The 56826-nt window shown below is 70.4% G+C and carries 51 protein-coding genes (1 of these 51 only partly in view); 29 read left to right on the top strand and 22 right to left on the bottom strand.

Annotated features, from left to right (window positions below; genetic code table 11):
- The 4 genes from KIP79_RS36535 to KIP79_RS36520 form a co-directional block, all read left to right on the top strand.
- Positions 1–686, top strand: the 3' portion of a protein-coding gene (locus tag KIP79_RS36535) for an AAA family ATPase (RefSeq protein ID WP_214109561.1). Its footprint begins 193 nt before the window's first position; 686 of the gene's 879 nt are visible here — the last part of the coding sequence; its start codon lies off the left edge, out of view; its stop codon occupies positions 684–686.
- On the top strand, positions 662–2287 hold the full coding sequence (locus tag KIP79_RS36530; protein WP_214109560.1) for a carbamoyltransferase family protein: 1626 nt from the start codon (positions 662–664) through the stop codon (positions 2285–2287). Before KIP79_RS36535 ends, KIP79_RS36530 begins: the two co-directional genes overlap by 25 nt.
- 24 nt (positions 2288–2311) lie before the next feature.
- Entirely contained in the window at positions 2312–2779 is a 468-nt protein-coding gene (locus KIP79_RS36525) for an NUDIX hydrolase (RefSeq protein ID WP_214109559.1), read from the top strand.
- A 286-nt stretch (positions 2780–3065) separates the two neighbouring features.
- A complete protein-coding gene (locus tag KIP79_RS36520; protein WP_214109558.1) occupies positions 3066–3386 on the top strand; it encodes a hypothetical protein in 321 nt (106 codons plus the stop codon).
- Positions 3387–3782: 396 nt separating this feature from the next.
- Here KIP79_RS36520 and KIP79_RS36515 read toward each other — a convergent pair whose 3' ends face one another.
- Positions 3783–3965, bottom strand: a complete 183-nt coding sequence (locus KIP79_RS36515; RefSeq protein ID WP_214109557.1) for a hypothetical protein — start codon at positions 3963–3965, stop codon at positions 3783–3785.
- Here KIP79_RS36515 and KIP79_RS50400 point away from each other — a divergent pair.
- Positions 3915–4166, top strand: coding sequence for a hypothetical protein (locus KIP79_RS50400; protein WP_443611870.1), 252 nt, complete (start codon positions 3915–3917; stop codon positions 4164–4166). The two genes, KIP79_RS36515 and KIP79_RS50400, sit on opposite strands and share 51 nt — an antisense overlap.
- Before the next feature lie 30 nt (positions 4167–4196).
- On the top strand, positions 4197–4535 hold the full coding sequence (locus tag KIP79_RS36510; protein ID WP_250214421.1) for a PadR family transcriptional regulator: 339 nt from the start codon (positions 4197–4199) through the stop codon (positions 4533–4535).
- A 49-nt stretch (positions 4536–4584) separates the two neighbouring features.
- On the opposite strand, the gene KIP79_RS36505 is transcribed toward KIP79_RS36510, so the two are convergent.
- Positions 4585–4830: a hypothetical protein gene (locus KIP79_RS36505; RefSeq protein WP_214109556.1), complete on the bottom strand. Its 246-nt coding sequence runs from the start codon at positions 4828–4830 to the stop codon at positions 4585–4587.
- 263 nt (positions 4831–5093) lie between these two features.
- Here KIP79_RS36505 and KIP79_RS36500 point away from each other — a divergent pair, with 263 nt between their 5' ends.
- The 9 genes from KIP79_RS36500 to yjfF all read left to right on the top strand — a co-directional run bounded on the left by KIP79_RS36500 (position 5094) and on the right by yjfF (position 15690).
- Positions 5094–5588 (top strand): hypothetical protein, encoded by a 495-nt coding sequence (locus tag KIP79_RS36500; protein ID WP_214109555.1) that lies wholly within the window; start codon positions 5094–5096, stop codon positions 5586–5588.
- A 213-nt stretch (positions 5589–5801) separates the two neighbouring features.
- On the top strand, positions 5802–6803 hold the full coding sequence (locus KIP79_RS36495; protein ID WP_214109568.1) for a LacI family DNA-binding transcriptional regulator: 1002 nt from the start codon (positions 5802–5804) through the stop codon (positions 6801–6803).
- A gap of 108 nt (positions 6804–6911) precedes the next feature.
- A complete protein-coding gene (araB, locus tag KIP79_RS36490; protein WP_214109567.1) occupies positions 6912–8534 on the top strand; it encodes a ribulokinase in 1623 nt (540 codons plus the stop codon).
- Entirely contained in the window at positions 8531–9199 is a 669-nt protein-coding gene (locus KIP79_RS36485) for an L-ribulose-5-phosphate 4-epimerase (RefSeq protein WP_214109554.1), read from the top strand. The genes araB and KIP79_RS36485 overlap by 4 nt, the downstream gene beginning before the upstream one ends.
- 3 nt (positions 9200–9202) lie before the next feature.
- Positions 9203–10684, top strand: a complete 1482-nt coding sequence (gene araA, locus KIP79_RS36480) for an L-arabinose isomerase (RefSeq protein WP_214109553.1) — start codon at positions 9203–9205, stop codon at positions 10682–10684.
- A gap of 315 nt (positions 10685–10999) precedes the next feature.
- Entirely contained in the window at positions 11000–11986 is a 987-nt protein-coding gene (locus KIP79_RS36475) for an ABC transporter substrate-binding protein (RefSeq protein ID WP_214109552.1), read from the top strand.
- A 112-nt stretch (positions 11987–12098) separates the two neighbouring features.
- Positions 12099–13610 (top strand): sugar ABC transporter ATP-binding protein, encoded by a 1512-nt coding sequence (locus KIP79_RS36470; RefSeq protein ID WP_214109551.1) that lies wholly within the window; start codon positions 12099–12101, stop codon positions 13608–13610.
- Positions 13607–14653 carry an ABC transporter permease gene (locus KIP79_RS36465; protein ID WP_214109550.1) on the top strand — a complete coding sequence of 349 codons (1047 nt, stop codon included), beginning with the start codon at positions 13607–13609 and terminating at the stop codon, positions 14651–14653. Before KIP79_RS36470 ends, KIP79_RS36465 begins: the two co-directional genes overlap by 4 nt.
- The gene (yjfF, locus tag KIP79_RS36460; protein ID WP_308170070.1) at positions 14650–15690 is read left to right on the top strand and encodes a galactofuranose ABC transporter, permease protein YjfF; all 1041 of its coding nucleotides are present in this window, start codon (positions 14650–14652) and stop codon (positions 15688–15690) included. Before KIP79_RS36465 ends, yjfF begins: the two co-directional genes overlap by 4 nt.
- A 67-nt stretch (positions 15691–15757) precedes the next feature.
- On the opposite strand, the gene KIP79_RS36455 is transcribed toward yjfF, so the two are convergent.
- From KIP79_RS36455 to KIP79_RS48770, 4 genes are all read right to left on the bottom strand, one after another.
- Positions 15758–17263, bottom strand: a complete 1506-nt coding sequence (locus KIP79_RS36455) for a non-reducing end alpha-L-arabinofuranosidase family hydrolase (protein WP_250214419.1) — start codon at positions 17261–17263, stop codon at positions 15758–15760.
- 73 nt (positions 17264–17336) lie between these two features.
- Positions 17337–20078, bottom strand: coding sequence for a beta-L-arabinofuranosidase domain-containing protein (locus KIP79_RS36450; protein ID WP_214109549.1), 2742 nt, complete (start codon positions 20076–20078; stop codon positions 17337–17339).
- Positions 20079–20424: 346 nt separating this feature from the next.
- Positions 20425–21798, bottom strand: coding sequence for a DJ-1/PfpI family protein (locus KIP79_RS36445; protein WP_214109548.1), 1374 nt, complete (start codon positions 21796–21798; stop codon positions 20425–20427).
- Positions 21780–21908: a hypothetical protein gene (locus KIP79_RS48770; protein WP_256447614.1), complete on the bottom strand. Its 129-nt coding sequence runs from the start codon at positions 21906–21908 to the stop codon at positions 21780–21782. Before KIP79_RS48770 ends, KIP79_RS36445 begins: the two co-directional genes overlap by 19 nt.
- Before the next feature lie 304 nt (positions 21909–22212).
- Here KIP79_RS48770 and KIP79_RS36440 point away from each other — a divergent pair, with 304 nt between their 5' ends.
- Positions 22213–22797, top strand: coding sequence for a dihydrofolate reductase family protein (locus KIP79_RS36440; protein WP_214109547.1), 585 nt, complete (start codon positions 22213–22215; stop codon positions 22795–22797).
- A gap of 106 nt (positions 22798–22903) precedes the next feature.
- On the opposite strand, the gene KIP79_RS36435 is transcribed toward KIP79_RS36440, so the two are convergent.
- The 8 genes from KIP79_RS36435 to KIP79_RS36400 form a co-directional block, all read right to left on the bottom strand.
- On the bottom strand, positions 22904–24187 hold the full coding sequence (locus KIP79_RS36435; protein ID WP_214109546.1) for a pectate lyase family protein: 1284 nt from the start codon (positions 24185–24187) through the stop codon (positions 22904–22906).
- Between the two features lie 93 nt (positions 24188–24280).
- Complete coding sequence (locus KIP79_RS36430) at positions 24281–25588, bottom strand: ABC transporter substrate-binding protein (RefSeq protein WP_214109545.1); 1308 nt, start codon at positions 25586–25588, stop codon at positions 24281–24283.
- Positions 25581–27617 carry a DUF6807 family protein gene (locus KIP79_RS49820; protein WP_214109544.1) on the bottom strand — a complete coding sequence of 679 codons (2037 nt, stop codon included), beginning with the start codon at positions 27615–27617 and terminating at the stop codon, positions 25581–25583. Before KIP79_RS49820 ends, KIP79_RS36430 begins: the two co-directional genes overlap by 8 nt.
- Positions 27614–28678: a mandelate racemase/muconate lactonizing enzyme family protein gene (locus KIP79_RS36420; protein ID WP_214109543.1), complete on the bottom strand. Its 1065-nt coding sequence runs from the start codon at positions 28676–28678 to the stop codon at positions 27614–27616. The genes KIP79_RS49820 and KIP79_RS36420 overlap by 4 nt, the downstream gene beginning before the upstream one ends.
- The gene (locus KIP79_RS36415; protein WP_214109542.1) at positions 28675–29532 is read right to left on the bottom strand and encodes a 5-dehydro-4-deoxyglucarate dehydratase; all 858 of its coding nucleotides are present in this window, start codon (positions 29530–29532) and stop codon (positions 28675–28677) included. Before KIP79_RS36415 ends, KIP79_RS36420 begins: the two co-directional genes overlap by 4 nt.
- On the bottom strand, positions 29529–30422 hold the full coding sequence (locus KIP79_RS36410) for an NAD-dependent epimerase/dehydratase family protein (protein ID WP_214109541.1): 894 nt from the start codon (positions 30420–30422) through the stop codon (positions 29529–29531). Before KIP79_RS36410 ends, KIP79_RS36415 begins: the two co-directional genes overlap by 4 nt.
- The gene (locus KIP79_RS36405; protein ID WP_214109540.1) at positions 30419–31273 is read right to left on the bottom strand and encodes a carbohydrate ABC transporter permease; all 855 of its coding nucleotides are present in this window, start codon (positions 31271–31273) and stop codon (positions 30419–30421) included. Before KIP79_RS36405 ends, KIP79_RS36410 begins: the two co-directional genes overlap by 4 nt.
- Entirely contained in the window at positions 31270–32178 is a 909-nt protein-coding gene (locus tag KIP79_RS36400) for a carbohydrate ABC transporter permease (protein ID WP_214109539.1), read from the bottom strand. The genes KIP79_RS36405 and KIP79_RS36400 overlap by 4 nt, the downstream gene beginning before the upstream one ends.
- 236 nt (positions 32179–32414) lie before the next feature.
- Here KIP79_RS36400 and KIP79_RS36395 point away from each other — a divergent pair, with 236 nt between their 5' ends.
- The 3 genes from KIP79_RS36395 to KIP79_RS49815 are packed head-to-tail and all read left to right on the top strand — an operon-like array spanning position 32415 to position 35182.
- Positions 32415–33392: a LacI family DNA-binding transcriptional regulator gene (locus KIP79_RS36395; RefSeq protein ID WP_214109538.1), complete on the top strand. Its 978-nt coding sequence runs from the start codon at positions 32415–32417 to the stop codon at positions 33390–33392.
- Positions 33389–34375 carry an aldose epimerase family protein gene (locus KIP79_RS36390; protein ID WP_214109537.1) on the top strand — a complete coding sequence of 329 codons (987 nt, stop codon included), beginning with the start codon at positions 33389–33391 and terminating at the stop codon, positions 34373–34375. The genes KIP79_RS36395 and KIP79_RS36390 overlap by 4 nt, the downstream gene beginning before the upstream one ends.
- A gap of 42 nt (positions 34376–34417) precedes the next feature.
- The gene (locus KIP79_RS49815) at positions 34418–35182 is read left to right on the top strand and encodes an IclR family transcriptional regulator (protein WP_214109536.1); all 765 of its coding nucleotides are present in this window, start codon (positions 34418–34420) and stop codon (positions 35180–35182) included.
- Here KIP79_RS49815 and KIP79_RS36380 read toward each other — a convergent pair.
- Complete coding sequence (locus tag KIP79_RS36380; RefSeq protein ID WP_214109535.1) at positions 35169–36098, bottom strand: PfkB family carbohydrate kinase; 930 nt, start codon at positions 36096–36098, stop codon at positions 35169–35171. The genes KIP79_RS49815 and KIP79_RS36380 overlap by 14 nt on opposite strands.
- Before the next feature lie 335 nt (positions 36099–36433).
- Here KIP79_RS36380 and KIP79_RS36375 point away from each other — a divergent pair, with 335 nt between their 5' ends.
- From KIP79_RS36375 to KIP79_RS36345, 7 genes are all read left to right on the top strand, one after another.
- On the top strand, positions 36434–37858 hold the full coding sequence (locus KIP79_RS36375; protein ID WP_308170069.1) for a pectate lyase family protein: 1425 nt from the start codon (positions 36434–36436) through the stop codon (positions 37856–37858).
- 115 nt (positions 37859–37973) lie between these two features.
- A complete protein-coding gene (locus KIP79_RS36370) occupies positions 37974–40505 on the top strand; it encodes a DNA translocase FtsK (RefSeq protein ID WP_214109533.1) in 2532 nt (843 codons plus the stop codon).
- A 134-nt stretch (positions 40506–40639) separates the two neighbouring features.
- The gene (locus KIP79_RS36365; RefSeq protein WP_214109532.1) at positions 40640–41395 is read left to right on the top strand and encodes a helix-turn-helix domain-containing protein; all 756 of its coding nucleotides are present in this window, start codon (positions 40640–40642) and stop codon (positions 41393–41395) included.
- Between the two features lie 28 nt (positions 41396–41423).
- Positions 41424–42830: a 30S ribosomal protein S12 methylthiotransferase RimO gene (rimO, locus tag KIP79_RS36360; protein WP_214109531.1), complete on the top strand. Its 1407-nt coding sequence runs from the start codon at positions 41424–41426 to the stop codon at positions 42828–42830.
- An 86-nt stretch (positions 42831–42916) separates the two neighbouring features.
- The gene (gene pgsA / locus KIP79_RS36355; protein ID WP_214109564.1) at positions 42917–43513 is read left to right on the top strand and encodes a CDP-diacylglycerol--glycerol-3-phosphate 3-phosphatidyltransferase; all 597 of its coding nucleotides are present in this window, start codon (positions 42917–42919) and stop codon (positions 43511–43513) included.
- Positions 43513–44001 (top strand): CinA family protein, encoded by a 489-nt coding sequence (locus tag KIP79_RS36350; protein WP_214109530.1) that lies wholly within the window; start codon positions 43513–43515, stop codon positions 43999–44001. The genes pgsA and KIP79_RS36350 overlap by 1 nt, the downstream gene beginning before the upstream one ends.
- Positions 44002–44251: 250 nt before the next feature.
- Complete coding sequence (locus KIP79_RS36345; protein WP_214109529.1) at positions 44252–44608, top strand: helix-turn-helix domain-containing protein; 357 nt, start codon at positions 44252–44254, stop codon at positions 44606–44608.
- On the opposite strand, the gene KIP79_RS36340 is transcribed toward KIP79_RS36345, so the two are convergent.
- The 3 genes from KIP79_RS36340 to KIP79_RS36330 are packed head-to-tail and all read right to left on the bottom strand — an operon-like array spanning position 44605 to position 47757.
- Positions 44605–45384, bottom strand: coding sequence for a DNA-formamidopyrimidine glycosylase family protein (locus KIP79_RS36340; RefSeq protein ID WP_214109528.1), 780 nt, complete (start codon positions 45382–45384; stop codon positions 44605–44607). The genes KIP79_RS36345 and KIP79_RS36340 overlap by 4 nt on opposite strands.
- On the bottom strand, positions 45384–45848 hold the full coding sequence (locus KIP79_RS36335; RefSeq protein ID WP_214109527.1) for an RrF2 family transcriptional regulator: 465 nt from the start codon (positions 45846–45848) through the stop codon (positions 45384–45386). The genes KIP79_RS36340 and KIP79_RS36335 overlap by 1 nt, the downstream gene beginning before the upstream one ends.
- A gap of 49 nt (positions 45849–45897) precedes the next feature.
- A complete protein-coding gene (locus tag KIP79_RS36330) occupies positions 45898–47757 on the bottom strand; it encodes an endonuclease/exonuclease/phosphatase family protein (RefSeq protein WP_214109526.1) in 1860 nt (619 codons plus the stop codon).
- Between the two features lie 159 nt (positions 47758–47916).
- On the opposite strand from KIP79_RS36330, the gene KIP79_RS36325 reads away from it, so the two are divergent.
- Both KIP79_RS36325 and KIP79_RS47755 read left to right on the top strand, forming a co-directional pair.
- Positions 47917–49098: an ROK family transcriptional regulator gene (locus KIP79_RS36325; RefSeq protein ID WP_214109525.1), complete on the top strand. Its 1182-nt coding sequence runs from the start codon at positions 47917–47919 to the stop codon at positions 49096–49098.
- A gap of 180 nt (positions 49099–49278) precedes the next feature.
- Positions 49279–50988 (top strand): PQQ-dependent sugar dehydrogenase, encoded by a 1710-nt coding sequence (locus KIP79_RS47755; protein ID WP_250214418.1) that lies wholly within the window; start codon positions 49279–49281, stop codon positions 50986–50988.
- A 56-nt stretch (positions 50989–51044) separates the two neighbouring features.
- Here KIP79_RS47755 and KIP79_RS36315 read toward each other — a convergent pair whose 3' ends face one another.
- From KIP79_RS36315 to KIP79_RS36300, 4 genes are all read right to left on the bottom strand, one after another.
- A complete protein-coding gene (locus tag KIP79_RS36315; protein WP_214109524.1) occupies positions 51045–52472 on the bottom strand; it encodes a glycoside hydrolase family 3 protein in 1428 nt (475 codons plus the stop codon).
- A 101-nt stretch (positions 52473–52573) separates the two neighbouring features.
- Entirely contained in the window at positions 52574–53425 is an 852-nt protein-coding gene (locus tag KIP79_RS36310) for a carbohydrate ABC transporter permease (protein ID WP_214109523.1), read from the bottom strand.
- Positions 53422–54438, bottom strand: coding sequence for a carbohydrate ABC transporter permease (locus KIP79_RS36305; protein ID WP_214109522.1), 1017 nt, complete (start codon positions 54436–54438; stop codon positions 53422–53424). The genes KIP79_RS36310 and KIP79_RS36305 overlap by 4 nt, the downstream gene beginning before the upstream one ends.
- Before the next feature lie 4 nt (positions 54439–54442).
- The gene (locus KIP79_RS36300; protein ID WP_214109521.1) at positions 54443–55756 is read right to left on the bottom strand and encodes an extracellular solute-binding protein; all 1314 of its coding nucleotides are present in this window, start codon (positions 55754–55756) and stop codon (positions 54443–54445) included.
- A 201-nt stretch (positions 55757–55957) separates the two neighbouring features.
- Between KIP79_RS36300 and KIP79_RS36295 the strand changes: the two genes are divergently transcribed.
- A partial coding sequence (locus KIP79_RS36295; RefSeq protein ID WP_214109520.1) for an ROK family transcriptional regulator occupies positions 55958–56826 on the top strand: 869 nt, incomplete at its 3' end.

Genomic DNA, 56826 nt, shown 5'->3' with positions numbered 1-56826 from the left:
AACAGGCCCGCGCGGCAGCCCTGCGCGCCGTTCCCGCCGACGTGGTGGTGTGTGACCGCAATCACCTGGGCGTGCTGGCCTACACCTTCGCCGCCCGCCGCCAGGCGGCTTTCCCCTACGGCAAAGCCGTGGCCTACTACCGGCGGAATATCGCCCCGCTGTACGACACGCGGCTGCGCACGGTGATCCTGCTGGTGAGCGTGGCGGCCAGCCTCACCCGCCGCGGCGGCAAACCCGCCCATCCACGCTGGCGGCAGTGGTACGACCCGCGGCTGCTTGAGCGGATGCGCCAGTTCTACACCGAGCACGCACCCGATCTCTGCCCCAACCCGCCGCTGATCATCGACACCGACCCGCTCACCCCGGCCGCGGTGCTGTCCGCCGTCGCCGACGAGCTGCGCGCGGCCGGCGCCAGCCTCCCGGCCTCCCTGCCCGCCGCCCCACACGCACCCACCGTGGATGCCCGCTTCGCCGACTTCTACCGGCAGTTCGGCGGGGCGGCCGTACTGGGCGGCACCGTCACCGACGCCTTCCCCCACCGCGGCGGCGGCGTGATGCAGATGTTCCAGCTCGCCAGCCTCATCCACACCCGAGACGGCATCACCCGCCTGTGGAATCCCTTCGACCTGCTGCCCACCCACGACCCCTGCGGAGCCATCCCATGTCCCGTACCGCCCCATGCGTGATCGGCATCAACTTCGGCCACGACGGCGGCGCCGCCCTCGTGACCCCCGACCGGATGATCGCGATCGGCGAGGAACGGCTCAATCGCCGCCGCTACAGCCCCGGCTGGCTCAACGCCCTGCTGTACTGCCTACGCGCCGCCGAGCTGACGCTCGATGACGTCGACCTGGTGGTCGCCAGCTCCTACGGCCGCACCCCTGCCCAACCCGCCGACACCGGCCTGCAGCACCTGGGCCTGGACCCGGCGCGAATCATCATCGCCGACCACCACCTTGCCCACGCCTACACCGCCTACTGCCTGGGCCCGTACGAAGAGGCCACCATCGTGGTCGCCGACGGCGCCGGCAACAACACCGACACCGAGACCTTCTACGCCGCCACCCGTGACGGCATCACCCGCCTGGGCGGCAACGACCCTGCCCGCCCGCGCGCCGGCGGGATCGGCGCCACCTATGAGGCGTTCACCGAATACCTCGGCTGGTCGGCCCAAGAGGCCGGCAAGACCATGGCGCTGGCCTCCTACGGCGACTCGGGCGTGTTCGCCGCCCCGCTGTTCGACCTGTGCGACACCCGCGTGTACGGCCGGCTCACCGCGACCCACGCCGCCGGCGTGGCCGAGCTGGCCGCCCGTACCGGCTGGGACTTCGGGCCGCCCGGCAGCAAAGGCGGCGACCAGCGCGGCATCGACGCGGCCGCCTACCTGCAGACTCAGGTCCAGCAGGTCCTGACCGGGCTCGTCGAGAACGTCATCGCCGAAACCGGTACCCCTCGGCTGTGCCTGGCTGGCGGGGTCGCGCTCAACTGCGTTGCCAACGACGCCCTGCGGCGCCTGCCGTCCGTCGGCGGCCTGTTCGTCCCACCGCCCGCATCCGACCGCGGACAGGCGCTCGGCTGCGCCCTGTACGGCCTGCACCGGCTCACCGGCGAACTACCGCGCCGCCCCCTGGCCGACGACTGTTTCGGCCGCCCCTACACCGACGACGAGATCGAACTTGCCCTGACCCGTGACCCCCGCTCTGGCCTGGTCGAACGCGCGTTCGTTCCGTTCACCTGGAGCTGTGAGTCCGACATCGCCGCCACCGCGGCCCAACTTCTTGCCGACGGCAAACTGATCGGCTGGTTCCAAGGCGGCAGCGAGCTCGGGCCGCGCGCGCTCGGCCACCGCTCCATCCTGGCCGACCCGCGCACGATCGCCAGCCGTGAGGCCCTCAACCATCGCATCAAGCACCGCGAGCCCTTCCGGCCCTTCGCTCCCGCCGTGGCCGCCGCCGACGGCTCGCGCTGGTTCGACCTCGACGCCGATGGATCACCGTTCATGCTGCTGGCGCCAGCCGTACGCCCCGAACGTGTCGCACAGATCCCCGGAGTCGTCCACGTCGACGGAACCGCCCGCGCCCAGACTGTCGATCCGGCCGTCAATCCCCGGTTCGCCGCCCTCATCGGCCACTTCGGGAAGATCACCGGCGTGCCGGTCGTGCTCAACACGAGCTTCAACGATCAAGAACCCATCGTCGAGACCCCTGCCGACGCCCTGGCCACCTTCCAGGCCACCGACCTGGACGCTTTGTGCCTGGGCGACTACCTCGTCCAGAAACAACCCTGACGACGAGACTGCGACAATGGAGGCATGACCGCCGTTCGCCGCCGCCACGCCGCCCGCGTCATCGTCCTGGATCAAGACGACCGCGTCCTGCTCCTTCGCTACGACGAAGGGGCAGGGGTGTTCTGGGCTACCCCGGGCGGCGCCCTGGAGATCGGCGAGACCCACGCCGAGGCCGCACTGCGCGAGCTGCGGGAAGAACTCGGCGTCGACGAGGTCGAACTCGGGCCTTCGCTCGCCTCACGCGCCAAGACCCACATGATCGGCGACGAGCCGGTCGAACAGGTCGAGCAGTATTTCACCGCCCGTGTCCCGGCCAGCCTCGTCGATGTGGCCAAGGCCACCCAGACCGACGACATTCTCGCCTGGCAGTGGTGGGATCTGGCCGACCTCGAAAGCACCCGCCAGACCGTGTATCCCCTAGGCCTGACCGGGGTGATCAAGGGCTATCTGGTCGATGGCGCCCCGGCCGTTCCGGCTGTTCTGGCGGGATAAGACACAGCGTTGGTCAACCGCAATCCAGGCAGCCCCGCAAGAGGGCCGCTGCTGACTCCAACTTGAATCCGGCTTGGAGATGACGGCTTGACTCGCCGCCGGGGCATCATCGGCGAGTGGAACCTCAACGAGTGGAACTGACGCTTGCGCACATGCTCGGGGACGTCGATGTGCGCGCCTTCTACACCCCCGGTGAACCGCACTTCCCGACTGCGGCATCTCAACCCCAATCGGCGACCCGAGGACCGAGGAATTCGTCGACTGGTGCGCGGTCCGTGGCCTGCGCATGACCAGCGCCTACGGCCACGGCGCCGATGTCGGCTATGACGTGTTGTCAGCAGGCCCCCGTTGGCGAGTGCGTGTCTCCCCCGAGCGGCGGGTCGAGGTCTGGGCCCGCGTCGGCGACTTAGTCACCGTGGTCGGGCGCATGAGCGGCACGCCCGACCAGTGGTTCAGCGCGGCGTTAGCGGAGGGGTGCGTGCTGGTGATGGTCGGCGGCCCGATTCCATTCGTCGCCGGCGAGAGCGGGCTCGACGAGATCCTGGGATGGCTGTGCACGCACTACACGGCAAGCGGGGTCGTGCGCGCCGAAGCGGCCGACCGCTGACGGGCCTCGCTGACGGCGCTGTGGCCTCAGGGAGACGGTCAGGCCTGATCCGGATCGCGTGTACGGTCACGCCGGACGCAGGGGTACCGGCCGAGGCGAGCACGTCGATCGTCGTCGGGGCTGTAGGGGCGATCGGCGCGCACCCGAACCCGGCGCCGACCTCGATGGCGAGCGTAATCGCGCGGCTGGAACGGCCTGCTCATCAACGCGCGCGCTTGCGGCTGCGCGCGGGCATGGGCGGCTCGCTAGCAACCTCCGGTTCTTCCCCCTAGGCCTGGCCGGTCTCGTCGGAGCCCGACTCGGGGCTGTCGGCCTCGCCGCCACCGGGTGACGCTGCGGCGGAGATGCGGAACCCGCCAGGCGGGTCCTCGGCGAGCTGTTCGTCAGCCGCATCGGCTACGGCACGAGGTAGCCGTTCGATGTCGATCGCACAACCTCGGCGTGCAGGCCGAGCCGCTCAGCCGCAGCGAACAGCGCTCGGGCGATGTGCGGGCGTTCCCGCGCAGGTACAAGCAGTTCGACGGCAAAGTGACCAGTCACGCGCACGCGCAACGGCGAGCCGCTCAACTGATCCGTCAACAGTGCGATCCGACCTACGAACCCGATCCCCCGTTCGAGGAGGGGAAACGGAGTTGGCGGAACCTATGGCTTAGGTGGGGTAGCAGATCTGGTGCGAGATCGTTGCGCTGGCCTGCGAGCTCTTGGCGCGGACGCAGATGCTCGCCCTGGAGGGGCACGCTCGTCGCCATGAGTTCAAACGGTTGCGTTCATCCGATCTGAATATCATGCCTTCCGATATATCCTGGAGGCATGACGGCACGTGCTATGACGGAACCCGCCTTTCTCGTTCTCACTGCGCTGGTCGATGAGCCGCGCCACGGTTACGGCATCGTGCAGGAGGTCGAACGGCTGTCCGAGGGCCGGGTCCGGCTCAGGATTGGCACCTTGTACGGCGTGCTCGACCGGCTCGCGGCCGATGCGCTGGTGGAGCGCGACCGGGAGGAGGTGTGGCAGGGGCGGCTGCGCCGCTACTACCGGCTCACCGATGAGGGAGCGCGGGCCCTGGAGGAGGAGGCCGTACGGCTGGCCGACAACGCGCGCCGCGCGGTCGAACTGCTCCGGCTCCGGCAGGCGGGAGGTCTGGCGTGAGCGGGCTTGAGGAGCGCTATCGGCGGGTGCTGCGCCTGCTGCCCGCCGCTTACCGAGCCGTGCGCGAGGAGGAGATGGTCTCGGCCTTTCTCGAGGGTGCCCGGCGCGGGAAGGTCGGCCTCGACGACCAGCGACCGCGCTGGATGGAGATCGCCAGCGTGGCGGCGCTCGCGCTGCGGCTGCGGCTCGGCGGCCCGGGCGCGCCGCCGAGGTCGTTCCTGTGGGGAGAGGCGGTCCGCCGCGCCGCCGTGCTCGGCCTGGTCTTCTGGACGATGGCCGGCATCCTGTCCGTCACGGCGGTGCTGATGTACGGCATGCCCGCCGAGTCGCTTCCCGACGGGGTGATCTCGGCACCCGGCGATCCCGGCTCGCCCGAGCGCCTGCGGCACGTGCTGGCGGATCTGGCACCTCTGCTGTGGGCGGTGAGCCTGGGGGCGCTCGTCCTCGGTCACCGCCGGTCGGCGAAGGCGGCGGCTGTCGGCGCCCTGGTCCTGCCGTACGTGCTGGTCCCCCCCCGGGCTGTGGGATGTCTTCGTATGGGCGCGTTGGGCCTGCACCGTGCTCCCGGCCGCGGTGACCGTGCTGGCCCTGCTGATCGGATTCCACCGCGACGCGCCGCCGCCGCGCCTGCGCAGGGGGCGGGCCCTGCGTATGGTCGCGCTTCCGGCCGCCGCGGGTGTCCTGATCTCGCTGGTCGTCGGTGCGCTCGGCTCGCTGGCGAGAGGCGGGGCAGTCCCGGTCGGGTTCCTGGTGCAGGCGTTCACATGGCTCGACACGCTCGGCCTCGCCTGCCTGTCGTTGGCGACCGTGACGGTGTGGTGCGCGGCCCGGCGCCGGGCGTCGGCGCCGGTGGCGCTGGGGGCGGCGATCCTGACCGTGCCCGCCGTGTTCGCCCGCGTGGCCGTGCTGCCGGACGCGGGGACCGACTCCATCACCCGGGCGGCCAACCTCGTCGGTGGTCTGCAACTCGCTGTGCTGGTGGTAAGCGGGATCACTCTCGTCGCCATGAGCGCACGGGCACTGCGGGCGGCGGCTGATGCCCCCGGCGGGTGAACAAAGCGGCCGATTTGCTGTTATCGGTAACACTCGGTGCTTGCGGATGGTGGTTAAGATAAGTCGCGTGCCTGGTTGTTCGGTTCTCTTGGTAACGGGACTGTAATAGAGGTACGGCTTGACGACGACTGTTGTTAACGTTCACAGTTCTGTCGAGTAGGCAGCGAGAGGAGCGCTTGGGTGGGTACCAGGTCTGAGCGGCGGGCACCTGTGATGGCGGATGTGGCCAGAGCGGCGGGTGTGTCCCATCAGACGGTCTCCCGTGTGCTCAACGAGCATCCGAACGTGCGCGAGGAGACGCGCATCCGCGTGCTCGCGGCCATCGACCGGCTGGGCTACCGGCGGAACATGGTGGCGCGCGCCCTGGTCACCCGGCACTCGCGCACGCTGGGCGTGGTCAGCTTCGACACCACGCTGTACGGCCCGGCCAGCACCGTGTACGGCATCGAGCGGGCGGCGCGGGCGGCGGGCTACTTCGTGAGCATCGTGAGCCTGCGCACCATCGACCGGGCCGGTGTCTGCGACGCCGTGGACTACCTGGGCGACCAGGGCGTGGACGGCATCGTGGTGGTGGCGCCGCAGCGGTCCGCCGCCGACGCGCTGGCCGACCTGCCGACGAACATCCCCATCGTGGCCGTGGAGGGGGAGCAGGAGGGCGAGACGCCCGTGATCTGCGTGGACCAGATGGAGGGCGCCCGGCTGGCCACCAGCCACCTGCTGGACCTGGGCCACGAGACGGTCTGGCACATCAGCGGCCCCTCGGACTGGCTGGAGGCGGAGGGCCGCGTCGAAGGCTGGCGCCGTACGCTCACCGCCGCTGGCCGGGAGGTTCCCGAACTGCTCGGCGGTGACTGGAGCCCGCGCTCCGGGCACGCCGCGGGGCGGCGGCTGGCCACCCTCGCCGAGCGGCCCGGCCGGGTGACCGCGGTGTTCGTGGCCAACGACCAGATGGCCCTGGGCGTGCTGCGGGCCTTCGCCGAGGCGGGGGTGCGGGTGCCCGAGCAGGTCAGCATCGTCGGCTTCGACGACATCCCCGAGTCGGAGTACTTCACGCCCCCGCTCACCACGGTCCGGCAGGACTTCGGCGCGGTGGGGCGGCACAGCATCGAGGTGCTGTTGCGACGGATCGAGTCGCCGTCGGCGGCGGGTCCGGAGCGCATGGTGATCCTCCCGACGCTCGTCCTGCGGGCCAGCAGCAGCGCTCCACCTGGGTAAGAAATCCGGCGGGTCGCGCGCCGGCAGAGTTGTGTGCAGAAGTGTTAGCGCTAACAGCAAACCAACCGAAGGGAGGCGGTCGTCGTGCAGGCGGGACTGGACCGCTATGTGGTCGGCGTCGATTTCGGCACGCTCTCCGGCCGGGCCGTCGTGGTACGGGTGGCGGATGGCGCCGAAGTCGGCAGCGCGGTGCATGAGTACGCCCATGGCGTGCTCGAGGAGGCGTTACCCGGTGGCGTACGGCTCGGGCCGGACTGGGCGTTGCAGTCTCCCGAGGACTGGCGGGACGTGTTGCGGGTCGCGGTGCCCAAGGCGCTGGTCGCCGCGGGCGTGCCCGCCTCGTCGGTGATCGGCGTCTCGACCGACTTCACCGCGTGCACCATCCTGCCCACCACGGCCGACGGCGTGCCGCTGTGCGAGGCGTATCCCGACCGGCCGCACGCCTGGCCCAAACTCTGGAAGCACCACGCCGCCCAGCCGCACGCCGACCGCATCAACGCCCTGGCCGCCGAGCGTGGCGAGCCCTGGCTGGCCAGGTACGGCGGCAAGATCTCCTCGGAGTGGGAGTTCGCCAAGGGCCTGCAACTCCTGGAAGAGGATCCGGAGATCTACGGCCTGGCGGACCGGTGGATCGAGGCGGCCGACTGGATCGTCTGGGAACTCACCGGCGTCGAGTCCCGCGGCGTCGGCGTGGCCGGCTACAAGGGGATCTACCAGGACGGCCGGTATCCTTCCGCCGACTACCTGGCGGAGCTGAACCCCGCCTTCGCCGGGTTCGCCGGCAAGCTGGCCAGGGAGACCGCCGAGCTCGGGGCTCTCGCCGGGCGGCTGACCGCCCGCGCCGCCGAGTGGACCCGCCTGCCCGAGGGCATCGCGGTGGCCGTCGGCAACGTGGACGCGCACGTGACCGCCGCCGCGGCCGACGCCGTGCGCCCCGGGCAGCTGGTGGCCATCATGGGCACCTCGACGTGCCATGTCATGGTCTCCGACCAGCTCGCCGAGGTGCCGGGCATGTGCGGCGTGGTCCGCGACGGCATCGTGCCCGGGCTGTGGGGGTACGAGGCGGGGCAGTCCGGGGTGGGGGACATCTTCGGCTGGTTCGTCCGCAACGGCGTGCCCGCCTCCTACACCCAGCAGGCCGCCGACCGGGGCATGGACATCCACGAGTACCTCAGCATGCTGGCCGAGCGGCAGCGGGTCGGCGCGCACGGGCTCGTCGCGCTCGACTGGCACAGCGGGAACCGCTCCGTCCTGGTCGACCACGACCTGTCGGGCCTGATCGTGGGGCAGACGCTCGCCACTCGCCCCGAGGACGTCTATCGCGCGCTGATCGAGGCCACCGCCTTCGGCACCCGGGTGATCGTCGAGACGTTCGAGCAGTCCGGCGTGCCGGTGACGGAGTTCGTCGCGGCGGGCGGGCTGCTGAAGAACCGGTTCCTCATGCAGGTCTACAGCGACGTGCTGAACCGGCCGCTGTCGGTCATCGGCTCCGACCAGGGCCCCGCGCTCGGATCGGCCATCCACGCCGCCGTGGCCGCCGGCGCCTACCCGGACCTCACCGCCGCCGCGGCCGCCATGGGCGGCCGCATGCAGCGCGCCTACGTCCCCGACCCGGAGCGGGCCGCCGCCTACGACCGCCTGTACGCCGAGTACCGGCTGCTGCACGACCACTTCGCGGAGTCCGGCCTGATGCACCGGCTGCGCGCGATCAGAAACGAGGCGAGCGAATGATCGGGGAGAAAACGATCAAGGAGTTACGAGAGGCCGTCTGCGACCTGCACGCCGAGCTGGTGCGCTACGGCCTGGTCGCCTGGACGGCCGGGAACGTCTCCGGCCGGGTTCCTGGCGCGGACCTGTTCGTCATCAAGCCGAGCGGGGTGTCCTACGACCGGTTGACGCCCGAGTCCATGGTGGTCTGCGATCTCGACGGCAAGGTGGTGGAGGGCGACTACTCCCCGTCCAGCGACACCGCGGCGCACGCCTACGTCTACCGCCACATGCCGGAGGTGCACGGGGTCGTGCACACCCACTCGGCGTACGCCTCGGCCTGGGCGGCCAGGGGCGAGTCGATCCCGTGCGTGCTGACCGCGATGGCCGACGAGTTCGGCGGGGAGATCCCGATCGGCCCCTTCGCGCTGATCGGCGGGGACGACATCGGCCGGGGCGTGGTGGACGTGCTGACCGGCCACCGCTCGCCCGCCGTGCTGATGCGCAACCACGGCGTCTTCACCATCGGCGCCACCCCCACCGCCGCGGTGAAGGCCGCGGTGATGTGCGAGGACGTCGCCCGTACCGTGCATCTGGCCCGGCAGCTGGGCGAGCCGCTCCCGATCGAGAGCGATGACATCGATCACCTGTACCACCGCTATCAGAACGTTTACGGGCAGAAGGGCTGAACGGTGAAGATCTGGTTTTTGACCGGAAGTCAGGGCCTGTACGGCGACGAGACCCTGAACCAGGTCGCCGAGCAGTCACAGTCGATCGCGGCGGCGCTGGACCACGCGCTGCCGATCGAGGTGGAGTGGCAGCCGGTGCTCACCGACGCGGCGTCCATCCGCCGGGTCTGCCTGGCGGCCAACGCCGACGACGAGTGCCTCGGCCTGATCGCCTGGATGCACACCTTCTCCCCGGCGAAGATGTGGATCGCCGGCCTGGACGCGCTGCGCAAGCCCTTGCTGCACCTGCACACCCAGGCCAACCAGGCGCTGCCGTGGTCCACCATCGACATGGACTTCATGAACCTCAACCAGGCCGCGCACGGCGACCGGGAGTTCGGTTACGTCCAGTCCCGGCTGGGCGTGCCCCGCAAGACCGTGGCGGGGCACGTCAGCGACCCCTCGGTCGTCGAGCGGGTGGGCGCCTGGGCGCGGGCCGCGGCCGGGCGGGCGGAACTGGCCACGCTGAAGGTGGCCCGGTTCGGCGACAACATGCGCGACGTCGCGGTGACCGAGGGCGACAAGGTCGAGGCCCAGCTGCGCCTGGGCGTCTCGGTGAACACCTACAGCGTCAACGAGCTGGTCGAGGTGATGGGCGAGGTCCCGGACACCAAGATCGCCGAGCTGGTCAAGGAGTACGAGAACGCCTACCGGGTGGCGCCCGAGCTGGTGGCCGGCGGGGAGCGCCGCGAGTCGCTCACCTACGCGGCCCGCATCGAGCTGGGCCTGCGCACCTTCCTGACGGCGGGCGGCTTCCAGGCGTTCACCTCCAACTTCGAGGACCTCGGCGCCCTGCGGCAGCTGCCAGGCCTGGCCGTCCAGCGCCTGATGGGCGACGGGTACGGCTTCGGCGGCGAGGGCGACTGGAAGACCTCGGTGCTGCTGCGCGCGATGAAGGTGATGGGCAGGGGGCGGCCAGGCGGCTCCTCGTTCATGGAGGACTACACCTACGACCTGACCCCGGGCAACGAGGTGATCCTCGGCGCGCACATGCTGGAGGTCTGCCCGTCCATCGCGGCCGGCACCCCGTCCTGCGAGATCCACCCGCTGAGCATCGGCGGCAAGGAGGACCCGGTGCGCCTGGTCTTCGACGCCGCGCCCGGCCCCGCCGTGGTGGTGGGCCTGATGGATCTCGGTGACCGGCTCCGGCTGGTGGCCAACGAGATCGACGTGGTGCCGCCGCCCGAGCCGCTGCCCAACCTGCCCGTGGCCAGGGCCGTCTGGCGGCCCCGCCCCGACCTGCGCACCTCCACGGAGTCCTGGCTGATGGCGGGCGGCTCGCACCACACGGTGCTGACCTCCGCCGTGGGGACCGAGGAGCTCACCGACCTGGCCGAGATGCTCGGCGTGGAGCTCGTGGTCATCGACGCCGCCACCACCTCGCGGCAGTTCGCCAGGGAGCTGCGCTGGAACCAGGCCTACCACCGCCTGGCCGGAGGGCTGTAACCGGGGATCACCCGCCAGCCTGAACCGATCATCGCGGGGCGGCCGCTGCGCGGGCCGCCCCGCCACCTCGCCATCCCGCCGTCCCGCCGCGATGCGGCGCGTTCGCCCAGCATGCGAGCGCGCCGCCGCGGCGTGGCTTCGGCATGCCCATGTGCGCGTTAACAGCAGGTTTCGATGTGATCGGACCGTAACCCCTCGGCGGCTTGACGGTAGGTGGTGTTAACGCTCACAGTCATCCCGAGTCGATAAATGAGGAGACATCGGGGGAGCCCAAGTCGTATCGCGTTAGCGTTAACAATTAGAAGGGAATACCACGTGTTCCGAAGGATCTCGGCCCTGATCGCGATCGGCGCGATCGGGATGGCCATGACTGGATGCGGCAGCGACGGCGACACCGGCGCCTCGTCGGCCCCCGGCGGGGGCGACAAGCTCGTCATGGGCTTCTCCCAGGTGGGGGCGGAGAGCGGCTGGCGCACCGCCAACACCAAGTCGGTCCAGGAGTCGGCGGCGGCGGCCGGCATCGAGCTGAAGTTCTCCGACGCCCAGCAGAAGCAGGAAAACCAGATCAAGGCCATCCGCTCCTACATCCAGCAGAAGGTCGACGTCATCGCGTTCTCGCCGGTCGTGGAGTCCGGCTGGGACCCGGTGCTCAACGAGGCGAAGCGGGCCAACATCCCGGTCATTCTGACCGACCGGGCGGTGGACTCCGCGGACACCAGCCTCTACAAGACCTTCCTCGGCTCGGACTTCGTGGAGGAGGGCCGCAAGGCGGGTCAGTGGCTGGTCGAGCAGTACAAGGACAAGACCGACCCGGTCACCATCGTCGAACTGCAGGGCACCACCGGCTCGGCGCCCGCCAACGACCGCAAGGCCGGCTTCCAGGAGGTCATCGGGTCCGACCCCAAGTTCAAGATCGCCGCCTCGCAGACCGGTGACTTCACCCGGGCCAAGGGCAAGGAGGTCATGGAGGCGTTCCTGAAGTCCACGCCGAACATCGACGTGCTGTTCGCGCACAACGACGACATGGGCCTGGGCGCCATCGAGGCCATCGAGGGCGCGGGCAAGGTGCCGGGCAAGGACATCGTGATCATCACGATCGACGCGGTCAAGGACGGCATGCAGGCGCTGGCCGACGGCAAGATCAACTACATCGTGGAGTGCAGCCCGCTGCTTGGCCCCCAACTCATGGACCTGGCCCAGAAGGTCGTGAAGGGTGAGCAGGTGCCCGCCCGGGTGGTGACCGAGGAGACCACCTTCACCCAGGAGCAGGCCAAGGCGGTCCTCGCCGAGCGCAAGTACTGATCCTGAGCAGCGCAGATGCCGGGCCGCCTGCCCCCCGACCCGAGGCGGCCCGGCAGCCGCGCTCTCCGGGTAGGACGAGCGCGACATACCAGCAGGAGGAGAACGGGCCCGTATGGAAACACCCACGCCGATCCTGCGCATGAGCGGGATCGAGAAGCAGTTTCCCGGCGTCAAAGCGCTGGACGGCGTGGACTTCCGGCTGATGCCGGGCGAGGTGCACGCGCTGATGGGCGAGAACGGCGCCGGGAAGTCCACGCTGATCAAGGTGCTGACCGGGGTCTACGACATCGACGGCGGCACCATCGAACTCGACGGCCGCCGGGTCGACTTCGCCAGCCCCCTGGCCGCCCAGCACGCCGGCATCAGCACCGTCTACCAGGAGGTCAACCTCTGCCCCAACCTCTCGGTGGCGGAGAACATCTTCATCGGCCGGGAGCCGCGCAGGTTCGGCCGGCTCCAGTGGCGCGTGATGCGCGACCGCGCCGTCGAGATGCTGTCGCAACTCGACATCCACATCGACGTGACGGCGCAGCTGGCCACGTACTCGCTGGCCGTCCAGCAGATGGTGGCGATCGCCCGGGCCGTCGACATCGACGCCAAGGTGCTGATCCTGGACGAGCCGACCTCCAGCCTCGACGCCGGCGAGGTCGGGCGGCTGTTCGCCGTGATGCGCCGCCTGAAGGAACAGGGCATCGCCATCCTGTTCGTCTCGCACTTCCTCGACCAGATCTACGAGATCTCCGACCGGGTGACCGTGCTGCGCAACGGCGGGCTGGTGGGGGAGTACCGGACCGCCGAGCTGCCTCAGGTCGAGCTGGTCGGCAAGATGATCGGCCGGGAACTGGCCGACCTGGAGCGCCTGGAGAGCCGTCCCACCGTCCGGCACACCACCCCCCTGATCGAGGCGGAGAATCTGGGCCGCGCCGGGGCGATCGAGCCCTTCCAGCTCACCATCCACCAGGGCGAGGTGGTCGGCCTGGCCGGGTTGCTTGGCTCGGGCCGTACCGAGATCGCCCGGCTGCTGTTCGGCGCCGACCACGCGAGCACCGGTTCACTGAAGGTGGACGGGGCCCAGGCCTCCCTCCGCACCCCCCGGGCCGCGATACGGCAGAAGCTGGCCTTCTGCTCGGAGAACCGGCGCGCCGAGGGCCTCATCCCCGACCTCACCGTCCGGGACAACATCATCCTGGCGTTGCAGGCCGCCCGCGGCTGGACCAGGCCGATCCCCCGGCGCCGCCAGGACGAGCTGGTCCAGCGGTACGTGGCCGCGCTCAACATCCGCCCGGGCGACCCGGACCAGCTGGTCAGGAATCTCAGCGGCGGCAACCAGCAGAAGGTGCTGCTGGCCCGGTGGCTGATCCTGGAGCCCCGGCTGCTCATCCTGGACGAGCCGACCCGGGGCATCGACGTGGGCGCCAAGGCGGAGATCCAGCGCCTGGTCGTCGAGCTGTCCGACGGCGGGACGGCCGTGCTGTTCATCTCCGCCGAGCTGGACGAGGTGCTGCGGCTGAGCCACAAGGTCGCCGTGTTACGCGACCGCCGGGTGGTCTCCCAGCTGGACAACGACGAGGAACTCACCACCGACACCCTGACCGAGACGATCGCGAGCGGAGCCCGGTCATGAGCCGACTCCTGAGACACCGCCTGTTCTGGCCCTTCGTCATCCTGGCCGGACTGCTGCTGCTCAACCTGGTCTTCACCGACCACTTCTTCACCATCGAGATCAAGGAGGGCCACCTCTACGGCAGCCTCATCGACATCGCGCGGTTCGGGGCGCCGCTCATCCTGGTCTCGATTGGCATGACCCTGGTCATCGCCACCGGCGGCATCGACCTGTCGGTGGGCTCGGTGGTGGCCATCGCGGGCGCGCTGGCCTGCCTGCGGATCAGCCTCCTGGACGACCAGAGCTCCACCGGCGGCGTGCTCGCCGCGATGGCCCTGGCGCTGGGCCTGTCGCTGGTGCTCGGTGCCTGGAACGGCCTGCTGGTGGCCGGGGCGGGCATCCAGCCGATCATCGCCACCCTGATCCTCATGGTGGCCGGGCGGGGCCTGGCCCAGCTGATCACCGACGGCCAGATCATCACGATCAACAGCGCGCCGTACAAGGTGGTCGGCGGCGGGTACTGGCTGACGCTGCCCTTCGGCATCATCGTGGTGGCCCTGGTGCTGGCGATCTCCGCGTTCCTCACCCGGCGCCTGGCCCTCGGCCTGCTCATCGAGTCGGTCGGCGGCAACGCCGAGGCCAGCCGCCTGGCCGGGATCGGGGCCAAGGGCGTGCTCATCATGGTCTACGCCTTCTGCGGCCTCTGCGCCGGCATCGCGGGCCTGATGATCAGCTCCAACGTGTCCAGCGCGGACGGCAACAACGCCGGCCTGTGGATCGAGCTGGACGCCATCCTCGCCGTCGTCATCGGCGGCACCTCGCTGTCCGGCGGGCGCTTCTCGCTGGGCGGCACCGTGCTCGGCGCGCTCATCATCCAGACGCTGACCACCACCATCTACTCCATCGGCGTGCCGCCGGAGACGACGCTGCTGTTCAAGGCGCTGGTGGTGACCATCGTCTGCCTGCTCCAGTCCCCGGCCTTCCGCGAGAAGGTGTTCCACCGGCGACGACGTCCGGTCACGGCGCCCCCGGTGGCCGAGAAGAAGGTGAAGGTCTCGCTGTGACCAGCCGTACCGTGCCGACCGGGTGGCCAGGGATCCCGCGCAAGTATGTGCCCGTCCTGGTGACCGCCGGCCTGTTCGTGGCCATGTTCGTGGCGGGCGGGATCCGCTACCAGGGCTTCGCCACCGGCCAGATCGTCCTCAACGTCTTCATCGACAACGCCTTCCTGCTGGTGGTCGCGGTCGGCATGACCTTCGTCATCCTGGCTGGCGGCATCGACCTGTCGGTGGGCTCGGTGGTCGCGCTGTCCACGATGATCACCGCCAGCCTGCTGAACGACGGCTGGAACGCGTACGCGGTGATCCTGCTGGTGCTCGTCATCGGCGGTGTGCTCGGGCTGGGGATGGGGGCGATCATCCACTACTTCGAGATCCAGCCCTTCATCGTCACACTGGCCGGCATGTTCCTGGCCCGCGGGCTCTGCTACACCATCGGCACCGACTCGATCCCGATCACCAACCCCACCTTCACCACGTTCGCGCAGTCGGCCGTCCCGCTGGGTCCCGATCTGTGGATCACGCCCAGCGTGCTGATCGGCGCCGTCGTGGTGCTGGTCGCGGCGTACGTGCTGCACTACACGCGCCTGGGCCGCACCGTGTACGCGACCGGCGGCAGCGAGCAGTCGGCGCTGCTCATGGGCCTGCCCGTGGCCCGCACCAAGATCGCCGTGTACACGATCAGCGGGTTCTGCTCCGCCCTGGGCGGCGTGCTGCTGTCCTTCTACATGCTCTCCGGGTACGGCCTGCACGCCGTCGGCATGGAACTGGACGCCATCGCCGCCGTGGTCATCGGCGGCACCCTGCTGACCGGCGGCACCGGCTACCTGTTCGGCACCGTGCTGGGCGTGCTGGTGCTGGGCCTGATCCAGACCATCATCAGCTTCGAGGGCACCCTCAGCTCCTGGTGGACGAGGATCTTCATCGGCGTGCTGCTGTTCGTCTTCATCGTGCTCCAGCGCCTGATCGGTACCCGTCGTACCGGCTGGCCGCGACTACGCTCCCGCCGCGTGCCGGTTCCTGCCGCCGGCGCTGACGACTGAGCGGCGGGGAGAAGCCGACAGCCTGGCCGCGTACACGGCCAGGCTGTCGGTCTTTCGGGGAGGGTCGTCAGCGCTGCAGTGTCAGCAGCCCTGGCCGGTAGGGCAGGAGGCCGTAGTCACCGCCGGAGCTGGGGCTACGTCCCTGGTAGAGCAACTGCAGATTGCAGGGATTGACGGTGAAGGTCTGATCGGCGCTGGTGCGGATCAGCTCGCCGTGGCTGATGTCGTTGGTCCAGGTGGCGCCGCTGTTGGCCTTGCCGGCGAAGGGGTTGCTCTCGGTCGCGGCCTGCGGTGTCCACGAACCGCTCAGGCTGGTGGACGTGAACGAGCGGAAGTAGCGGCCCTGCGAGCCGATCGCCTCGACGATCATGAGGTAGAGGTTCTGGCCCTGGAGCTTGTAGACCTGAACCGCTTCGAACAGGTTGTTCGTCGTGTCGCTCATGATCACTGTCGATGTGCTGCCGAAGCTGCCCGGGAAGTTCCCGATGGGCATACTGGCCCGGTAGATCTTGCCGTTGTCCCCGGCGAAGAACAGATACATGTTCGTGCTGTCACCGATAAGCGTCTGGTCGATGGGTCCCGTCCCGGAACCGGAGATGCTTCCGGAGAAGAGCACCTGCTGCGATGACCAGCCATTGGCGTTGGTGGGGTCGCTCGACGTCCGGTAGGAGAAGGCGGTCCCACCCCACTGGTAGGCGAGCACCCAGATGTTCTTCGGGGCGAAGTAGAAGAGCGTGGGCGCGACGGTGGAGGAAGACATCGTGTTCTGGCTGGCCGAGGCCATCTCGGACCAGTTCGTGAAGAGGCCGAAGTTCATCGAGCCCCAGCTCGATCCGTTGTCGTGCGTCGTCGCGTAGACGAGATGCCTGCCGTTGTAGGGGGCGACGGTGAAGTCCTTCAGCGAGACCCACCCCGACTTTGGGTTCGCCAGCGAGCCCGTCGAGGTCCAGCGGTACGTCGATGGAAGGTTGCACGTGCCGGTCGGCGTCGGAGTCGGGGTCGGCGTGGGGTTGGTGCCGCCGACCTGGACGAGCTGCCACTGCTGGTTGTTGCCGCCCCAGTCGCTGTACTGGACGATGTTGCCGCCGTCGGCGGTGGAAGCGCCCTGGACCTCCAGCGCCTTGCCGCTGTGGCGGCTGATGAAGCGGACGTAGCCGCCCGCGGAGTCGGCCAGCCGCCACTGCTGGTTGTTGGTGTTGTTGTCGGCCCACTGCACGATGGTGCCGCCGTCGGCGGTGGAGAAGTTGTAGACGTCCAGGACCTTGCCGGAGTGGCGGGACTTGATCCGGTAGTAGCCGCCGCCGGAGTCGACGAACTGCCACTGCTGGTTGTTCTGGTTGTTCCTGGTCCACTGGGTGATCCGGCCGCCGTCGGCGGTGGAGAGGTTGTAGACGTCCAGGGCCTTGCCGCTGTTGCGGTTGACCAGGACGTACCAGGCGTTGGTGTCCACGGTCGCGGCATTGGCCGCGGATGTGGCGACGGTGAGCGTGGTGGCGGTGAGGATCGCCGCCACGGCCGCGGCGATCAGCGGACGCAGGCCACGTCGTCGGGGGACCTTGCCGAACATGGGCATCACATTTCTCCCTTAGGGGGTTGGAACCGGCCGGGCACGCGCCCGGCCGGTCATCGGGACGTTCGTCGGGCCGTCAGATGAACCGCCAGAGCCGGTCGCCGGCTCCGTTGTCGTCGGCCAGCACGATCTGGGCGCCCTGCGCCGTGGAGCCGCCGCTGACGCCGAGGACCCGGCCGCCGTTGGCGCACTGGATGCGGAAGTAGCCGTTGGCGCCGTACTGCAGCCGCCACCGGTGGTCGTTGGTGCCGTTGTCGGCCCACTGGACCACCCGGGCGCCGGCGGCCGTGCTCGCGTTCTCCACGCCGAGCACCTTGCCGCTGTTGGAGTTGCGCAGCCGCAGGTAGCCGCCGGTGTCGACGACCGCGGTCCACAGGTGGTCGGCGGTGCCGGTGTCGCCCCACTGGAGCACCAGGCCGCCGTCCGCGGTGGACATGTTCTGCACGCCCAGCACCTGGCCGCTGGCCAGGTTCTGGATGCGCCGCGCGCCGTTCGGCACGAACCGCCACTGGTTGTCCGCCGAGCCGTTGTCCGGATCCTGTACGGCCTGCGCCCCGTTCGCGGTCGAGCCGTTGAGGATGCCCAGCAGCTTGCCGCTGTTGACGTTGCGGAGCTTGTGCGAGCCGTCCCCGACGTCGACGACGGTCCACCGGTGGTCGGCGGTCCCGTTGTCGGCCCACTGCAGGACCCGGGCGTTGTCGGCGGTGGACATGTTCTCCACGCCCAGCACCTTGTTGCTGTTGACGTTCCGGAGCCGGAGGGCGGTGCCGTCCACGATCAGCACCCAGTCGTGGTCGGCGGTGCCGTTGTCGGTCCACTGCAACGCCAGGCCGCCGTCCGCGGTGGACATGTTCTGGATGCCGAGCGCCAGCCCGCTCGCCGCGTTGACCAGCCGGAAGCTCGCCTCTCCCGAGGTGCCGCCCCCGCCGCCGGCGTTCCAGTAGACGGTGTAGTTGTGGCCGTGGGCGTCGTAGAAAGGGATCAGGTTGACGGTGGCCGAGTTGGCGGTGGCGGTGAAGGTGAGCGCCGAGCTGCTGGTCCGCGTCACCGAGGCGGTGTTCAGCGCCGGCAGCGCCGACAGCGCGGTGTTGCCGTAGTTGCCCGACAGCACGACCGGCCCGTACGTGACCGCCTGGACGTTGGGGTTGTCGTTGGCGCTCTTCATCACCACGCGCATGGGCAGGCGCACGGTGACCGTGTCGCCGGAGGTCCAGGAGCGGGTGAGCACGGCGTACGCGCCCGGCGTGGTGTCGATGCTCTGCTGGACCCCGTTGACGCTGACCGTGGCGCCGCTCGTCCAGGCCGGGATGCGGATACGCATCGACCACGACCCGCTCACGTTGCCGGTGACCTGCAGGCTCGTGGTGTCGCTCACCGGGAAGGAGGTCGTCTGGGTGACCGTGATGCCGCGCTGGGACCAGTTCAGCGTGGACGGCGCGAACAGGTTCACGAACAGGGTCGTGCCGTTGAAGAAGTAGATGGAGTCCATCAGCTTGGTGTTGGTCTCGACACCCGTGCCCTGGCAGCACCAGAACGAGTTGTAGTCGGTGCTCCAGGTGCCGCCGCCCCAGGCCGGGCCGACGCCACGGCGTCCGCCGGGGTTGAGCGGGGTGAAGTAGGTGACGTGCCCGTGCGCGTCGGCGGGGTTCTGCTGGCCGATCAGGTGGTTGAGCAGCGCCCGCTCGTAGAAGTCGACGTAGTCCACCCGGGTCGGGGCCAGCAGCCACAGCTCCCGGGTCAGCTTCAGCATGTTGTAGGTGTTGCACGCCTCGCAGGCGTCGGTGTTCAGGTACCCGGCGATGGCGTTCGGCGCGCGGAAGTGCTCGGCCTGGCTGTTGCCGCCGATCACGTAGGTGTGCGCGTTGACGGTGAGGTTCCAGGCGTTGGTGGCGATGTCCCGGTAACGGGTGGTGCCGGTGGCCTTGTACTCGCGGGCGGCGCCGATCCACTTGGGCACCTGGGTGTTGGCGTGCAGCCCGTTGAGCTGGTCCTGGTTGGACGCCAGGGGGTTGAACACGGCGGCGTGGTCGAACCGCTGGGCGGCGGTCAGCCAGCGGGCGTCACCGGTCTGCTGGTACAGGTCGGTCAGTACGGCGTTCATGCCGCCGAACTCGGTGCCCAGCATGTTCTGCATCTGGGTGGCGGTGAGCCGGGCCGTCCGCCAGTCGACCCAGCCCGCCAGTGCCAGGAGCACGTCACGGGCCTGGGTGCTGCCGATGATGCGCCACACGTCGAGCAGGCCGGCCATCGTCTTGTGGATGCAGTAGTACGGCACGTTGCCGTTGCTCAGCGTGCGGGCTTCCAGGGCGGTGAAGTCGGATTCGGGGAAACCCGAGAGGTAACCGGCGTTGAACCCGGCCGCGGCGTTGTTGGCCTGGCACTTGGCCAGCTCGGCGACCATGAGGTTGGCCTTGTCCCGGCAGTTGGTGTCGCCGGTCACCGCCCACACCTGGGCCCACGCGGTCAGGAAATGTCCCTGCATGTGGGTGCGGAAGGGGAAGGTCGGGGCGTCCCAGCCCCCGGTGGCCGCGGCGCCGTTGGTGGACAGGCGGTGATTGGCGCGGAAGTTGTAGAGCAACCGGTTGACGTCGACGAACTGCAGGTACGACTGCGTACGGTTCTGGTTGTCCAGCCAGCGGCCGGCGGTCAGGCGTACCTGCCCGAACTCGAACGGGTACGCGGACACGCCGAGGTCGGCCCGGACGGGGGCCAGTTCGGCGCGGGCCTGGGTGGCGCCGGCCACCTGGCCGGTGACGGAGGCCGCCACGGTGATACCGGCGGCCTGGAACAGTCGGCGGCGACTGAATGATGACGACATGGGACTCTCCACGGTCGGGGGCAGGGCGGGTGGTTCCCCACGTGTCCGAGGGACCGGCCTGGGTCAGTGTGTTAGCGCTAACAAGCGCAGTTTTGGCCTATCTGTGCTCCTTTGATGCAAATTTCTGTTAGCGCTAACATTTTCAGGCGTCGGTTCTTCCGGGTCAGGTGCGGAAGGACCGCGATGTCGCGGAGTACATCCAACGGATCCGGCACCGTCAACGATCGGCCGGAACTCCCCGCTGGGCAGTCGCGCCCCGCACGCTTCCGGGCCTGGGTGTTTCCGTCCGGAGCGAGCGGGGCGGGGCGATGGGGACTGTGAAAGTTTCAACGAAGTAACGTGGTCATCACTTCACGAAGCCGGTGGGGATCGGCGGGGTGGCGACGGTAGCTCTGCGGCGCCGGAGGAGAGCCTGGATGATCAGGGCGAGGCCGGCGCCGCCGGCGGCCAGGAGAGTGATCCGGGCGGTGGGTGCCCACGGCCACCTGCTGGTGGCCTGGTCCAGCCGTGGTGTCGGGTACTGCAGAGTCTTGGCCACCCAGGTGGCGGTGGCGGTGTCGTAGAAGCGGGCGATGTCGCGTAGCGTGCCGTCGAAGGGGAACTCGTCGCCTTGTGCCCGGTGCAGGTAGGTGACGTCGTGGGCGCCGGGCAGGGTGTTGGCGGCCTTGGTGGCGGCGGCTTGGGCGCCGGGCACGAGCAGCCGGTCGACACCTGGGCCGGCCGCGGCCCAGCCCGAGCGGGGCACGAAGGTCAAGCCGTGTCGCGACTTGATGGGGCGTCCGTTGTGGGTGACCGCCCGCAGTGTTGCGAGGTAGGACAGCTCGGTGTAGGGCCGGAAGGCAGCGGCCAGCTCGATCTCGCCAACCCCGTCGGTGAGCAGGATTCCGATTGTGGGGCGGTCCCAGCGGTAGCCGGCGTTGAGGAGCCCGACCAGGTCTGCGGGCTGCGGTACTGCCGCGGGGATGGCGGTGCTCATCCCGGACCGGTATCCGTTCCAGTGGATCTGGTCAGCGACGTCGTTGGCCATCCGGGGTCCGATGGTTCGCTCGATGACGCGCAGTGATCCGTCGATGCCGGAGAGGACCCCGGCGGTAGTGATCAGGTCGCCGTCGTCGACGAACCGCTCGCCGGTCACCCAGTCGACTTCGGGGTGGGAGCGTCGCAGCCCGATCAGCCCGAGCCAGTGGGAGGTGGCTCTACGGTGGGCGAGCAGGCCGGTGTCGGCCAGGACGCCCGCGCCGACACAGACGCTCATGATGAGCGGAGCCCCGGCCTGGTGCTGCCGGGTGAGCCAGGCCACCACCGCGGTCGTGTCACCGTTGATCTGTGGTACGACGATCACCTCCGGCGCGTGGGGGAGACGTTTGGCCAGGGTGCCGAAGGTGAAGTCAGGTACGATGTCCAGCCCGCCCGTCAGCGGCACCGGCGCGGCGATGGGAGCCACGGTGACCACGTTGAACCGACCGGTGCGTGCGAATACCTCGTACGGGGCGAGGGCGTCGGCGACGTTGCCGCCCTCGGCCCCCAGCACGATCGCCACCGTGGGCCGGCTCGGGTCCAGGTGCGGCTCGCGGGTGGGGTACCCCGAAGGCAGTGCCCCAGGCCCTGGGGCGGGGTACACCTGGGCTACCGCGTCGCGGATCGCGACCGCCGCGCCGGCCACGGGGGTGGCAATGGCGGCGAAGACCGCGACCGCGACCGTCAGCACTCGGCGCCACACTGCCCTGTCTCCGTTCTGGTGATGTGCATGCGCGGGGTGGGTGAGGCGGTGACGGCGGACAGCGGGGCCTCGTGGTACTGGGCGGCCGTGGCCGTGGGCACTTCGATCACCCGCTCGGACTGGACTCGGGAAACGCGACGGTGGTCACGATGTGCTCCTCCCTGAATGGGAGTGTCAGCGTGCTCCGGCGGCCGCGCCGGGCGACAGGCCCTTCCCCCGGGTATGGCTGAAATCTTGGGATTCCGGTCTCTGCGGCATCGGTTGGCATGCCCTGGAGGTCGCGCTTGCGTGGCTGTCGGACGGGATTCCCAGGATTTCGGCCAATCGAGCCGTTCCCGCTTCATCTGGAGGTTCGCTGGTCCTTACCTTTGGTCTGGGCGTGGCCCGCTGGACGAAGCATGAAAGGACCAACCAATGCCAGAACTCCTGGTGGACTTCATCATCTCGCTCGACGGTTACGCATCAGCAGAGGGATGGCCGGGGTTTTGGGGACTTGAAGGGCCTGAGTACCTTTCGTGGCTTGCCGAGTCGCCGGAGCGGGACCACACCATCCTCATGGGGGCGAACACCTATCGCCTCATGGCGGGTTTCGCGGCGGGCGCAGCTGAGCCCGGCGTTGAGGAGCTGACCAGAGCACCCAAAGTGGTCTTCTCATCGACACTGGCGGAGCCGCTGGAGTGGGCCAACACGAAGCTTGTCGACGGGGACCCGGTCGACGCGGTCCGCGCCCTGAAGCGGGACGGCACGACCCCGCTGCGCACACTGGGCAGTCTCTCCTTTTGCCGCACGCTGCTCGCGGCCGGCCTCGTCGACCGCTTCCGCGTCGTCGTCTTCCCCGTCATCACCGGCAGCACCGGCCGTGAGCGAATCTACGACGGCTACCCCGATGTGTCGCTCGAGTTGGTCGAGAGCCGGACGTTCGACGACAGACTCCAACTGCTCGAGTACGTGCCGACGGTCCTCACCGGCCCGCCGGGCACGAAGCGCGCGGACGACTAGTACTCGGTTCTGTCCGTTTCGGCAAGGAGAATCCGCGCGGTGCGAGTAGCTGTCAGGGACGGCTCCCGGGGTTTCCGGGAGCCGTCGTGGCGGGAGGCGTACCGGGTCAGACGGCTTTTCCGGCGCCGGCGTGGCGGGAGACGGAGCGGCGGACGTCTTCGGCCGGTTCGACGGTGGTGTGCAGGGTGGGGGTCCAGCCCGCGTCCGGCAGGAAGTCGGGGTCGTGCTTGGCGTTGTAGGTGGCGACCAGGTCGATGGGGGTGACCGAGCCGCCCACGCGCAGGACGTCGCCGCGGGTGGTCAGCGCGGTGCCGCCCCAGTTGTAGAGCAGGTTGGCGGGGTCGACGGCGCGGCCGAGGCGGAAGAAGTTGTTCTCGGCGAAGATCTGGGACTGGATGCCGACGCCCAGGGCGTAGACGAAGTCCTCGGCGGAGGGGATCTCGTAGTAGTTGTTGTAGACGTGGACCTGGCCGAAGCGGACCCGGGGGAGGCGCTGGAGGGTCGTGTCGAACATGTTGTGGTGCACGGTGACCTTGAGTTTGCCCAGGTCCTGGGTGGGGTTGTTGGTGGAGCCGATGAGCATGGTCTTGTCGTGGTCGCGGAAGGTGTTCCAGGAGACCGTCACGTAGTCGGCGCCGTTGGTGATGTCGAGCTGGCCGTCGTGGACCTGGTACGGGCGGCCGAAGTAGACGGGCTGGCCGGAGTCCGGGTTGGCGCCGTCGGTGAAGGTGTTGTGGTCGACCCAGACGTGGGTGGAGCCGGTCACCGAGATGTTGTCGTAGAGCGAGTTCCAGTTGCCGGTGGCGCCGTCGGTCGGGTCCCACTGCGGGAAGCAGTCGTGGGCGTCCTCGAACGTGAGGTTGCGGATGATCACGTTGTCGGCCTTGTCCACATGCAGGTTGAAGCCGCGCAGGGTGGCCTTGCCGAGGCCGACGATGGTGGTGTTGGAGCCGACCTTGCGTTTGATGTGCGCGGTCTGGCGGGCGGCGGAGGCGGCCCTGGCCTCCTCCATCGGGCCGGACGGGTCGGCGGTGCCCCAGGTGGCCGGGTCGTACGCGGTCAGGTATCCGGCCAGGGTGTACCCGCCGGTGGCGTACGCGTCGCAGGTCAGCCTGGCGCTGGTGTCGTCGGTGTTGCCGTCGATGACGCCCTTGACATAGATGATCTTCGGGCTGGGTGCGGCCAGCGCGGCCACCAACTGGGCCCGGGTGGTGACGGTGTACGTCGAGGACGCGCCCGACCCACCGGTGGTCCCGGACCCCTGGGAGCCCCACCCGTCCCCGGGAGGCAACGTCTGGCGGCCGAGGTCCACCGGTTTGGCGGCGGCGGGGAGCGTGAACAGCGCGGAGCAGGCCAGTAAGGCCGCCGTCGCCGCGAGACTTCTACGCATGACGGAATGAACTCCTGAACGTGATGAGAAGGGCCGCGCGGCTCCCGCCAGGTCAGGGAGCGGGAGACGCGCGGTGGTCGGGGGAGGGGCGGGTCAGCCGCCGTTGCGCTGCTTCCACTTGCTCTGGGCCTCGGTCAGGGCGTTCGCGATCTGGTCGAGCAGCTTGCTCGCCGGCGCCTCGCCCAGCAGCACCTGCTGGAACACCGGCTCCGCGTCGGTCTTGGTGATCGCGTTGAACTCGGGCAGGTAGTAGGGGAGCTGCACCACCTTGGTGCCGGGGTCGTTGAGCACCTCCACGGCGGCGGCGATGTGCTGCCGCTCACCGATCCAGGGCTCGCCGTTCACCTCGGTGTTGGCCGGCAGCACCCCGGTCTTGTCCGCCCAGTAGCTGTCCATCGGCTTGGACGCGACGAACTCGGCGAACCTGAACGCGGCGTCCTTGTTCTTGCCACTGGTGAAGACCCCGATGCCCGCCACCGGGTTGGACAGCACGACCCGGCCCGCGCCGTCGGCGGGGCGGGGCACCGGCAGCGCCGCCACCTTGTCCGCGCCGAGCGTCTTCACGTGGTCGTTGTACGACCCCAGGTTGTGCTGCATGATCCCGATGCTGCCGCCGTCGAACTGGGCGACCATCTTGGGGTAGTCGTTGGTCACGTCGGCCGACGGCGTGTGCGCCTTGTAGAGCTTGACCAGGCGTTCCAGCGCGGCCACGTTCTTCGGGTCGTTCACCGTGGACTTGCCGGTGGCGTCGAAGATCTCGGTGATGCCGGACTGGCCGTACACGACCTCCAGCATCTGGGCGATGGACCCGGCGGCGCCGCGGATGGTGAAGCCGTACCGGTTCTGGCCCTTGTCGGTGAGCTTCTCCACGGTGGTGAAGAACGCGTCCCAGGTCTGCGGCGGCTCCAGACCGGCCTCCTTCAGCCAGTCGGTCCGGTACCAGAAGACGCCCATGTTGGTGGAGAGCGGCACCATGTACGTCTTGCCGTCCGGCACGGTGCCCTTGACCGAGGCGAGCACCTGCTCGTTCAGCTTGCCGCTGAGCGGACCGGCGGCGATCCGGTCGTCCAGCGGGTCCAGGGCCTTGCGCGCCACCATGTTGCCCAGCATCGCGGTGGACACCCCGCCCACGTCGGGCAGGCCGCCCCCGGCGATGGCGGTGTCGTACTTCTGCTGGGCCTGGGCGATCGGGATGCCGACGTACTGCACGTCGATGGTGGGGTTGGCCTTCTCGAACTCGGCGATGATGTGCTCCCAGACCGGGGTGCGGGCGGGGCCGCCGTTGTCGTCCCAGAAGGTGATCTTCGTCTTGCCGTCCCCGGCGGGTGCGGACTCCCCGCCGCAGCCGGTGAGCGCCAACCCGGCGATCACCACGACCGCCGGGAGCAGACCTCTAGCCATGGTCCTCTGCCTCTCTTTTCTCAGTTCCCCCCGAGATCTCCATCGCGGCCAGCGCCAGCGCCTCCGCCCGTGTACGGCTCGCCCGCCCGTCCGCCACCACGGTGACGACCCGGCGGACCAGCCGCTCCTCCACCACCAGCGGCCGGTCCCAGGCGAGCGCGGGACCGGCGCCGGGATACTCCTCGACCCGGACGAACCAGGGGTCCTGGGACTGGACGAACAGCAGCGTCCAGTCGCCTTCGGCGGCCGTGCCGGACAGGCCCAGCCAGGGCGCGCGGCTGCCGTGCGGCTCGCCCCCGCCAGGGATGAACGCCACCCGGCCGGTCGAGGCGCCGGTGGCCCGCCAGAAGAACCCGCCGTACCCGGCCCCGGCCCGCCCTTTGGTGGCCGAACTCCGCACCAGCAGCCGGGAACCGGTCAGGTTGGTGAGCGTGAACGCCACGTCCAGCGCCCAGCAGCCGTCCAGCGGCACCGCCGCCACCCGGCGCTCCTCCTCCAGCAGTTCCACCCCGTCAGGCCCGGCCCAGCGCAGCGTCTCGGTGAACCCGTGGTCGTCCCGCCGGGTGAACGCCACGTGCCGCTGCGTGCCGTGGTCGTCCAGCCAGGTCGGTCCGAGGTCGCGCACGTAGGTCCTGCCGCCCCAGAAGTTCCGCCCGCCGACGTCCGCGACCGCCACCGAGACGCCCAGATGGTGCACGTGGTCGGCCGGGTTCACCTCGGTCACGGTCACCCCGCCGAGCGTCCGCACCGGATGCAGGTACGGCCGGGGCGACAGCGTGGTGGCCAGGTCGGGCCGCCAGTTGTACTCGGCCACGGGTCGCGCGCCCACCCGGAGCACCGCGCGCGGCGCGGCCCAGGGCACGTCCAGCTCGGAGTAGAGGGCCAGGTGCTCGGCGCTGCGCGCGGTCAGGTTGGCGATGCCCGGCAGCACCCGGCGCGCCACCCGGCCCTGCTCGTCCCGCTCCAGCTCCTGGTGCCGGTCCGGGATGGGCAGCGGATCGGGCGCCTGCCTGATCGCCTCAAGCACCCGCATGAACGCCCCCGTGTGGCCGAGCGGCACCAGCAGCGGCTCACCGTCCCGCAGGTGCCCAACCAGGTTCTCCAGCAGGTCGGTGCGGGGGAGGACGCTGGTGGTCACCTCCCGGCCGACCCGCTCCACCCGGACCCGGTCCAGGGTGTAGGTGAGCGTGATCCGCCCCTCGGTGCCGTGCACGATCACGTACGGCTCGTGCCGCCGGTCGGCGGCCAGCGAAACCGCCACCGTGATGGGCGGCCCGTCGGCCAGGTGCACCCGCAGGCAGGAGGTGTCGTCGGCCTCGATCGGGTTGGCGTGGTAGAGCTCCACGTCCACCCCCGCCACCTCGTCGGCGGACCCCCGCCCGGCCACCGCCAGCGCGGTCGCCACCGCGTGCGCGAACGGGTTGGTCAGCGCCCCGTCCATCACCTCGACCTCGCCGGCCCGCCGCCGCCCGGCCCAGGCGGAGCGGGTGAAGTACGCGGTGTCGCGCTCCCACGCTCCGGCCACCCCGATCCCCTTCACCCGCCCCACGACTCCGTCGGCGACCAGCTGCCGGATCGCCGGAATGGCCGCGGACCCCAGGCTCTGGAACCCCACCTGGCAGGCCAGCCCCGTCCGTTCGGCCGCGGCGAGAATGCGCTGGAACCCGGCGAAGGTGGCGGCCGGCGGCTTCTCCAGCAGCAGGTGCGCCCCCGCCTCCAGAGCCCGTACGGCCAGGTCGGCGTGGGTGGGGATGGGCGTCACCAGGATGGCGATCCGGGCGCCGGTGCGCTCGATCAGCTGCCCCAGGTCGCTGGACTGCTCCGGGTAGCCGAGCCCGTGCAGCCGCTCCGGCTCCACCGGCCGCACGTCGCAGACCCCGGCCAGCCGGACGATCCCGGCCTGGGTCAGCCGCCGCAGGTTGTCCAGGTGCCACCAGCCGTGCCCGTACGCTCCGGCCAGCACCACCGGCACGGGGGTGCTGGTCAGGCGGGGCTGGTTCCCGGTCTGGCGTTCAGCCGTGCCGTTCATCGGGACTCCCATCCGTGGAAGCGGATTCCATGGCCCAGGTGGTCGCGGATCTTCAGTTCGGGGCCGAGCTCCACCGGCGAGGGCCCGGCTAGCAGGCCGAGCGCCTCCAGCGAGGCGTCCTCGACGTCCTCGACCATGGCGGGCAGCGGCAGCGCCGCCGCGAGCTGGCCGGAGAGCTCGGGCAGCAGGTGCGGGAAGGTGGGCACGGAGTAGGCGCGGGCCAGCTCGGCGATCCGCAGGAACGGGGTGATCCCGCCCACCCTGACCACGTTGGGTTGCACGATGTCGCAGGCCCCGGCGGCCAGCAGGTCGCGGAAGCCGTAGACGGTGTAGACGCTCTCGCCGACGGCGATCGGCACGCTGGTGCGGGCGCGCAGGCTCGCGTGGGCGGAGATGTCGTCGGCGGGGAGCGGCTCCTCCACCCAGTGCGGGTTGTACGGCGCCAGCGCGGCGATCGCCCGCAGCGCCCGGGGGAGGTCCCAGCGCTGGTTGGCGTCCACCATGAGGAGCGTGTCCGGCCCGATGACCTCGCGGACGGCGGCCACCCGGGCGAGGTCCTCGGCCAGGTCGTCGCGGCCCACCTTGATCTTGACGGCCGGGTAGCCGGCCCACCGGTGGGCCTGGGCGACCAGTTCGGGGAGGGTGTAGTGGCGGTTGACGCCGCTGCCGTACACGGGGACGGTGGCGCGGCGGCGGCCGAGCAGGTCGGCCAGGCCGAGCCCGGCGGCGGTGGCGCGCAGGTCCCACAGGGCGATGTCCACGGCGGCCAGCGCGATCGTGGTCACCCCGCCGTCCCCGGCCTCCCTGAGCAGCCGCCACAGGTGGTCCCAGACGAGCTCGGGGTGGGCGGGCAGGCCGCGCACCGCCGCCGCGATCTCGGTGTCGAGCAGCGCCTTGACCGCCGCCGCGCCGACCCGGGGTGTCCAGGAGAACCCGGTGCCCACCCGGCCGTCGGTGAGGGTGAGCTCGCAGGCGATCACGTGGTTGGCCGGCGCGTCCGGCCCCCAGGGGCGGGGTAACTCGGCGCGCAGGGCCAGCGTGCGCAGGGCGGCGATCGTCATAGCAGGTCCAGTCCCGTCTTGATGAGCGCGTCCAGTTCGGCCAGGTGTTCGGGGGTCAGGTCGGTCAGCGGCGGGCGGACCGGGCCGACGTCCAGGCCGCGCAGGCGTACCCCCGCCTTGACCAGGGCGACCGCGTAGCCGGGGACGCGGCCGCGCAGGCGGACCAGGGGTTCGTAGAAGCCGGTCAGCAGGTGGGGGTTGCCGTGGTAGTAGGCGAGGGCGATCTCGGGGGCGAAGGCGTACACGGCCGAGGAGTAGAGGGTGACGCCGAGCGCCCGGTAGGCCGGCATGGTGAGTTCGGCGGTGGGCAGGCCGTTGAAGAAGGTGAACGGCCGTCCGGCCATGGCCAGCACGATTCGCTGGATGCGGTCGATGTCGCCGATGCCGTCCTTCAGGCCGACCACGCCCGGGATGTCGGCCAGCGCCAGGACCTCGTCGGGTTCCAGCACGACGGCGTCCCGGGCGTACACGATCACCGGCAGGCCGACCGCGGCAACCGCACGAACATAGGCGAAATATCCGCCTCTGACCCCCAGGTAGGGCGGCATGAGCAGCAGCCCGTCCGCGCCCGCCTCCCGCGCCGCCCGGGCCTGGGCGAGGGCCGCCCCGAGCGGCCCGCCCGCGCCCGCCACCACCGGCACCCGCCCGCGCACGGTCTCGATGGCCACCTGTACGGCCTGCCGGTGCTCGCCCTCGGCGAGCGCCCCGAACTCGCCGGTCCCGCAGGCCACGAAGACCCCGCCGGGTCCATGGGCGACCCCGGCCGCGATGTGCTCGGCCAGCACGCCGGCCGCCAGCCGCCCGTCCGGATCGAAGGGGGTCACGGGGAAGAAGAGAACGCCGTCGAGGTTCACGTGAGGTCTCCCAGTTCGGTACGCCAGCTGCGTTTGGCCTGCCAGCCGAGCAGCCGCCCGGCCTTGGCCGAGGAGAACGCGGGCGCGGTGCCGGTGAGGGCGGCGGCGTGCCCGGCCGTGGCGGGGATCACCTTGGGCAGCAGCTCCGCCAGCGGATCCCGGGCCAGCGCGTCGGCGGCCCCGGCGAAGAACACCTCGCCGCTGGGTATCTCGGGCAGCCGCTCCACCAGCGTGCGCACCAGCTCCGCGGCGTCCCGCGCGTCCACGTAGTTGAAGAGCGAGACCCCCGCCAGGTCGGGCCGGTCCAGCCGCTCCCTGATCGTGTGCCCGGACTGGGTGGGCGCGCCCTCCCACTCCTCCGGCGCCACCACGAAGCACGGCCGTACCGCCGCCAGCCGCAGCTCCGGGTGGGCCCGCGCGAAGGCGGCCATGACCTGCTCGGCCACCAGCTTGGAGACGCTGTAGGCGTTCCACGGCGCGGCCGGGTGGTTCTCGTCGATGGGCAGATAGGCCGGGGTCCAGCCGCCAGGGGCGCCGTACCCGATCACGGTCGGGCTGCTGGCCACCACGGTGCTCGCCACCCCGGTCGCGGTGGCTGCCTCGCACACGTTGAAGGCCAGCTGGCTGTTGACCCGGAAGGTCAGCCCGTCGGTCCGGCTGAACGGCGTGGCCACCGCCGCCAGATGCACCACCGCCCCCGGCCGGAACCGGTTCATCACCCCGTACGCCTCCCCGAGATCGGTGAGGTCGGCGGGCAGCGTGGCCGCCGCCTCCGGCGGGGTGCCGGGCGCGGTGTCGACGCCGATCACCTCGTGCCCGGCCTGGGCCAGCGCGGCGACCACGCTCCGGCCGAACCGTCCGGCGCTGCCGGTGATCAGAACCCGGGTCATCCCTTCACCGCCCCTGCCGACATGCCCTGCACCAGGTACCGCTGGATGACCGCGAAGACCAGCACCACCGGCACCGCGGCCACCACGCCCCCGGCGGCCAGCGCGCCGAAGTCCACGCTGAACTCGCCGATGGTGAAGGCAAGCCCGACCGGCAGCGTGAACTTCTCCTGCTCGCTGACGAACATCAGCGCGAACAGGAAGTTGTTCCAGCTGTGGATGAAGGCGAACGAGCCCACCGCGACCAGCGCCGGCCGGAGCATGGGCACCACCACCGCGAAGAAGCCGCGCAGCCGCCCGCAGCCGTCCACCCAGGCGGCCTGCTCCAGCTCCACCGGGATGTTCCGGATGAACCCGCTGAGCAGGATGAGCGAGAGCGGTAGCTGGAAGACCGTCTCGGCGATCACCAGCGCCCAGAGCGAGTTGACCAGACCGAGGGTACGGAAGATCTCGAAGAGCGGGATGAGCATCATCGCGCCCGGGATGAACTGGGTGCAGAGCATGGCCACCAGGAACAGCCGCCGGCCCCGGAAGTCGTAGCGGGCCAGCGCGTACCCGCCGGACAGCGCGATCACCGTGGTGGCCAGCAGCGAGGCCACCCCCACCAGCAGGCTGTTCTGGAAGAAGATCCCGAACCCCATGCCGGTCCAGACGGTGACGAAGTTGTCGAAGGTGATCGGCCAGGGCAGCAGCGAGTCGGAACCGCGTGGGCGGAGCGCGAAGACCAGCATCCAGTAGAAGGGGACCAGGGTGAACAGCAGGTAGAACCCGAGCGGGAGCCAGATCTCCCAGCGGGGTCTGTTCCCGGTGCGGGCGCGCGTCAGGCGGCGCGCGCGGGGCAGGGCGAGGGTCACGTGCGCGCTCCGAACTTGCTCAGCCTCAGGTAGGCGATGGAGAAGAAGGTCAGGATCAGGAAGGCGACCGTGGTCAGCGCCGAGCCGTACCCGAAGTCGTGGGACTGCACGGCCTTGGCGGCCACGTACAGCGGCAGCGTGGTGGTCTGGTGGGCGGGGCCGCCGCCGGTGAGCGTGTAGAGCAGGTCGACGTTGTTGAACTCCCAGACCGCGCGGAGCAGCGTGGACAGCACGATGGCGTCCTTCAGGTGCGGCAGGGTGATGTGCACGAACCGGCGCAGCCGGGTGGCGCCGTCCACGGCGGCGGCCTCGTACAGGTCCTTGGAGATCGTCTGGAGGTCGGCCAGGAGGAGGATGGCGAAGAACGGCACTCCCCGCCAGAGTTCGGCGACCACGGCCGCGGCGAACACCGTGCCGGGGTCGGCCAGCGGGGCGGTGTCGTACGAGCCGATGCCCAGGTCGGCCAGGTAGCGGAAGATCCCCGTGGTCGGGTTGTAGAGCAGGATCCAGATGCCGGTGGTGAGCACCCCCGAGACCGCCCACGGCGAGAACACCAGCGACCTGGCCAGCGCCCGGCCGATGAACGTCTCATTGACGATCAGCGCCAGCGCCAGGCCGAACAGCAGCTGTAACCCGACCTCCACGGCCACCCATTTGGCGCTGAAGGCCAGGCTCTGCCAGAAGAGCGGGTCCTCGAGCAGCAGCGTGCGGAAGTTGGCGAGCCCGGCGAAGCCGTGCTCCCAGGGCTTGCTCACGTTGTAGTGCTGGAGGCTGTAGTACAGCACGCTGCCCATCGGGTACACGAGGAACCCGAGCATCGCGACCACGGCGGGTGCGATCAGCAGGTACGGGGTGCGCGGCCGCCGATCGGTCCGGCGGCGTCTTCCTTCCACGGCGACTGCCATGGCCGGTGACTCCTCTTCAGTCGGAGGGGAAGTTCTGCAACCGGTTGCACGAAACATTCCATTCACTCCGAGGAAACGTCAAGAGGTGATTTTTCGGGATCTGTGTGGGCTGGGGATTCTGGCTGGACGGGTAGGTGAATCAGCCGCAACCGTTCGCAGCTGGACCGGTTGACACCGGTACAACCGTTTGCATTAATGTGCGGCGACATGTGTACTCGGTTCGGGAGAGGGGTTCTGTGGCTGCGACGATCCGGGATGTGGCTCAGGCGTCCGGAGTGCACGTTTCAACCGTCTCCCGTACGTTCTCCGCGCCGCACCTGGTCAACGCCGAGACCCGGAACCGGGTGCTGGCCGTCGCCGAGGACCTCGGCTACCGGCCCAACCGGGCGGCCAGGGCGCTGACCACCGGCCGCACCCACAACCTCGGCCTGATCGTCGCCGACATCGCCAACCCGTTCTTCCCGCCGCTCATCAAGGCCGCCCAGGCGCACGCCAGGCTCCGCGACTACCACGTCTTCGTCGCCGACACCGACGAGGACCCGCAGGTCGAGGAGGAGCTCATCCAGACCCTGACCAAGCAGGTGGACGGGGTGCTGCTGTGCAGCCCGCGCCTGTCCAACCGGGTCATCGAGCGGCTCCACCAGGACGTGCCTTTCGTGGTGGTGAACCGGCGGCTGAAGGGCATGTCCACGGTGCTGATGGACGTCGGGCACGGGGCCAGGCTGGCCCTCGCCCACCTGGTCGCGCTGGGCCACCGGCGGATCGCGCTGCTGTCAGGACCGGCCGGCTCCTGGACCAGCAGGGAGATGGCCGACGCGGCCCGTGCCGTGCCCGGCATCGAGCTGACCGTCCTGGGCCCCAACTCGCCCACCGAGCACGGCGGCCTGGCCGCCGCGGCGGGCGTGCTGGCCGCCGGGGTGACCGCGGTGCTGGCCTACAACGACCTGATGGCCATCGGCCTGGTCGAGGGGCTGGCCGAGCGCGGGGTCGAGGTCCCCGGGGAGCTCAGCGTGGTCGGCGTGGACGACATCGTGCCCGGGCGGCTGGCCCGGCCCAAGCTGACCACGGTGGCGATGCCCACGGAGGCGGCCGGGCGGACCGCCGTGGACCTGCTGCTCCAGCTCGTCGGCGCGGGCGAGACGGCCACCCCCGCGCTCACCACCCTGGCCACCCATCTGATCATCCGCGAGTCGACGGGACCGGTGCCCCCATGAAGGTCGAACACTTCGGCGTCACGCCCGAGGGCGAGCAGGTCGAGCGGTACACGCTGACGGACGGCCTGCTCACCGCGCAGGTGCTCAGCTACGGCTGCGTCATCCAGTCGCTGGAGGTGGCCGGGCGGGACGTGGTGCTCGGCTGCGCCACCCTGGCCGACTACCGCACCCGGAGCCGGTACTTCGGCGCGGTCGTCGGCCGGTACGGCAACCGCCTGGGCAACGGCCGCTTCGAGCTCGACGGGAAGACCTACGAGCTGGCCAGGAACAACGGAACCGCAGCCCTGCACGGGGGCCGGAAAGGCTTCGACAAGCGGGTCTGGACCGCCGAACCGGACGGCGACGACCGGCTGCGCCTCAGCTATGTCAGCCCGGACGGCGAGGAGGGCTACCCCGGCACGCTCTCCGTCACCGTCACCTACACGCTGGCCGGCGACGGCCTGCGCATCGACTACACGGCCACCACGGACGCCCCGACCGTGCTGAACCTCACCAACCACTCCTACTTCAACCTGGCGGGCGCGGGCGACGTGCTGGACCACGTGGTCACCATCGACGCCGACCGGTACACCCCTGTGGACGAACACAAGATCCCCACCGGCGAACTGGCTCCCGTCGAGGGCACCTTGTTCGACTTCCGCACCCCGCACCGGATCGGCGACCGTTTGAACGGCTCCTACGACCACAACTTCGTGCTCAACCCCGGCGGCGGCATCCGGGTCGAGTTCGGCGATCACGCCATGGAGGTCGTCACCACCCAGCCGGGCGTGCAGTTCTACACCGGCGGCATGCTCAGCGCCGAGACCACCCCGTACGGCCCGCACGCCGGCCTCTGCCTGGAGACCCAGCACTTCCCCGACTCGCCCAACCAGCCCGCCTTCCCCTCCACCGTGCTCCGGCCGGGGGAGGAGTTCGCGTCCTGCACCGAGTACCGCTTTTTGTGCCCTCCGTCGTTCTATAAGGCAGGTGAATGTTCTGTGTAGCGGGAGAACATGATCGGATGGCCGCGCTAGTAGGCTCGGGGCGTGGTGAGGGAAGGCAGCTCCATCGACAAGGCGCTCGCGGTTCTTGAGGCGATCGCCGAGCATCACCGGATCACCGACATCGCGGCGACCACCGGGGTGTCCAAGTCGACGGTGCACCGCATCCTGCAGTCCCTGGTGGAATGGGGCTTCGCCCGTACCGACGGGAACGGGGGCTACGAGCCCGGCCCGCGCATCCTCACCCTGGCCGGGCGGGTGATGAGCCGGTTCGACCCGGCCAGGCAGGCGGCCGGCGCCCTGCGCGCGCTGCACGAGCGCACCGGCTTCACCACCCACTTCGCCATCCGCAGCGGCGACGAGGCCGTCTACGTCGAGAAGCTGGAGGGCCGCCGGCCCTACCAGATGCCCTCCCGGGTGGGCATGAGCCTGCGCCTGCACTGCACCGCCATCGGCAAGGCGCTGCTGGCCCAGCTGGACGACGACGAGGTCCGCGCCATCTGCGCCCGCACCCAGCTGGTCCGGCTCACCCCCAACACGATCACCGGCGAGGAGGAGCTGCTGGCCCACCTGAGCCGGGTGCGCGCCCTCGGCTACGCGGTGGACGACGAGGAGAACGTGCCGGGCATCCGCTGCGTCGGCGCGGCGGTCTTCGACCACACCGGCCAGGTGCTCGGCGGCATCTCCATCTCCACCCTCGCCATGGACCTGGAGCCGGACGCGCTGCGCGAGCTGGCCCCGGAGATCGTCTCGGCCGCCCGCGAGGTCTCCCTGGCCCTGGGCGCGCCCACCACACTCACCCTCCGCTGACCGGGTCCCCGAGCAGGCTCTCGATCTCCGGCGCCCCCGCCACCCGGCCGGTGCCGCCCTGCCCGGCCAGCGAGACCGACGCGGCGGCGGCCCCCGCCCGGACCGCCGCCAGCAGCGGCGCCCCTTTCGCCAGCCAGGCGGCCATAGCGCCGGTGAAGTTGTCGCCCGCCCCGGTCTGGTCGACGATCACCGGGGCCGGGACCGCCGGGATCTCGTGGACCGCGCCGCCGGTGTCCAGCAGCACGCCGTCCGCGCCCAGGGTCACCGCCACCGCCGGCGCGCCCAGCCGCCGGACCCGGCGCAGGGTCTCGGCGGGGTCGCCGGTGCCGACCAGCGCCCGGCTGTCCCCTGGTGCGGAGATCTTCACCACCGCCGCGTACGGCGCCACCGCGCGGAGCGTTTCCGCCGCGGCCTCCGGGCCTGTCAGCCGGGACCGGTAGTTGGCGTCGTAGACGACCTGGCCGGTGGCGGCGCGGGCGGCCTCCCGTACCGCGCGGTCGCAATCGGCGGAGAGGGCGGCGGTGATGCCGCTGAGCACCAGGACCCGGGCCCGCGCCGCCGGGGAGGCGGCCACGTCGGCGGGGGAGAGGCGGGAGGCGGCGCTGCCGTACCGCATGTAGGCGAAGGCGCGCTGGCCGGTGGGGTCGGCGCCCACCGCGTACGCGCCGGTGGAGCCGGGGCCGGGGGTCATCCAGCGGGTGTCCACCCCGTGCCGGGCGGCGAAGGTCAGCAGCCGCCGGCCGAACTCGTCCTCGCCCAGCCGGGCCACCAGGGCGGTGCGCGCGCCCGCGGCGGCCGCCGCCACGGCCACGTTGAGCGCGTCGCCGGAGAAGGAGAGCCGGAAGGTGTCGGCCTCGGTCAGGGCCCGGTCCGCCGAGAACTCGACCAGCGGTTCGCCTACCACGACGACGTCCATGCACGTCCGTTCTGTGTAGCGGAATCTGGTGTTATGTTGCGCAACAAGCATTATGCCCGATCATCTGTTGCCCCAATCGGCTTTCCGCTGTATGGAACATCGCGCCGATACACAGAACAGATTTCTCTGAAAATTTCAGGTGCCGGCTGCTGTTCGTGCATTTCGGAGAGATCTCTTCCGCCTCACTGTTCCACTACATGGAACAGCCTGCTTAAGTTGGCCCTGCCCACCAACCCCCCAAGAAGGGAGAACCGTTCCCTCGACGCCTCATGTCCCGGCCACCTGACCTGTCCGGGGCGTTGTTTCGGCACTCAACACTCCGAAGGGAAAAGATCGTGTTACGTAGAAGCCTCACCATCGCGCTCGGCGTGGTGGTCGCGGGCGCCGTCGCGCTCGTGATCCAGGGCCCGGCCGCCGCCGCGCCCTCGCCCGGCACGTACACGCTGGTCAACGCGGGCAGCGGCCAGTGCCTCGACGTGCCGAGCGGCAGCACCGCCGACGGCGTGCAGCTGATCCAGTACACCTGCAACAACAACACCAACCAGCGCTTCACGCTGAGCGCCCAGGGCAGCGGCTACCGGCTCACCGCGGCCGTCAGCGGCCGGTGCCTGGGCGTGGCCGACGCCTCCACCTCGGCGGGCAAGGCCATCGTGCAGCAGTCCTGCACCGGCGCCACCTCGCAGACCTGGACGCTCACCCAGGTCGGGTCCACCTACCGGGTGATCAACGTCAACAGCGCCAAGTGCATGAACGTAGTGGACAGCTCCACCGCGCTCGCCGCCGGGATCCAGCAGAACTCCTGCGACTCGGTGACCAGCAAGCACTGGACCTTCAACACGGCGGGCTCGGTGCCCACCAACCCGCCGACCAGCCCCACGCCCACCCCGAGCAACCCGCCGAGCCAGCCGCAGACCGGCCTGGTCGGCTGGGCCACCCAGGGCGGCGGCACCACGGGCGGCGGCACCGCCGCGGCCACCACGGTGACCAGCTCCTCCGCACTGTCCAGCGCCGTCTCCGGCACCACCGCCCGGGTGGTGCGGATCTCCGGCACCATCTCCTGCTCCGGCATGATCACCGTGGGCTCCAACAAGACCATCCTCGGCAACTCCGGCGCCACCATCGCCGGTTGCGGCCTGAACGTCTCCAACGCGTCCAACGTGATCATCCGCAACATCACCTTCCGGGACTGGGACGACGACGCGATCAACGTCCAGTACTCCACCCGGGTCTGGATCGACCACAACACGCTCAGCAACGGCTACGACGGCGCCATCGACATCAAGCGGGCCAGCGACTACGTGACCGTCTCGTGGAACCGGCTGTTCAACCACGACAAGACGATGCTGCTCGGCCACAGCGACGGCAACGGCGGCGAGGACATCGGCCACCTGCGGGTGACCTACCACCACAACTGGTTCGACGGCACCAACCAGCGCCACCCCCGGGTGCGCTTCGGCAACCCGGTGCACGTGTACAACAACTTCTACCGCGTCGGCTCCTACGGCGTCGCCTCCACCATGAACGCCGGCGTGCTCGTCGAGGGCAACTACTTCGAGAACACCGCCGACCCCTTCCACCTGGGTGAGGGCTCCTCGGGGCCGGGCAGCCTGGTGGCCAGGAACAACCACTTCGTCAACTCGGGTACCGGGCAGGCCGGCGGCAGTGTCGCCTCCATCCCGTACTCGTACTCGCTGGACACGGCGGCCAACGTCAAGACCATCGTGACCAACGGCGCCGGAGCCGGAAAGATCACCGTCTGACCCCTGTTTTCGAGCGCCGGTCCCGCAACGGGACCGGCGCTCTTCCATATCCGTTCATCCCGTTTGACGGCGTGGCTAGCTGACGCCCGCGAACCTGCGCCCTAGTTTGGCCATCATGGCCACCCGTACGTCTGGAAGCGGATCCGGCAAGCGCCCCGCCGCGCGTTCCGGATCGCGTTCCGGGGCGCGCCCCGGGTCGCGTCCCGCCTCCGCCAAGCGGACGCCGCCGCCCAAGCGTGTGATCAAACCCGCCGCCAAACAGCCGGTCGCCTCCGGGGGAGACCCGATCAGCTGGGTCTTCATGATGATCGGCAAGCTGGTCATCGGGCTCTGGAACATGCTCGCCGGCGTGGCGGGCCGCGCGGCCCGCGGGCTCGGCCAGGGCGCCCGTGAGCTGGACCCGGCGCACCGCAGGGACGGCGCGGGCCTGGCCGTGCTGGCCGGGGCCATCACGCTGGCCACCATGACCTGGCGGGAGCAGAAGGGCGAGTTCGCCTCCGTGGTGGACGCCATCCTGCACGGCGCGGTCGGCTCGCTCACCTGGGCGGTCCCGGTGCTGCTGACCCTGCTGGCCTGGCGGCTGCTCCGGCACCCGGACCAGAACGCCGAGACCGGGCGCATGACCATCGGCTGGACCGCGCTGCTGGCCGGCATCCTCGGCATCGTGCACGTGGCGCACAACACGCCCTACCCCTCGGGCGGGCCCGAGGACGGCATGGACAAGGTGTCGCAGGCGGGCGGCATGCTCGGGTTCGTGGTCTCGGCGCCGCCGTCCAGCATCCTGCCGGCCTTCGTGACCGTTCCGCTGCTGCTGATCCTGTCCGGGTTCGGGGTGCTGGTGATCACGGCGACGCCGGTGCACCGGGTGCCCGAGCGGCTGATGGAGATCAAGCAGCTGCTCTTCGACCGGCCCGCCCCCGGCACGGGGGGGCCGCCGTCCCCGGTGCCGCCCCGGCGGCGGAAGAAGCCCAAGCCCGAGCCGGAGGTCGGCGAAGGTGCCAAGCCGTACGACACCCCGGTGGTGCGGGACCACTCGCCGGAGATCGTGCCGGGGCTTGTGGACCCCGAGGAGGCCGCCCCGTCGCCGGAGGCGGAGGCCGAGCCCGTCCCGCCGCTGTCGCCCCCGGAGCCCACCCCGGCGCCGCGCAAGGTCGAGCAGCTGGTGCTGTCGCCGCAGGCGGGGCCGTACACGCTGCCGGACATGCAGGCGCTGCGGCCCGGTAGCGCGCCCAAGGCAGAGACCAAGGCCAACAAAGTGGTGGTGAACGCGCTCACCAGCGTGATGGAGCAGTTCGCCATCGACGCGCAGGTGGTCGGCTTCACCCGGGGCCCGACGGTCACCCGGTACGAGATCGAGCTCGGCCCCTCGGTGAAGGTGGAGAAGGTCACCGCCCTCACCAAGAACATCGCCTACGCCGTCAAATCCGCCGATGTCCGGATCCTGTCTCCCATTCCCGGAAAATCCGCCATTGGGGTGGAGATTCCGAACACCGACAAAGACCTGGTCTCGCTCGGGGACGTGCTCCGCTCCCAGGTGGCCCAGGGCGACCACCACCCGATGATCGTCGGTCTGGGCAAGGACGTGGAGGGCCGCACCATCGTGGCCAACCTGGCCAAGATGCCGCACATCCTCATCGCGGGCGCCACCGGCGCGGGCAAGTCCACCTGCATCAACGGGCTGATCACCTCGGTGCTGATGCGGGCCACCCCGGACGAGGTGCGCATGGTGCTGGTCGACCCCAAGCGGGTCGAGCTCAACATGTACGAGGGCATTCCCCACCTGATCACCCCGATCATCACCAACCCCAAGAAGGCCGCCGAGGCCCTGGAGTGGGTGGTGGGGGAGATGGACCGCCGCTACGACGACCTGGCCGCCAGCGGCTTCCGGCACGTGGACGAGTTCAACAAGGCGGCCAGGGCGGGCAAGCTCCAGCCTCCGCCGGGCAGCGAGCGCGTCTACCAGCCGTACCCGTACCTGCTGGTGATCGTGGACGAGCTGGCCGACCTGATGATGGTCGCCCCCAGGGACGTGGAGGACTCCATCGTCCGGATCACCCAGCTGGCCCGCGCCGCCGGCATCCACCTGGTGATCGCCACCCAGCGGCCGAGCGTGGACGTGGTGACCGGCCTGATCAAGGCCAACGTGCCGTCCCGGCTGGCCTTCGCCACCTCCTCGCTGGCCGACTCCCGGGTCATCCTGGACCAGCCGGGCGCGGAGAAGCTGGTCGGCCAGGGTGACGCGCTGTTCCTGCCGATGGGCGCCAGCAAGCCGATGCGGCTGCAGAACGCGTTCGTCTCGGAGAAGGAGATCTCCGAGGTGGTCGCGCACTGCAAGACGCAGATGCAGGCGGAGTACCGGGAGGACGTGGCCGCCTCGGCCGCCCCCAAGAAGGAGATCGACGAGGAGATCGGCGAGGACCTGGAGCTGCTGGTGCAGGCGGCCGAGCTGATCGTGACCACCCAGTTCGGCTCCACCTCGATGCTCCAGCGCAAGCTCAGGGTCGGCTTCGCCAAGGCCGGGCGGCTGATGGACCTGCTGGAGAGCCGGAACGTGGTGGGCCCCAGCGAGGGCTCCAAGGCCCGCGAGGTCCTGGTGAAACCGGACGACCTCCCCGGCCTGCTGGCCGACCTCCGCGGGGGCGAATAGCCGGCCAAACAGCGCTGCAATACCGCCCCCATCGGCGTTTCCGGACATATGCCACCCCGCCGTACGGCGTCGCAGTGGTTACTGATTGAATGTGACTCACTACGCAACGTCGGGACGGCGGGGGGCGTTGAGATATGTCCATCGGAACAATTCTGACCGAAGCACGGCAGCAGGCGGAGCTGACCGTCGCCCAGCTGAGCGACCGGACGCGGATCCGCGAGCCAGTGATCGCCGCAATGGAGCGGGACGACTTCTCCACCTGTGGCGCCTACTTCTACACCCGCGGTCACCTTCGCGTGCTGGCCAAGGCCCTCGGGCTGGACGCCGACGAGATGGTCCGCCTCTACGACGAGGAGTGCGGCGGGGCTCCGGCGCCGCTGCCGGCGTCCGCGCTGTTCGTGGCGGACACCCCGATCAAGATCCGCGAAGCCAAGGCGCCCAACTGGACCATGGCGATGGGGGTGGCGCTGGCCATCGTGATGGTCTTCGGAGTGATCCGCATGATGGGTTCGCCCAACCAGGAGCCGGTGCGCACCGCGGCCCGCGCCGCGCCACCGGCGGCGGCCCCGGGCGCCCGCCCGAAGGTGCCGGCGGCGGTGCCTCCGCTCACCCGGCCCGTGCAGACCGTGGAACATCCGGTGGTCGTGCGGATCTCGGCCGTCCGCCCGGCCTGGGTGAATGTGCGGGACGCCAAGGGCAGGCAACTGTTCGAAGGCCTGATCGCCCAGGGCAAGACGGAGACCTTCACGGCCAAGAAGAAGATCCAGTTGCAGCTGGCCAACGCGGGTTCGGTCCGGCTCATGGTCAACGGCAAGGACCTCGGCATGCCTGGAAAGGACGGGCAGCGCTTCCAGGAGGTCTACGGACCGGGGGTCCCGAGTCCCCGATAGTGGTCGAACCCGATACCGTAGTTTCATCATGTCTTCTCGCCGAACCGTATCGATGGTCACCCTGGGTTGCGCCCGTAACGAGGTCGACTCAGAGGAACTGGCCGCACGCCTGGAATCCGCCGGTTGGAGACTGGGTGACGATGACCCCGACGTCATCGTGGTGAACACCTGCGGCTTCATCGAATCGGCGAAGAAGGATTCGATCGACACCCTGCTGGCCGCAGCCGACTCCGGCGCCAAGGTCGTCGCGGCCGGCTGCATGGCGGAGCGGTACGGGGCGGAGCTGGCCGAGGCGCTGCCGGAGGCGGCCGCGGTCATCTCCTTCGACGACTACACCGACATCGGCGGCCGGCTGGACGACGTGCTGGCCGGCCGGTCGCTCAAACCGCACATGCCGCGCGACCGGCGCACCCTGCTGCCGATCAGCCCGGTGGAGCGCACCGCCGGGCACGCGCACGTTCCGGGCCACGGCGTCCTCCCCGAGGGCATGGCCCCCGCCAGCGGCCCGCGCGCCCTCCGCAAGCGGCTCACCGGCGGCCCGGTGGCCCCGCTCAAGCTCGCCTCCGGCTGCGACCGGCGCTGCACCTTCTGCGCCATCCCGGCCTTCCGCGGGGCGTACGTGTCCCGCTCCCCCGACGATCTGGTCGCCGAGGCGGCCTGGCTGGCCGAGCAGGGGGTCAGGGAGCTCGTCCTGGTCAGCGAGAACTCCACCTCGTACGGGAAGGACCTGGGCGACCTGAGGGCGCTGGAGAAGCTGCTGCCCCGGCTGGCCGGGGTGGACGGCGTGGAGCGGGTCCGGGTCAGCTACCTCCAGCCCGCCGAACTGCGGCCCGGGCTGCTTGAGGTGATCGCGACCACCCCCGGCGTGGCGCCCTACTTCGACCTGTCCTTCCAGCACGCCAGCGGCCCGGTGCTGCGGCGCATGCGCCGCTTCGGCGACCCGGCCCGGTTCCTGGACCTGCTCGCCCAGGTCCGCGAGCGCGCCCCGGAGGCGGGCGTGCGCTCCAACTTCATCGTCGGCTTCCCCGGCGAGACCGAGGCGGAGTTCGCCGAGCTGGTGGACTTCCTCACCGCCGCCCGGCTGGACGTGATCGGCGTCTTCGGCTACTCCGACGAGGACGGCACCGAGGCCGCCGCCTTCGACGGCAAGCTGGACCAGGAGGTCATCGACGAGCGGGTGGCCGTGCTCACCGAGCTGGCCGAGGAGCTGACCGCCCAGCGCGCCGAGGAGCGCATCGGCAGCGAGCTGGAGGTGCTGGTCGAGGAGGACCTGGGCGACGGCGGCTACGAGGGCCGTGCCGCCCACCAGGGCCCGGAGGTGGACGGCTCCGTCACCGTCCAGGGCATCGGCCTGGTGCCCGGCCAGATCGTCCGCGCCGTCGCCGTGGATTCGGAAGGGGTTGACCTGATCGCCCGCATCAAGGCAGGTTCGTGAGCGACAGCAGCGAGCGCACCGCGCAGATCCCGGGGGCCCCCGAGGCCGCCGAGGTCACCGAGGTCAGGAAGGTTGACGCCCCCAGGGTGCCGGCCGGACCTCCCCATGTCGTCTCCGGACCTGAACCGGGCGCCCCGGTGAGCACCTGGAACATCGCCAACGCGCTCACCGTGGCCCGGCTGGTGATCGTCCCCGTCTTCATCGTCTTCCTCTTCGTGGAGGGCCAGGGCTGGCGCCTGGCCGCGCTGGCGGTCTTCCTGGTCGCCTCCATCACCGACCAACTGGACGGCTGGCTGGCCCGCAGGTACGGGCTGATCACCGACTTCGGCAAGATCGCCGACCCGATCGCGGACAAGGCGCTGATCGGCTCGGCCCTGGTCTGCCTCTCCCTGCTGGGCGAGCTGGCCTGGTGGGTGACCGCGGTGATCATCGCCCGCGAACTGGGCGTCACCCTGCTCCGCTTCGCGGTGATCCGGCACGGCGTGATCCCCGCCAGCTACGGCGGCAAGGTCAAGACCGTGCTGCAGATCCTGGCCATCGCCCTCTACATCTGGCCAGGGGTGCCCGAGTTCGCGCGCTGGACCTCGCTCGGCCTGGCGCTGCTGGTCACCGTGGTTACCGGCCTGGACTACGTGTTCCGCGCGGTGCGCCTGCGCCAGGTGGCCAAGAGGTCGCGGGCCTGATGAGCGCCGCCGACGTGCTGACCCTGCTGGTCCGGGCGAAGGCCACGGTGGCCGTGGCCGAGTCGCTGACCGGCGGCCTGCTCGGCGCCACCCTGTCGGCCCCGCCGGGCGCCTCGGCCGCGTTCGCGGGCGGCGTCATCGTGTACGCCACCGAGCTCAAGGCGCGCCTGCTCGGCGTCCCCGCCGGCCTGCTGGCCAGGGAGGGCGCGGTGCACCCTGAGGTGGCCGAGGCCATGGCCACCGGTGTGCGCAAGCTCACTGGGGCCGACTACGGCCTCGCGGTGACCGGGGTGGCCGGCCCCGACCCCCAGGACGGCAAGCCCGTGGGCACGGTTTACCTCGCCCTTACCGGCCCCGGAGACCGGGTTCACCACCGTGACCTGCGGTTGGGCGGCTCCCGGGAGCGGATTCGTCAGGACACCTGTAAAGAGGCTTTAGATCTACTTCTAGGTGTGCTGGAGGTCAATTTGGGGGAACATTCCGGATGATTACCGCGTTACGTCCCCAGCGAACATGCTCACCACGGTCTGCCGCGGTGTCGCTCGATACAGGTACGGTGGAGCTGTGAGTGAGGTCCGTGAGCCATCGGCGAGGAGTAAGTCCAGGACGCGCCCGGCGAAGGGGCCGAGCGATCCCGTGAAGACAGCGAGGAATATGTACGAAGGGCGAGGCAAGAACGGGCGATACGAGACAGCGCGGAACGTCGCGTCGACACCCGCGCCGGGAAGGGAGCGACAGATGGTCCTGCTGCGTCAGCTGCTCGGTGACGTGCTGCGGCGGCTGAGAGTGCGCCAGAGTCGCACGCTTCGCGAGGTTTCCACGTTGGCCCGGGTCTCCCTCGGTTATCTTTCCGAGGTGGAACGCGGCCAGAAGGAGGCGTCCTCGGAGCTGCTGGCTTCGATCTGCGGCGCTCTCGGCGTCCCGCTGTCCCAGGTGCTCCGCGAGGTGTCCGACCAGTTCCTGCTGGCCGAACTCCAGCATGCCCCGGTCCTGGCCGACATGCCGGAACACGAGCGCCTGCCGCTCTCGGAGACCGTGCCCTCGGGTCCGGAGTTCGAGGGTTTCCCTGAGGTCAAGGACATGGTGGCCGCCTAGCCTCGCTGGCAGACCGGGCACCAATAGATCAAGCGTTCTGTTGAACGCGCGCCAAGTTCGTCCCGTATTACGGGATTGCCGCAAACGCGGCAGGGGCGGTGTGCCCTGCCGTACACGTAGAGTGTCCGACCCGGCCGTGGGTCACCGGTGGTGACCGGCGCGGGCCCATCCTTAGACGTCTCCATGAGGCGGTGCGCCAGCTCCGCGAGCTCGGCCAGATCCGCCACTTCGCCCACCTCGCGCCACGGCGACAGACGCGCCAGGAACAGCGTCTCGGCCCGCCAGATCGTGCCGATCCCCGCCAGGTTGCGCTGGTCGAGCAGGGCTTCCCCGATGGTCAGCGCGGGCTGTCCGGCCAGGTTGGCCGCCGCCCGCCCGGCGTCCCAGTCCGGGCCGAGCAGGTCGGGCCCGAGGTGGCCGACGACCCGGTCCTCCCGTTCGGTGGGCACCAGGTCCACCATGCCCAGTTTCACGCCCACGGCCTGCCATTCGGCGTTGGCCAGGATCAGCCGGACCACGTCGCCGCCGCGCACCGGCCGCCCGGTGGGCTGGATCTGCCAGCTGCCGTCCATGCGCAGGTGGGTGTGGGCGGTCAGGCCGCCCTCGATCCGGGTGAGCAGGTGCTTGCCGCGCGGCTGGGTGCCGAGCACCCGGCGCCCGCGCAGGTCGGTGGTGGCGTAGCGGGGGACACGGAAGTCCGAGCGGGTGAGCGCGCGGCCGTCCAGGGCCGTCGCCAGCCGTTGCGCGGTCCGGTAGACCGCGTCGCCCTCGGGCATCAGACGGCGGTGGGAGAGTCCCAGGCGGCGGGGTCGGAGGCCAGGTCGGTGACCCGCTTGGGCAGGTCGCCGGTGGCGATCTGGTCGAGCGTGACCTCCTCCAGGATGGCTCGCTCGCTGGCCCGCAGCGCGATCCAGACCTGCTGGAGGGCCTGCGCGGCGCCGGTGTAACCGACGTGCTCCGGCCGCTCGCCGCGCACGTTGGCCAGCGGGCCGTCCACCGCGCGGATCACGTCGGCCAGGGAGATCTGGTTGGCCGGCCGCGCCAGCACGTAGCCACCCTCGGGTCCGCGCTGGCCGCGGACCAGGCCGGCCCGGCGCATCTGCAGCAGGATGTTCTCCAGGTACTTGGGCGGCATCTCCTGGCCCTTGGCGAGCTCACCCACCGTGGTGGGCCCCTCGCCGGACGCGGCGAGCTCGGCGGCGGCGCGAAGGGCGTAGTCGACACGGGCAGAAAGTCGCATGTAGTTGATTATCCCGCCTGGTTGGCAATGGTTTGACGGCAACCCCGGATTACCCGACCCGAAGCTGGACCACCACGGGCAGGTGGTCGGAGTAGGGCACCCTGGGAACCTCGGCGCTCACCACGGTCAGTCCCTGGGTGACGAGCACGTGGTCGATGCGCTTGACCGGGTCGTCGGCCGGGGAGGTGGGCGGGTCGCCGAGCGCGATCAGCGGGTCGGTGAGCCCCGCCCCCTCCAGCACCCGCATCTCGGGATCCTCCTTGCTGGTGTTGAGGTCCCCGGCCAGCACCACCGGCCGCCCTGCCCCCAGTCGGCGGACGAGTTCCGCGACCTCGGGGGCCTGCCCGGCCGGAGCCTGGAGGTGGGTGTTGACGATGCCCACCTCCCGGTCGCCGACGGTGAGCACGGCGGTCTGCGCCTGCGCGCCGGTGGGGTAGTCGTGCTGTCCGAGCCGGTGCGAGACGACCTGGGAGACCGGCAGGTTGGTGAGCAGGGCGTCGCCCCAGAGCGGGTCGGCGGCCGGGGCGAAGTGGTAGCGCATGCCCAGGCCGCGGGCGATGCGGTCCAGGTCGTCGTGGCCGCCGTTGAGCAGCCAGCCCCGGTCCACCTCGCTGAGCAGCACCACGTCCGGCCGGACCGAGGCGGCCCAGGCCGCGATCCGGTCCAGGTCCAGGGTGCCGCGCAGGCCGAACCCCATCCTGATGTTGTACGCCACCAGCGTGAACTCGTTGCCCTGCAACCGGCCTTCGGCGGGCACCGTGCGCCAGGTCAGCCCGGCGGCCACCACCGGCGGCACCAGCAGCAGCGCGAGCGCCCCCGGCACCAGGGTGCGCAGGCTCCGGCCCGGCCGGGGGAGCGGCGGCGAGTCCCGGTGCCACCCGCCGAGCAGCCCGGTGAGCGCCATCCGCACGCCCACGACCATGGGCACCACCGCGTTCGGGAAGCCCAGGTCCGCGTCGTAGGAGGCGTAGTAGGCGAACGTCGCCACCAGGAACACCACCGCGCCCCCGAGCAGCGCGACCCCCGCGCGGGCCGTCCGCTGCCGGAGCGCGGCGAGCCCCAGGCAGCCGCCCACCCCCGCCGCCACCAGAGTCGCCTCGGCCACCCCGGCCAGCGGGGAGAAGACGCCGACCAGCAGCCCGGCAGGGAAGAGCACCCGGTAGACCCGGAGCGGCGCCCCCGCCAGCAGGGGCGCGATAGCGAACGGCACCAGGCTGAGACAGGCCACCCCCAGCGCGGCCACCGTCGCCGCCGTGGCCTGTTCCTGGGCGCCGTGGATCCACTGGTCCTCGGCGGCGGCGCCCGGCCCGAGCGACTGGCCGGCCAGGAAGAGCGCGGGGCCGAGCAGGAACCACACCCCGGCGGGGGCCGTGTCCTCCGACGGGGCGGCCTCCGCCCGGAAGGTCGCCCAGAGGAACGCCGCCGCCACCAGGGCGGCCGGGAGCCACGGGGTCCAGCCGTCCTGCCAGACCAGGTCGACGTGGTCGATCGCCAGGTGCAGCAGGCCGCTCAGCCCGAGCCCCAGCGCCATGCCGATCGGGGCGGCCAGGCGGGGGATCGTGCGGGCGGAGCCGTACAGGAAGAGCAGTCCCGCGGTGACGCCGGCGGCCGACAGGTAGAGCTGGGGGTCGCCGCCGTCGGTGGCCTGGAGGGCGAGCCGGGTGGCCGCGAGCAGGACGGCCCCGGCCACCTGGACGGCTCGCGGCCCGGTCAGGCGGGAGATAGGGATGGCCAGGAACGGGATCACGAACCATAACGCGGCGAACAGGCCGAGTTGTTCGGGTGGGGTGTCGCCCGCCCGGCCGTACAGGGTGATGAGGGAGGGCAGGAACACCCGCAATGCGTCCAGGAGAAGCAGGAGACCCAGGGTGAGGGCCGCGATGGGCCATTTCAGTACTGCCGGCGCCATGTGATCTCCTCAGTCGGACATGAGTGATCCTCTTGCTTGACCTGGAGCTACAGCAAGAGCCAATTTCCGGACCGGCGGGTAGTCGGTAAGCTGGCAGGAAACTTTGTTGACATTTTCGCGAGCAGTGGTAACCCGGGGGCGATCATAGAAAGCAGGAGCATGGAGCGACGTCCTGGCGTGCCCAGGCTGCTCCGGGAGATCAACGACCGGGCCGCACTGGAATTGCTGCTGGCATCAGGGCCGCTGACACGGGGGCAGATCGGCGACCTGACGGGTTTGTCCAAGGTGACCGCGTCCCAGACGCTCGCCCGGCTGGAGGAGCGCGGGCTGGTCGAGGTGGTCGGCGAGCAGGCCGGCAACCGCGGCCCCAACGCCGCGCTGTACGGGGTGATCGCCTCCTGCGCCTACGTGGCGGGTCTGGACGTCGGCCCCGAGTTCGTCACCGCCGCCATCGCCGACATCAACGGCGAGGTGGTGGCCGAGGTGACCGCCGCACCGAACGGCCACGACGACCCCGTCTCGGTGGTGCACACCGCGGTGGTCAAGGCGTGCCGCTCGGCCAAGGTGGCGCTGTCCCGGCTGCGCGGCGTGGTGATCGGCACCCCGGGCGTGGTCGACCCGCGCACCGGCGACGTGCGGTTCTCCTTCGACCTGCCGCACTGGCACGAGGGCATCCACGAGGCCCTGGCCAGGGACCTGCGGCGGGACGTGACCATCGAGAACGACGTGAACCTGGTCGCCATCGCGGAACGCGCCAAAGGCGCCGCGCGTGACGTGGACGACTTCGTGCTGCTCTGGGTGGGCCGCGGCATCGGCCTGGCGGTGGTGCTCGGCGGGCGGCTGCACCGGGGGCGTTCCGGCAGCGCGGGCGAGATCGGCTACCTGCCGGTGCCCGGTGTGCCGCTGGCCGAGGACATCCGGGCCACTCCCGGCCGGTTGCCCTCGCTGGCGGGCGGCCTGCAGAGCCTGGTCAGCGCCGAGGCGGTGGTCGAGCTGGCCGCCGAGTACGGCTTCGCCGCCAGTACCGCGGCCGAGTGCGTGACCGCCGCCGTGCACGACGGCGGGGACCAGGCCGAGCGCCTGCTCGACGAGATCGCCTCCCGGCTGGCGCTGGGCGTGGCCTCGGTCTGCGTGGTGCTCGACCCCGGCCTGGTGGTGCTGGCCGGGGAGGTGGGCCAGGCGGGTGGCGCCTCGCTGACCACCCGGGTGGAGCAGGCGGTGGCCCGGATCTGCCCGATCCGGCCGCAGGTGGTCACCAGCGAACTGGGCAGCGGCCCGGTGCTGCGCGGCGCGGTGCTGGCCGCGCTGGAGCAGGCCCGGGAAGAGATCTTCGCGAGCTGAAACTTTACGAACTTAGCTGAAAGTTTCGGGCCGAGCGGCCTGAAATCCCAGCTCGCGCCCGCGGTCCGGAGTCGATCATTGTTCCCCCCGGAAGTGGCTGGTTACCGTGCAGCCTCTGGATAAGGGGTGAAGATGGTGACACGCACACGGATTTCGCCGCTATTGCCAATTCTGTTGGGATTGACCGCACTACTGGGCGCGATCGGCATTGTCCGCGCGCTGCCCGCCCGGGCCGCCGTGGTCGGCGGGTTCGACTTCGACCGGGCCCAGGTCGCGGCCACCGGACTGCAGGTCCCGTGGGGCATCGCCTTCCTCCCGGACGGCAGCGCCCTGGTCACCGAACGGGGCACGGCCCGGGTGATGCAGGTGCGGCCGGGCCAGACCCCGGTCGCGGTGGCCACCATCAACGGGGTCTCCGCGTCGGGTGAGAGCGGCCTGCTCGGCATCGCGGTCTCGCCGAACTACGCCCAGGACCAGTGGGTCTACGTCTACTTCACCACGGCCACCGACAACCGGCTGGCCCGGTTCCGGCTCAGCGCCCCCGGCACCCAGAACGTGATCTTCTCCGGGGTGCCGCGGAACACCATCCACGACGGCGGCCGGATCGCCTTCGGCCCGGACGGCATGCTGTACGTGGCCACCGGCGACGCCGCCACCACCGCCAACGCGCAGGACCTCAACTCCCCGGCCGGGAAGATCCTGCGGATGACCCCGGACGGCGCCGTGCCCGCCTCCGGCAACCCGTTCGCGGGATCCCGGGTCTACAGCTACGGCCACCGCAACGTGCAGGGCCTGGCCTGGGACAACCAGGGCCGCATGTACGCCTCCGAGTTCGGCCAGAACAACCTGGACGAGATCAACCAGATCGTGGCGGGCGGCAACTACGGCTGGCCCACCTGCGAGGGGGCCTGCAACAACCCCAGCTTCCGCAACCCGATCATCTCCTGGACCACGGCCGAGGCCTCGCCGAGCGGCCTGGCCTACGCCAACAACACGCTGTTCGCCGCCGCGCTGCGCGGCACCCGGCTCTGGGCGGTCACCCTCAACGCCTCCGGCGGCGCGGCCTCGGCGACCTCGCAGTTCCAGAACACCTACGGGCGGCTGCGCGCGGTGGCCGTGGGCCCGGACGGCTGGCTCTGGGTGAGCACCAGCAACCGGGACGGCCGGGGCACCCCGGTCGCGGCGGACGACCGGATCATCCGGGTTCCTCCGCAGGGCGTCAACCCGTCGCCCTCACCTTCTCCGTCGCCGTCGCCCAGCGTGAGCCCGCCGGTGGACACCATCCCGCCGACGGTGCCCGGCACCCCGACCGCGTTCAACGTCACCACCAACGCGGCCACCCTGAACTGGGCGGTGTCCACCGACAGCGGCGGCAGCGGCCTGGCCGGGTACAACGTCTACCGCGAGATGGGCGCCACCGATCCGCTGCTGGCCCAGACCACCAGCAACTCGGCCACGCTCACCGGGCTGACCCCGAACACCCAGTACCAGGTGTACGTGCGGGCCAGGGACAACGCCGGCAACCTGTCCGGCAACTCCGGCCTGGTGACCTTCACCACGACCGGCGGCGGCACCGGCGGCGGTTGTAGCGCGACCGGCACCGTGCAGACCCAGTGGAGCAACGGCTACGTGATCCAGCCGCTGACCGTGACCAACACGGGCACCGCCACGATGAACGGCTGGACGGTGACCTTCACGCTGCCCGCCGGGCACACCATCACCGGGTCCTGGAACACCACGCTGACCGTCAGCGGGCAGACCGTGACCGCCAAGAACGTCGGGCACAACGGCACCGTCGCGGCGGGCGCGAGCGTGGAGTTCGGCTTCCAGGCCAGCCGCCCGAACGGGAACACCTCGGTCCCGTCCGGATACACCTGCACCTCCCCCTAGAAGAGCCCGGGTGCGGCTCCCCGGGAGAGGAGCGGGGGGCCGCACCCGTACCAAGCTCAGGCGGTCAGCAGTTCCACCGCCGCCTGGGTGTTGGCCCGGGCGGCTCCGTAGGTGGCGATGTACGCCCCCGCCTCGGGCCGCCAGATCGGCAGCCCCAGCTCGACCACGATGCCGTCGGGACGCCCGGCCAGCAGCCTGCTCACCAGCGCCTGGCTCTCCGGGTACCGGTGCGCGTCCTTCACCACCACGATCAGCGACCGCCCGGCCGCCGCCGTCAGCAGCGCCCCGGGCTCGGCCTCGGCCGGCTTCACCCGGACGATCTCGGCCTCCGGCAGCCAGGGGGCCATGCCCCACGGCACGTCTCCCACCGCGATCGTGGGCGGGGTGTCCACCTCGATCACGTACGGGTCGACCAGCGGCCCCGCGGAGCCGGAGAGCCGGACCGCGCGCCGCGCGGCGGCCAGGCCGATCACGTTGTTCTCGGTGGCGCCGCCCGAGCCCAGCGCCGGCCAGGCCCGCAGCCGCTCCACCCGCTCGTTGGCCTGTTCCAGCCGGGACAGCGGCAGCCGCCCGTCCCGGACCGCCTCTGTGATCGCGGTCAGCACCTCCCTGATGTCGTCATAGGTCGGGATCGGCCCGAGGCAGAGCAGGTCGGAGCCGGCGGCCAGCGAGAGCACCGCGCCGCCGCCCAGGCCCACGCTCTTGGTGATCGCGTGCATGTCCAGCGCGTCGGTGACCACCACCCCGTCGTAACCGAGCTCCCCGCGCAGCAGCCCGGTCATGGCGGCCGGGCTGAGCGTGGCGGGTGACGGTCCGGTCAGGTAGGGAACCGAGACGTGCGCGGTCATGATGGACCGGGCGCCCGCCTCGATGGCGGCACGGAACGGCACCAGCTCGCGCTCCCAGAGCAGTTGCGGGGAGGCGTCCACCAGCGGGATCTCCAGGTGGGAGTCCTCCCGGGTGGCGCCGTGGCCGGGGAAGTGCTTCACGCAGGCGGCCACGCCGAGCGACTGGAGCCCGCGCACGGCCGCCACGGTGTGCCGGGCCACCAGGTCGGCGGCGGCCCCGAAGGACCTGGTCCCGATCACCGGGTTGTCGTCGGCGGTGTTCACGTCGGCCACCGGGCCCATGTCCAGGTTGACGCCGCAGCGGGCCAGGTCGCCCGCGATCGAGCGGTAGACGCTCTCGGTCAGTTCGACGTCGTCCACCGCGCCCAGCGCCGCGTTGCCCGGGTAGGGGCTGCCGGTGTGGTAGGCCAGCCGGGTGACGTCCCCGCCCTCCTCGTCCAGCGAGACCACCGGGCGTCCGGCCTCGTTCAGCCGCGCGGTGAGGGCCGCCAGTTGCTCGGCGCTTTCCACGTTGAAGCCGAACAGCGTGACGCCGCCCAGACCGCCCTCCAGATCGCGCAGGATCCAGTCGGGCGGGGTGGTGCCGGGGAAGGCGGCCAGCAGCGTACCGGCCGCTAGTGCGGAGAGTGCAGGCATGGCTGACTCGTGCTCCTGTAGGTGTCGGATGGATTCAGGGCAGGGCTGGTACGGCCGTCGCCTCGTGAGCGGCGGCCGTACCAGCGCCAGGGGAAGAGGGGTCAGCCCTTGACGGCGCCCGCGACGAGGCCGGAGACCATGCGCCGCTGCACCAGCAGGAAGAAGATGACCACCGGAATCGTCATCAGGGTGGAGCTGGCCATGATGGCGCCCCAGTCCGTGCCGCGCTGCCCGAAGAAGTACTGCAGGGCGACCGGCATCGTGTACCCCGACGAATCGGATATCAGGGTCAGCGCGAAGATGAGTTCGTTCCACGCGGTGATGAAGGAGAAGATGCTGGTCGCCACCAGACCGGGGGCCACCAGCGGAAAGAGTACCTTCCAGAAGGTGGTGAACCGGGACGCGCCGTCGATCCAGGCCGCCTCCTCCAGCGACTTGGGCACGGCCGCCACGAAGGTGCGCAGCATCCAGATGCCGAAGGGCAGGGTCAGGCCGACGTTGATCACGATCAGGCCGAGCAGGTGGTCGTACAGGCCGAGCTGCTTGATCCGGAGGAACAGCGGGATGAGCAGCGCCTCGGCCGGGACCATCTGCGCGACCAGCAGGCCGATCAGAAAGCTGGTCCGGCCCTTGAAGCGGAACCGGGCCACCGCCGTGGCGGCCAGCAGGGCGAACAGCGAACCGACCAGCACCGTGCCGAGGGCCACGATGGCGCTGTTGCGGAGGTAGACCCAGATCGAGTTGCCCGCCACGCCCTCGGTGAGCACCCGGTCCAGGTGGTCGAAGGTGAAGTGGGTGGGGAACGGGATGAACTCGGTGGTGAAGATCTGGTCGTTCTCCTTGAAGGAGGTCGCGATCATCCAGTACACGGGGAAGACCGCGATCAGGAACACCACGGTCCCCGCCGTGTTGAGCGCGATCTTGGCCAGCCGCTTGCGGGCGAGCGGGGTCACTGGACCTCCTCCGACTTGACCATCTGGCGTACGTAGATGGCGGTCACGATGAGCAGGATCACGGTCAGCACCACGGCGATGGCCGCGCCCGAGCCCATCTTGGGCGGAGAACGGAACGCCTCGGAGTAGGAGTACACGGACAGGTTGAACGCCTCACGGACGGTGGGGCCGCCCATCAGCGTGTAGAGCTGGCTGAAGACCTTGAAGTCCCAGATGATCGACAGGATCGTCAGGACCGTGAAAACCGGCTTGAGCAGCGGGAAGGTGATCTTCCAGAACGTGCGCCAGGGGCCGGAGCCGTCCACCCGGGCCGCCTCGTAGAGTTCGGCCGGGATGCTCTTCAGACCCGCCAGCACCGAGACGGACACGAACGGGAACGAGGTCCAGAGCACCGTCATGATCAGGACGAGGTAGATCGTGATCGGGTCGTTCAGCCACGGTTCGCCGGTCCAGTCGGACCGGCCGAACAGGGCCTGGGAGAGCCAGTCGGGCAGCAGGTTGAGCAGCCAGTTGACGATGCCGGCCTCGGCGTTGAAGAGCCAGCCCCAGATGGCGCCCTGGGCGACCGGAGGGACGGCCCACGCGCCCATGATGCCGATGATGACGAAGGTGGACATCCGCTTGCTGAGCCGGTTGAGCAGGACGCCCACCGCGGTGCCGACGGCCAGCGTGAGGGTCACGGTGATCACGGCGAATGCGACGGTGTTTCGGAGCGACGACCAGAAGATGTCGTTTTCGAAGATCTTGGTGTAGTTCTCCCATCCCACCCATTCGGTCGGCCGCTTCCCGCTGATCTGGGCGAGCCCGACCTTCTGGAAGGACATGACGACCACTTGGATCATCGGGTAGAGGAGAAGACCGGCGATCACGAGGATGCCCGGGATCAGCAGTACGTAGGGGACGGCCCGGGGTGGGAGTCCACTCGCCTTCGTGGGGCGGTGGGACCTTCTGCGACGCCGCTCCGGGGCGGAGGAGGTGCCTCCGCCCCGGGCGATCGTTGACGTATTCGTCATGTCGCTACTGGTTGAGGATGTCTTCGAGTTCCTTGTTGGCCGCCGCGAGCGCCTCGTCCGCGGAGGCCTTGCCCTCGATGACCGAGCGGGCCGCGTTCTGCAGGACCGCCTTGGTCTCGCCGACCTCGGTCCAGTTCGGGTCGGCCGGGAACGACTTGGCCTTGGCGAAGGCCGCCGCGAACGGCGCCTGGACCGGGTCGCTGGCCAGCGAGGCCAGGGTGTCCGGGTAGACCGGGAGCAGGCCGCCGTCCTTGGCGTACCGGTCGGCCCACTGCTTGCTGGTGGCGAGCTTCACGAACTCGGTGGCCAGTTCCTTGTTCTTGGCGTTGCCCCAGACGGCGATGTCGTTGCCGCCGAAGAAGGCCGGGGCCTCGCCGCCGGACTTGGCGGGCAGCGGGAAGAAGGCCAGCTGGTCGGCCTTCACCTTGCCCTTGCTGTCGGTCTCGATGCCGGGGATGTCCCACGACGCGGTCAGGTACATGCCGACCTTGTTGTTGGCGAAGCGGGTCCGGATGTCCACGGTGTTCTGGGTGAGCCGGGACTTGCCGGACAGACCGCTGGTGACCAGGCCGGTGTAGGTCTCGAAGCCGGCCTTGAAGGTCGGGTCGGAGAGCTTGCCGACCCACTTGCCGTTCTCCTTGACCGCGTACTCGCCGCCCTCGGACCAGGCCAGCGCGCCGAGCAGGTGGTTGGCGTCGGAGCCGCCGTTGAAGGCGAAGCCGTCCACGTCCTTGCCCTTCTCGGCCTGGATCTTCTTGGCCGCGGCCACCACCTCGTCCCAGGTCTTGGGTACGGCGATGCCGAGGTCCTCGAACCAATCCTTGCGGTAGAGCACGGCGCGGGTGCCGGCGCCCCAGGGCAGGGCGTAGACCTCGCCGTCAATGGTCTCCAGGCCGAGCAGGTTCTTCGGGATCTGGGCCTGCTCGCCGCTGGAGGCCAGGGCGGTGACCGGCTCCAGGGCCTCCTGGCTCTGCCAGAGCGGGACCTGGTCGTTGCCGATCTCGGTCACGTCCGGACCGGCGCCGCCGGCCGCCGCGGCCGTGAACTTGTCGTTCACCTGCGGCCACGGGATCCACTCCAGGTTGACCTCGGCGCCCGTCGCCGTCTTGAACTCGGCGATCAGGTCGTCCATGTACGCCTGGGACGGCGGGTTGGTGTCGCCGAGGCGCCACACCGTCAGCGTCTGCCCGGCGAACTTCGGCCCGCTGGAGGCCGGGGCGGCGGCGGACGGCTCAGGGCTGGCGGGCTCGGTGCCACCGCAAGCGGCGACACCCAGTGCAAGGGCTGCGGTAAGGCCCGCGATCTTCACGATCTTCACGTTGGGTTCTCCCTTCCCGGCTTCGCGTCGAGGTTGGGGGGTGGTCGGCGAACCGATGCACCTCGGGGTTCCTGACGGTCGGCGGCTTTGGCATCCAGCAGGCTTGATCGCTTGCCTACCGGGTGACTGCCGCTAAACTAACAAGAAACTTTCTTAAAAGAAACCAGCGTTAGCGGATCGTGACGAGAGGGGAGCTGGCCAGTGGCCCAACGACCGGGAACACCCCGGCTGCTACGCCAGATCAATGACCGAGCAGCCCTGGAGCTCCTCCTCACCCAAGGGCCACTCACCCGGGCTGAGCTGGGCGAACTCACCGGGCTTTCGAAGGTCACCTCTGGCCAGTTGTTGTCCAGACTGGAGGATCGCGGGTTGGTGCGGACCGCGGGGGAACGGGCCGGTGGGCGCGGCCCCAACGCCGCTCTGTACACGGTCAACCCCACGAGTGCGTATGTGGCCGGATTGGAAGTGTTGCCGGACCGGGTCACCGCCGGGGTGGCCGACATCACCGGGCAGACCGTGGCCGAGGTGACCGTCGACCCCACCGAGGCGGACGATCCCGTCCGGATCGTGCACAACGCGGTACGGCGGGCCTGTGAGACCGCCGACGTCGCCCTGTCCCAGTTGCGCTCCTTCGTGATCGGCACCAGGGGGGTGGTGGACCCGCGCAGCGGCGACGTGCGCTACTCCTTCGACCTGCCCGCCTGGCACATGGGGGTGCTCGCCGAGTTGCGCACCAGCCTGGGGAAGCCGGTCCGGATCGAGAACGACGTGAACCTGGCCGCGCTGGCCGAGCAGGCGTACGGGGCGGCGGCCGGGCAGGACGACTTCGCCATCCTCTGGGCCGGGGTCGGCCAGGGCCTCGGGGTGATGCTGGGCGGCCGGCTCCACCGGGGCATCACCGGCGGCGCCGGAGAGATCGGCTGGCTGCCCGTGCCCGGAGAGCCACTCCCCACCGACGTCACCGAACCCCAGTCCGGCTCCTTCCAGCGCCTGGTCGGCGGCCAGGCACTGACCGGCCTGGCCGCCGACCACGGCCTGGCGGGCGTGAACGTGGACGTGGACGTGGCCCA

The organism is Acrocarpospora catenulata (assembly GCF_018476525.1).
In the GTDB taxonomy this organism is placed as follows: domain Bacteria; phylum Actinomycetota; class Actinomycetes; order Streptosporangiales; family Streptosporangiaceae; genus Acrocarpospora; species Acrocarpospora catenulata.
The sequence above is the reverse complement of the archived record's forward strand: the minus strand, read 5'-3'. Positions and strand labels throughout refer to the sequence as shown.

Bases quoted from the DNA above. Each gene is read 5' to 3' on its own strand.
- KIP79_RS36350 (WP_214109530.1), top strand. From the start codon at position 43,513: ATGAGCGCCGCCGACGTGCTGACCCTGCTGGTCCGGGCGAAGGCCACG.
- KIP79_RS36315 (WP_214109524.1), bottom strand. From the start codon at position 52,472: ATGCCTGCACTCTCCGCACTAGCGGCCGGTACGCTGCTGGCCGCCTTC.
- KIP79_RS36520 (WP_214109558.1), top strand. From the start codon at position 3,066: ATGACCAGCGCCTACGGCCACGGCGCCGATGTCGGCTATGACGTGTTG.
- KIP79_RS49820 (WP_214109544.1), bottom strand. From the start codon at position 27,617: ATGAACGGCACGGCTGAACGCCAGACCGGGAACCAGCCCCGCCTGACC.
- KIP79_RS36435 (WP_214109546.1), bottom strand. From the start codon at position 24,187: ATGCGTAGAAGTCTCGCGGCGACGGCGGCCTTACTGGCCTGCTCCGCG.
- rimO (WP_214109531.1), top strand. From the start codon at position 41,424: ATGTCTTCTCGCCGAACCGTATCGATGGTCACCCTGGGTTGCGCCCGT.
- KIP79_RS36410 (WP_214109541.1), bottom strand. From the start codon at position 30,422: ATGACCCGGGTTCTGATCACCGGCAGCGCCGGACGGTTCGGCCGGAGC.
- KIP79_RS36400 (WP_214109539.1), bottom strand. From the start codon at position 32,178: ATGGCAGTCGCCGTGGAAGGAAGACGCCGCCGGACCGATCGGCGGCCG.
- KIP79_RS36525 (WP_214109559.1), top strand. From the start codon at position 2,312: ATGACCGCCGTTCGCCGCCGCCACGCCGCCCGCGTCATCGTCCTGGAT.
- KIP79_RS36305 (WP_214109522.1), bottom strand. From the start codon at position 54,438: ATGACGAATACGTCAACGATCGCCCGGGGCGGAGGCACCTCCTCCGCC.
- KIP79_RS36345 (WP_214109529.1), top strand. From the start codon at position 44,252: ATGGTCCTGCTGCGTCAGCTGCTCGGTGACGTGCTGCGGCGGCTGAGA.
- KIP79_RS36485 (WP_214109554.1), top strand. From the start codon at position 8,531: ATGATCGGGGAGAAAACGATCAAGGAGTTACGAGAGGCCGTCTGCGAC.
- KIP79_RS36380 (WP_214109535.1), bottom strand. From the start codon at position 36,098: ATGGACGTCGTCGTGGTAGGCGAACCGCTGGTCGAGTTCTCGGCGGAC.
- KIP79_RS36510 (WP_250214421.1), top strand. From the start codon at position 4,197: ATGACGGCACGTGCTATGACGGAACCCGCCTTTCTCGTTCTCACTGCG.
- KIP79_RS36420 (WP_214109543.1), bottom strand. From the start codon at position 28,678: ATGACGATCGCCGCCCTGCGCACGCTGGCCCTGCGCGCCGAGTTACCC.
- KIP79_RS36340 (WP_214109528.1), bottom strand. From the start codon at position 45,384: ATGCCCGAGGGCGACGCGGTCTACCGGACCGCGCAACGGCTGGCGACG.
- KIP79_RS36335 (WP_214109527.1), bottom strand. From the start codon at position 45,848: ATGCGACTTTCTGCCCGTGTCGACTACGCCCTTCGCGCCGCCGCCGAG.
- KIP79_RS36440 (WP_214109547.1), top strand. From the start codon at position 22,213: ATGCCAGAACTCCTGGTGGACTTCATCATCTCGCTCGACGGTTACGCA.
- KIP79_RS36530 (WP_214109560.1), top strand. From the start codon at position 662: ATGTCCCGTACCGCCCCATGCGTGATCGGCATCAACTTCGGCCACGAC.
- KIP79_RS36390 (WP_214109537.1), top strand. From the start codon at position 33,389: ATGAAGGTCGAACACTTCGGCGTCACGCCCGAGGGCGAGCAGGTCGAG.
- KIP79_RS36330 (WP_214109526.1), bottom strand. From the start codon at position 47,757: ATGGCGCCGGCAGTACTGAAATGGCCCATCGCGGCCCTCACCCTGGGT.
- KIP79_RS36495 (WP_214109568.1), top strand. From the start codon at position 5,802: ATGGCGGATGTGGCCAGAGCGGCGGGTGTGTCCCATCAGACGGTCTCC.
- KIP79_RS36370 (WP_214109533.1), top strand. From the start codon at position 37,974: ATGGCCACCCGTACGTCTGGAAGCGGATCCGGCAAGCGCCCCGCCGCG.
- KIP79_RS36465 (WP_214109550.1), top strand. From the start codon at position 13,607: ATGAGCCGACTCCTGAGACACCGCCTGTTCTGGCCCTTCGTCATCCTG.
- KIP79_RS36450 (WP_214109549.1), bottom strand. From the start codon at position 20,078: ATGTCGTCATCATTCAGTCGCCGCCGACTGTTCCAGGCCGCCGGTATC.
- KIP79_RS36430 (WP_214109545.1), bottom strand. From the start codon at position 25,588: ATGGCTAGAGGTCTGCTCCCGGCGGTCGTGGTGATCGCCGGGTTGGCG.
- KIP79_RS36325 (WP_214109525.1), top strand. From the start codon at position 47,917: ATGGAGCGACGTCCTGGCGTGCCCAGGCTGCTCCGGGAGATCAACGAC.
- KIP79_RS36470 (WP_214109551.1), top strand. From the start codon at position 12,099: ATGGAAACACCCACGCCGATCCTGCGCATGAGCGGGATCGAGAAGCAG.
- KIP79_RS36365 (WP_214109532.1), top strand. From the start codon at position 40,640: ATGTCCATCGGAACAATTCTGACCGAAGCACGGCAGCAGGCGGAGCTG.
- KIP79_RS36455 (WP_250214419.1), bottom strand. From the start codon at position 17,263: ATGCCCATGTTCGGCAAGGTCCCCCGACGACGTGGCCTGCGTCCGCTG.